This window comes from Flavobacterium sp. CF136, from assembly GCF_000282055.1.
Taxonomy (GTDB): Bacteria; Bacteroidota; Bacteroidia; order Flavobacteriales; family Flavobacteriaceae; genus Flavobacterium.
In genome coordinates, this window is record NZ_AKJZ01000107.1 from 1 (window position 1) to 57,671 (window position 57,671).

Annotated in this window: 54 protein-coding genes (1 of these 54 running past the window's edge); 21 read left to right on the forward strand and 33 right to left on the reverse strand. The window is 32.4% G+C overall.

Annotation, left to right across the window (positions count from 1 at the left end; all coding sequences use genetic code 11):
- The first annotated feature begins 208 nt into the window (after positions 1-208).
- Positions 209-1,540: a DUF5723 family protein gene (locus PMI10_RS20680; protein WP_007811473.1), complete on the forward strand. Its 1,332-nt coding sequence runs from the start codon at positions 209-211 to the stop codon at positions 1,538-1,540.
- Between the two features lie 302 nt (positions 1,541-1,842).
- Here the strand turns inward: PMI10_RS20680 and PMI10_RS20685 are convergent, their stop codons facing one another.
- The 10 genes from PMI10_RS20685 to PMI10_RS20725 all read right to left on the reverse strand — a co-directional run bounded on the left by PMI10_RS20685 (position 1,843) and on the right by PMI10_RS20725 (position 7,676).
- Positions 1,843-2,196 (reverse strand): hypothetical protein, encoded by a 354-nt coding sequence (locus PMI10_RS20685; protein WP_007811475.1) that lies wholly within the window; start codon positions 2,194-2,196, stop codon positions 1,843-1,845.
- Positions 2,197-2,226: 30 nt separating this feature from the next.
- Positions 2,227-2,586 (reverse strand): hypothetical protein, encoded by a 360-nt coding sequence (locus tag PMI10_RS20690; RefSeq protein WP_007811477.1) that lies wholly within the window; start codon positions 2,584-2,586, stop codon positions 2,227-2,229.
- A 33-nt stretch (positions 2,587-2,619) separates the two neighbouring features.
- Complete coding sequence (locus PMI10_RS20695) at positions 2,620-2,904, reverse strand: YtxH domain-containing protein (RefSeq protein ID WP_007811478.1); 285 nt, start codon at positions 2,902-2,904, stop codon at positions 2,620-2,622.
- Between the two features lie 48 nt (positions 2,905-2,952).
- The gene (locus PMI10_RS22150; protein ID WP_007811479.1) at positions 2,953-3,105 is read right to left on the reverse strand and encodes a lmo0937 family membrane protein; all 153 of its coding nucleotides are present in this window, start codon (positions 3,103-3,105) and stop codon (positions 2,953-2,955) included.
- Positions 3,106-3,140: 35 nt separating this feature from the next.
- Positions 3,141-3,758 (reverse strand): porin family protein, encoded by a 618-nt coding sequence (locus PMI10_RS20700; RefSeq protein WP_007811480.1) that lies wholly within the window; start codon positions 3,756-3,758, stop codon positions 3,141-3,143.
- Between the two features lie 41 nt (positions 3,759-3,799).
- On the reverse strand, positions 3,800-4,360 hold the full coding sequence (locus PMI10_RS20705) for a DUF4142 domain-containing protein (RefSeq protein ID WP_007811481.1): 561 nt from the start codon (positions 4,358-4,360) through the stop codon (positions 3,800-3,802).
- Between the two features lie 162 nt (positions 4,361-4,522).
- Positions 4,523-6,307, reverse strand: coding sequence for a sensor histidine kinase (locus PMI10_RS20710; RefSeq protein ID WP_007811482.1), 1,785 nt, complete (start codon positions 6,305-6,307; stop codon positions 4,523-4,525).
- A gap of 11 nt (positions 6,308-6,318) precedes the next feature.
- Positions 6,319-6,768, reverse strand: a complete 450-nt coding sequence (locus PMI10_RS20715) for a response regulator (RefSeq protein ID WP_007811483.1) — start codon at positions 6,766-6,768, stop codon at positions 6,319-6,321.
- A gap of 19 nt (positions 6,769-6,787) precedes the next feature.
- The gene (locus PMI10_RS20720) at positions 6,788-7,339 is read right to left on the reverse strand and encodes a helix-turn-helix domain-containing protein (RefSeq protein WP_007811485.1); all 552 of its coding nucleotides are present in this window, start codon (positions 7,337-7,339) and stop codon (positions 6,788-6,790) included.
- Positions 7,340-7,490: 151 nt separating this feature from the next.
- Positions 7,491-7,676 carry a CsbD family protein gene (locus PMI10_RS20725; protein ID WP_007811487.1) on the reverse strand — a complete coding sequence of 62 codons (186 nt, stop codon included), beginning with the start codon at positions 7,674-7,676 and terminating at the stop codon, positions 7,491-7,493.
- 270 nt (positions 7,677-7,946) lie between these two features.
- Between PMI10_RS20725 and PMI10_RS20730 the strand changes: the two genes are divergently transcribed.
- The 3 genes from PMI10_RS20730 to PMI10_RS20740 all read left to right on the forward strand — a co-directional run bounded on the left by PMI10_RS20730 (position 7,947) and on the right by PMI10_RS20740 (position 12,006).
- A complete protein-coding gene (locus tag PMI10_RS20730) occupies positions 7,947-10,130 on the forward strand; it encodes a DUF5723 family protein (protein ID WP_007811489.1) in 2,184 nt (727 codons plus the stop codon).
- Positions 10,131-10,243: 113 nt separating this feature from the next.
- A complete protein-coding gene (gene pyrF, locus PMI10_RS20735; RefSeq protein WP_007811491.1) occupies positions 10,244-11,071 on the forward strand; it encodes an orotidine-5'-phosphate decarboxylase in 828 nt (275 codons plus the stop codon).
- 134 nt (positions 11,072-11,205) lie between these two features.
- Positions 11,206-12,006: an ABC transporter substrate-binding protein gene (locus tag PMI10_RS20740; protein ID WP_007811494.1), complete on the forward strand. Its 801-nt coding sequence runs from the start codon at positions 11,206-11,208 to the stop codon at positions 12,004-12,006.
- Positions 12,007-12,420: 414 nt separating this feature from the next.
- Here the strand turns inward: PMI10_RS20740 and PMI10_RS20745 are convergent, their stop codons facing one another.
- On the reverse strand, positions 12,421-13,965 hold the full coding sequence (locus PMI10_RS20745; RefSeq protein ID WP_007811496.1) for a hypothetical protein: 1,545 nt from the start codon (positions 13,963-13,965) through the stop codon (positions 12,421-12,423).
- 155 nt (positions 13,966-14,120) lie between these two features.
- Between PMI10_RS20745 and PMI10_RS20750 the strand changes: the two genes are divergently transcribed.
- The 7 genes from PMI10_RS20750 (at position 14,121) to acs (ending at position 24,609) form a co-directional block, all read left to right on the forward strand.
- Positions 14,121-15,296 (forward strand): 2-isopropylmalate synthase, encoded by a 1,176-nt coding sequence (locus PMI10_RS20750; protein WP_007811498.1) that lies wholly within the window; start codon positions 14,121-14,123, stop codon positions 15,294-15,296.
- A gap of 43 nt (positions 15,297-15,339) precedes the next feature.
- Entirely contained in the window at positions 15,340-16,458 is a 1,119-nt protein-coding gene (leuB, locus tag PMI10_RS20755; protein WP_007811499.1) for a 3-isopropylmalate dehydrogenase, read from the forward strand.
- 270 nt (positions 16,459-16,728) lie between these two features.
- A complete protein-coding gene (gene ilvD, locus PMI10_RS20760; RefSeq protein WP_007811500.1) occupies positions 16,729-18,402 on the forward strand; it encodes a dihydroxy-acid dehydratase in 1,674 nt (557 codons plus the stop codon).
- A 64-nt stretch (positions 18,403-18,466) separates the two neighbouring features.
- Positions 18,467-20,164, forward strand: a complete 1,698-nt coding sequence (gene ilvB / locus PMI10_RS20765) for a biosynthetic-type acetolactate synthase large subunit (RefSeq protein ID WP_007811501.1) — start codon at positions 18,467-18,469, stop codon at positions 20,162-20,164.
- A gap of 6 nt (positions 20,165-20,170) precedes the next feature.
- Positions 20,171-20,695, forward strand: coding sequence for an acetolactate synthase small subunit (ilvN, locus tag PMI10_RS20770; protein ID WP_007811502.1), 525 nt, complete (start codon positions 20,171-20,173; stop codon positions 20,693-20,695).
- A 39-nt stretch (positions 20,696-20,734) separates the two neighbouring features.
- The gene (gene ilvC / locus PMI10_RS20775) at positions 20,735-22,204 is read left to right on the forward strand and encodes a ketol-acid reductoisomerase (RefSeq protein ID WP_007811503.1); all 1,470 of its coding nucleotides are present in this window, start codon (positions 20,735-20,737) and stop codon (positions 22,202-22,204) included.
- Positions 22,205-22,698: 494 nt separating this feature from the next.
- A complete protein-coding gene (gene acs / locus PMI10_RS20780; RefSeq protein ID WP_007811504.1) occupies positions 22,699-24,609 on the forward strand; it encodes an acetate--CoA ligase in 1,911 nt (636 codons plus the stop codon).
- A gap of 90 nt (positions 24,610-24,699) precedes the next feature.
- On the opposite strand, the gene PMI10_RS20785 is transcribed toward acs, so the two are convergent.
- The 3 genes from PMI10_RS20785 to prmA all read right to left on the reverse strand — a co-directional run bounded on the left by PMI10_RS20785 (position 24,700) and on the right by prmA (position 26,584).
- Positions 24,700-25,152: a hypothetical protein gene (locus PMI10_RS20785; RefSeq protein ID WP_007811506.1), complete on the reverse strand. Its 453-nt coding sequence runs from the start codon at positions 25,150-25,152 to the stop codon at positions 24,700-24,702.
- Positions 25,153-25,439: 287 nt separating this feature from the next.
- A complete protein-coding gene (locus tag PMI10_RS20790) occupies positions 25,440-25,715 on the reverse strand; it encodes an ATP-dependent Clp protease adaptor ClpS (RefSeq protein WP_007811508.1) in 276 nt (91 codons plus the stop codon).
- Between the two features lie 35 nt (positions 25,716-25,750).
- Positions 25,751-26,584: a 50S ribosomal protein L11 methyltransferase gene (gene prmA / locus PMI10_RS20795; protein ID WP_007811510.1), complete on the reverse strand. Its 834-nt coding sequence runs from the start codon at positions 26,582-26,584 to the stop codon at positions 25,751-25,753.
- 112 nt (positions 26,585-26,696) lie between these two features.
- Between prmA and PMI10_RS20800 the strand changes: the two genes are divergently transcribed.
- The gene (locus PMI10_RS20800) at positions 26,697-27,839 is read left to right on the forward strand and encodes a hypothetical protein (protein WP_007811512.1); all 1,143 of its coding nucleotides are present in this window, start codon (positions 26,697-26,699) and stop codon (positions 27,837-27,839) included.
- Positions 27,799-30,129 (forward strand): hypothetical protein, encoded by a 2,331-nt coding sequence (locus tag PMI10_RS20805; protein WP_007811513.1) that lies wholly within the window; start codon positions 27,799-27,801, stop codon positions 30,127-30,129. Before PMI10_RS20800 ends, PMI10_RS20805 begins: the two co-directional genes overlap by 41 nt.
- Positions 30,130-30,195: 66 nt before the next feature.
- On the opposite strand, the gene recG is transcribed toward PMI10_RS20805, so the two are convergent.
- Positions 30,196-32,304, reverse strand: a complete 2,109-nt coding sequence (gene recG / locus PMI10_RS20810; protein WP_007811514.1) for an ATP-dependent DNA helicase RecG — start codon at positions 32,302-32,304, stop codon at positions 30,196-30,198.
- Between the two features lie 410 nt (positions 32,305-32,714).
- Between recG and PMI10_RS20820 the strand changes: the two genes are divergently transcribed.
- From PMI10_RS20820 to PMI10_RS20830, 3 genes are all read left to right on the forward strand, one after another.
- Positions 32,715-33,386, forward strand: coding sequence for a hypothetical protein (locus PMI10_RS20820; protein WP_157489924.1), 672 nt, complete (start codon positions 32,715-32,717; stop codon positions 33,384-33,386).
- Between the two features lie 110 nt (positions 33,387-33,496).
- Positions 33,497-33,928 (forward strand): hypothetical protein, encoded by a 432-nt coding sequence (locus PMI10_RS20825; RefSeq protein WP_007811516.1) that lies wholly within the window; start codon positions 33,497-33,499, stop codon positions 33,926-33,928.
- A 77-nt stretch (positions 33,929-34,005) separates the two neighbouring features.
- On the forward strand, positions 34,006-34,551 hold the full coding sequence (locus PMI10_RS20830; protein WP_007811519.1) for a DUF1697 domain-containing protein: 546 nt from the start codon (positions 34,006-34,008) through the stop codon (positions 34,549-34,551).
- 62 nt (positions 34,552-34,613) lie between these two features.
- Here the strand turns inward: PMI10_RS20830 and PMI10_RS20835 are convergent, their stop codons facing one another.
- Entirely contained in the window at positions 34,614-35,519 is a 906-nt protein-coding gene (locus tag PMI10_RS20835) for a hypothetical protein (RefSeq protein ID WP_007811534.1), read from the reverse strand.
- Positions 35,520-35,541: 22 nt separating this feature from the next.
- The gene (gene kdsA / locus PMI10_RS20840) at positions 35,542-36,360 is read right to left on the reverse strand and encodes a 3-deoxy-8-phosphooctulonate synthase (protein ID WP_007811536.1); all 819 of its coding nucleotides are present in this window, start codon (positions 36,358-36,360) and stop codon (positions 35,542-35,544) included.
- A 354-nt stretch (positions 36,361-36,714) separates the two neighbouring features.
- On the opposite strand from kdsA, the gene PMI10_RS20845 reads away from it, so the two are divergent.
- On the forward strand, positions 36,715-37,641 hold the full coding sequence (locus PMI10_RS20845) for a phytanoyl-CoA dioxygenase family protein (RefSeq protein ID WP_007811537.1): 927 nt from the start codon (positions 36,715-36,717) through the stop codon (positions 37,639-37,641).
- Between the two features lie 121 nt (positions 37,642-37,762).
- Here PMI10_RS20845 and PMI10_RS20850 read toward each other — a convergent pair whose 3' ends face one another.
- The 4 genes from PMI10_RS20850 to gcvT form a co-directional block, all read right to left on the reverse strand.
- Complete coding sequence (locus PMI10_RS20850; protein WP_007811538.1) at positions 37,763-37,957, reverse strand: hypothetical protein; 195 nt, start codon at positions 37,955-37,957, stop codon at positions 37,763-37,765.
- A 131-nt stretch (positions 37,958-38,088) separates the two neighbouring features.
- Entirely contained in the window at positions 38,089-38,802 is a 714-nt protein-coding gene (locus PMI10_RS20855) for a YebC/PmpR family DNA-binding transcriptional regulator (RefSeq protein ID WP_007811539.1), read from the reverse strand.
- Positions 38,803-38,981: 179 nt separating this feature from the next.
- Positions 38,982-41,012, reverse strand: a complete 2,031-nt coding sequence (locus PMI10_RS20860) for a S41 family peptidase (protein WP_007811541.1) — start codon at positions 41,010-41,012, stop codon at positions 38,982-38,984.
- 302 nt (positions 41,013-41,314) lie between these two features.
- Positions 41,315-42,397 carry a glycine cleavage system aminomethyltransferase GcvT gene (gene gcvT, locus PMI10_RS20865; RefSeq protein WP_007811543.1) on the reverse strand — a complete coding sequence of 361 codons (1,083 nt, stop codon included), beginning with the start codon at positions 42,395-42,397 and terminating at the stop codon, positions 41,315-41,317.
- Between the two features lie 234 nt (positions 42,398-42,631).
- On the opposite strand from gcvT, the gene PMI10_RS20870 reads away from it, so the two are divergent.
- The gene (locus tag PMI10_RS20870) at positions 42,632-43,480 is read left to right on the forward strand and encodes an NAD(P)H-hydrate dehydratase (RefSeq protein ID WP_007811545.1); all 849 of its coding nucleotides are present in this window, start codon (positions 42,632-42,634) and stop codon (positions 43,478-43,480) included.
- Between the two features lie 248 nt (positions 43,481-43,728).
- Here the strand turns inward: PMI10_RS20870 and PMI10_RS20875 are convergent, their stop codons facing one another.
- Both PMI10_RS20875 and smpB read right to left on the reverse strand, forming a co-directional pair.
- On the reverse strand, positions 43,729-44,763 hold the full coding sequence (locus PMI10_RS20875) for a Fic family protein (protein ID WP_007811548.1): 1,035 nt from the start codon (positions 44,761-44,763) through the stop codon (positions 43,729-43,731).
- Positions 44,764-44,888: 125 nt separating this feature from the next.
- On the reverse strand, positions 44,889-45,344 hold the full coding sequence (gene smpB, locus PMI10_RS20880; protein WP_007811550.1) for an SsrA-binding protein SmpB: 456 nt from the start codon (positions 45,342-45,344) through the stop codon (positions 44,889-44,891).
- A gap of 70 nt (positions 45,345-45,414) precedes the next feature.
- Here smpB and PMI10_RS20885 point away from each other — a divergent pair, with 70 nt between their 5' ends.
- The gene (locus tag PMI10_RS20885) at positions 45,415-45,648 is read left to right on the forward strand and encodes a VF530 family protein (RefSeq protein WP_007811551.1); all 234 of its coding nucleotides are present in this window, start codon (positions 45,415-45,417) and stop codon (positions 45,646-45,648) included.
- Here the strand turns inward: PMI10_RS20885 and PMI10_RS20890 are convergent.
- The 10 genes from PMI10_RS20890 to PMI10_RS20935 all read right to left on the reverse strand — a co-directional run bounded on the left by PMI10_RS20890 (position 45,645) and on the right by PMI10_RS20935 (position 55,971).
- Positions 45,645-46,202 carry a DUF3575 domain-containing protein gene (locus tag PMI10_RS20890; RefSeq protein WP_007811552.1) on the reverse strand — a complete coding sequence of 186 codons (558 nt, stop codon included), beginning with the start codon at positions 46,200-46,202 and terminating at the stop codon, positions 45,645-45,647. The two genes, PMI10_RS20885 and PMI10_RS20890, sit on opposite strands and share 4 nt — an antisense overlap.
- 96 nt (positions 46,203-46,298) lie before the next feature.
- Complete coding sequence (locus PMI10_RS20895) at positions 46,299-46,850, reverse strand: GNAT family N-acetyltransferase (RefSeq protein WP_007811553.1); 552 nt, start codon at positions 46,848-46,850, stop codon at positions 46,299-46,301.
- A gap of 68 nt (positions 46,851-46,918) precedes the next feature.
- The gene (locus tag PMI10_RS20900; protein ID WP_007811554.1) at positions 46,919-48,649 is read right to left on the reverse strand and encodes a sodium:solute symporter; all 1,731 of its coding nucleotides are present in this window, start codon (positions 48,647-48,649) and stop codon (positions 46,919-46,921) included.
- A gap of 124 nt (positions 48,650-48,773) precedes the next feature.
- Positions 48,774-51,308 carry a PIG-L family deacetylase gene (locus PMI10_RS20905; protein ID WP_007811561.1) on the reverse strand — a complete coding sequence of 845 codons (2,535 nt, stop codon included), beginning with the start codon at positions 51,306-51,308 and terminating at the stop codon, positions 48,774-48,776.
- Between the two features lie 258 nt (positions 51,309-51,566).
- Positions 51,567-52,628 (reverse strand): ACR3 family arsenite efflux transporter, encoded by a 1,062-nt coding sequence (arsB, locus tag PMI10_RS20910; protein WP_007811563.1) that lies wholly within the window; start codon positions 52,626-52,628, stop codon positions 51,567-51,569.
- Positions 52,629-52,844: 216 nt separating this feature from the next.
- Positions 52,845-53,474 (reverse strand): arsenate-mycothiol transferase ArsC, encoded by a 630-nt coding sequence (locus tag PMI10_RS20915; protein ID WP_007811565.1) that lies wholly within the window; start codon positions 53,472-53,474, stop codon positions 52,845-52,847.
- A gap of 10 nt (positions 53,475-53,484) precedes the next feature.
- Positions 53,485-53,958 carry a DUF6428 family protein gene (locus PMI10_RS20920; RefSeq protein ID WP_007811567.1) on the reverse strand — a complete coding sequence of 158 codons (474 nt, stop codon included), beginning with the start codon at positions 53,956-53,958 and terminating at the stop codon, positions 53,485-53,487.
- A gap of 56 nt (positions 53,959-54,014) precedes the next feature.
- The gene (locus tag PMI10_RS20925; protein WP_007811569.1) at positions 54,015-54,341 is read right to left on the reverse strand and encodes an ArsR/SmtB family transcription factor; all 327 of its coding nucleotides are present in this window, start codon (positions 54,339-54,341) and stop codon (positions 54,015-54,017) included.
- Positions 54,342-54,438: 97 nt separating this feature from the next.
- Positions 54,439-55,086 carry an endonuclease III domain-containing protein gene (nth, locus tag PMI10_RS20930; RefSeq protein ID WP_007811571.1) on the reverse strand — a complete coding sequence of 216 codons (648 nt, stop codon included), beginning with the start codon at positions 55,084-55,086 and terminating at the stop codon, positions 54,439-54,441.
- Positions 55,087-55,101: 15 nt separating this feature from the next.
- The gene (locus PMI10_RS20935; protein WP_007811574.1) at positions 55,102-55,971 is read right to left on the reverse strand and encodes an alpha/beta hydrolase; all 870 of its coding nucleotides are present in this window, start codon (positions 55,969-55,971) and stop codon (positions 55,102-55,104) included.
- A 132-nt stretch (positions 55,972-56,103) separates the two neighbouring features.
- On the opposite strand from PMI10_RS20935, the gene PMI10_RS20940 reads away from it, so the two are divergent.
- Both PMI10_RS20940 and PMI10_RS20945 read left to right on the forward strand, forming a co-directional pair.
- The gene (locus PMI10_RS20940; RefSeq protein ID WP_007811576.1) at positions 56,104-57,531 is read left to right on the forward strand and encodes a glycogen synthase; all 1,428 of its coding nucleotides are present in this window, start codon (positions 56,104-56,106) and stop codon (positions 57,529-57,531) included.
- A protein-coding gene (locus PMI10_RS20945; RefSeq protein ID WP_007811578.1) for a glucose-1-phosphate adenylyltransferase crosses the window boundary here: on the forward strand, positions 57,521-57,671 show its 5' portion. The gene runs 1,130 nt beyond the window's last position; only the first 151 of its 1,281 coding nucleotides appear in the window; it begins with the start codon at positions 57,521-57,523; its stop codon lies off the right edge, out of view. Before PMI10_RS20940 ends, PMI10_RS20945 begins: the two co-directional genes overlap by 11 nt.

The following is a 57,671-nucleotide window of genomic DNA, read 5'->3' on the forward strand; positions in this document are numbered from 1 at the left end:
CTAAACTTTTGGGTGCAGTCTACTATTGTTCGGCTTTTTTATTTGGGAAATTGAAAGAAGCTTCTGAGGTTTTCTGAATATTAGCACGATAATAGCAAAAACTTAACTAATCTACAGTTAGTTAGGTTTTTTTTTGTCTTTTTTTGTTTCATATTTGCGTGCCCTTAAATCACAAATTATTAACAAACCAACCACTTAATAATAATTTATGAAAAGAACTTTACTATTTTATTGCTTTTTAGGAAGCATTTTTTACGTTAACGGACAATCTTATTTTGGATTTCGGGATGATAATTATGCCGGAATTCAGGGAGCGTTGTTTAATCCGTCTTCTATTGTGGATTCAAAATACAAGGCCGATGTTACTGTTTTTTCGGTGAGCGCAACAGGTCAAAATGATTTGTATGGTGTTAATTTTGCCGAGGCATTAGGTGCCGGGTATGATTTTGAAACACAGGGGGGCAAAAATATTAAAACGAATAACAGAGGAAATTTTAATGTAGATATTTTAGGGCCTTCCTTTATGATGAATATTACGCCCAGGCATAGCATCGCTCTTTTTACACGTGTAAGGAGCATAACCAGCCTTGTTAATGTAAACGGTACCCTGATTGATGAACTTAATCAGGATACAGATGCATCGAACAGTTTTTCGATAACAGGAGGAAACCCTAATGGTGTCAGTAATTCCTGGGCAGAAATTGGAGCCGGGTATGGTACTATATTATTGGATGATGATAGACATTTTATAAAAGGCGGTATTACATTAAAATACCTAATGGCGGGAACAAACGGATATATCAACGGAAATAACCTGAGCGTTACTTTTAATAAAAATGATAGTGATCCGGCATTGAGTGAATATTACTCTACAGGAACATTAAGGACATCTGCAAGTTATGATTATGAAAATGGACAAGATCCGAAGTTTGATGCTTCATCAGCAGGCTTGGGTATTGATATAGGTTTTACCTATGAGTATCGTACCAATTGCCATACATGTGAAGGAAACAGATATAAATTTAAAACGGCAGTAGCTGTGACTGATATTGGCAGGCTTAACTATAAAAATGCTATCGAAAACACTTATGATCTAACCGGAAGCGTTACTCAGGATGATATTGATAATGCAGGGGATATTTTTGAGTTTTTTGATACAAATTACACAAAAACTTCTTCAGGAAAAGGGGTAAAAGCAAATTTGCCAACTGCTTTGCATACTAACTTTGACTGGAACATAAACAATAAATTTTACTTGAATTTAAGCGGTGATTTCGGATTGGTAAATGCAGAAAAAATAAATGCAACAGCAATTGCTAATTCGGTTACATTTACGCCGCGATATGAAATCAGACAATTTAGTTTTTATATTCCGGTGACCTGGATGGAATACAGTGGTACTCAAATAGGAACCGGTTTTAGGGTCGGTCCTTTATTTATTGGTTCCGGTTCTCTTGTTTCTAATTTATTTTCGAATAATTCTAAAGCTTGTAATCTTTACGTTGGTTTAAAACTTCCAATTTATCAAAATTATAATTAATAAACCAAAGACTGGACAATTCAATTTAAGTTCGGTTTTTTTATAATGCAAAAAAGCAAAGTTCACTCATGTAAACTTTGCTTTTTCTTCTAAAAAGGCTCTAGTTTTATAAAAAAAATAGAGATTTATAGTGAAAGTATTAACTGCTTAACCGTTTGTTTATAAAACGTATAAACGAGTTAGATACCTAAAAATACTCTTGTGAATTCAAAACATTTATATAGGTTTGAGTAAATGTGTACACCATTTTTTATTATTATTTCATTTAATTTTTCCATAATATTTTATTTAAAGTTTAACAATTACTCTTTTGATGATTCTTCGTGTGATGATTCCTGTGGTTTAGAAACTAAAGTAGTAACGGCCAGCTGTAATATCGATCCAAGGATGTTTTTAAATATTGAATCGGTTTTTCCTATTACCAGTTTTTTTGCCAGATAACCTATTCCTATGCTTATTGCAGACTGGGCAAGATTACTTTTAAAACCAACAGTTTCGTTGATTTCTTCAACCGTGTTTCGAATCAGGTTAAGAGGTTTTAAATTCTCTTTAATATCATCGATTTCATCTTTAATGGAACACCATTCCCTGTCTTGTTGCTCTTCTAAAAATTTAATTTTCTGATTTAATGAATCAATAGTGTAAACAGTTTCCATAACAGTCTCTTTTATTTATCAATTATTAAATCAGTTTTTAGAATCTTTTAAAATACTGGAAACAATCATGTTTCCAATTGGTGTTTTGATAAGCTTATGCTGTGTTTTATGCATAACAATAGCTACAATGAGATAAAATAATGCCACTATAAAAAAGCCATAATAATACTCACCGAGTACTTTTCCAAGCCATAAACTGATTCCGATATTCAGGAACAGGGTAAAAAATGCAACAACAGCTCCAACTGCTATTCTGGATGTTACTGTTGACAATGCGTCAGCAGAGGCTAATACTGTTTTGAGTTTAATTAATTCTAAACTCGTTTTGGTATAATTTTCTGCCTTTTCATACAGATTTAAGTCATCATTTGTTGTTGCATTTGATTCCATAATATAAGATTTTATGATTTGAAAAATTCACTTTTAATAGTTTGTTTTTACAGTTTTTGCTTCATCTTTCATAGAATTGAAGTCTTCTTTTACAGAATTGAATTTGGCTTTTCCTTCTTCAATAATGTCTTTACCGTTTGAAGTAATAGTACTTATGATACCATCTACTTTGCTTTTTAAATTATCTCCGTAATCTTTTGATTTATCTGAGATTTTTTTTCTTGTATTTGACCCTTTATCCGGTGCAAATAAAACTCCTAAAAAAGCTCCCGCCGCTGCGGCTCCTAAAATTCCTAAAACTGTTGTGCTAGTTTTCATAATATTTGATTTAATAGATTAATATAAATTATTTAATAATGCTGATTTTTAAATTTCACGACCTTTGATAAGTCTGAATAGTATTGCGATAATAGCAATTACTAATAATATGTGGATAATACTTCCTGCGCTATAAACAAAGAACCCAAGGGCCCAGAGAATAACTAAAATAACTGCAATTGTGTATAATAAATTTGACATGGTCTTTAAAAATTTATGGTTAATAATTAATTTGTTTAATTTAACTTATATGAAAGGTATAAGGACAGATTGCTGTTTTTTAGATCTGATGAATCATCTCCATCTTTTTCTATAGTTGTCAATCCGTAGTTATAACGTAATCCAACACTTAATGGGTTAAAATCTACTCCAATACCACCAGCTAATCCTGCATCAAACCTGTTAAAGTCATCAGTATTGTATTGATCTTCGAATTCGAAATCTCCATCACCTGTCGATTTAGCACTAACCATATAAGATGCGTAACCACCAGCATGTATATTGAAATTTTTAGTAATATTTACTCTTACCAACAAAGGAAGTTCAATATAATTTAATTTTAATTTTACATTTCCTTGAGCTAGGGCATTGTTATACTCTAATTTTGAACCTCTGGTAGTGAATAATAGCTCGGGTTGTATTGCAACAAAATCAGATACAGGCAATGTGGCATAAACGCCGGCATTAAAACCATATAAAATATTTTCGTCATCAGCATCGTCAGTATATAAATTAGACATGTTTAATCCTCCCTTTACACCAAATTCAGTATTTACATTATTGTCCTGAGCGTGCAGCATTCCAAATGAAGCTGTTAAGAAAAGTGTTAAGGCATATAAAATATTTGATCGCATTTTCATAGTTTTAAAATTTAGTTAATAATGATTGCAGGCTTTTAATTGATTTCTTTTTTAATTTTTTTGGCTTCTCTTAAAAATTCATATTGTTTTGGTAAATAATGAACAACCAGATTTAGTACTTCCATATCTTCAGTTTCCTTTGAAATAGATTCAAATAATTCTATTTGTTCAGATAAAGATTTTATGATTGAATTGATGTATGATTTATCAAAACTCACTTCACCTTTATCAACCAGTTCATATAAGTCTTCACGAGTAACCGTTGAATTTATTTCATTGATTATAATGAGTTTTTTTACAGCTATTTTATTAATCTCCTGCAGTAACAGATTTTGATTATTTTCTATTTTAATGCTAACATCTTTTATAGTGTTTTTTACACTTTTATGTTGTGCCAGCTGACTTTTTGAAATAATTAATTTTGTCACATTTGCAGTTGCTATAAAAAAATAAGCCTCAATTTCTTCACTGTTTTTTGTAAGAACGTATTTACTGTTTACCATTTCAAGACTTTCATTTTTTTTACAAGATGGAATAGCTATTATTAAAATCACTATACAAATTGCTTTTAAAAATGATGATTTTGATGGAGGCATTGTTTTAAAATTGTTACTTCATTATTACATTACAAAGATGCAAACCAACAGGAAGTTTTGCTTTACAGCATAAAAAAGAAACGTTATATAATTCCCATAATAGGGACTATATAACGTTTAATAAGGTCTTTTCAGAGAAATTATTCAGGAAGAAATACGAAATTATTCAGGAAGAAACACAGTAAATACAGAGCCATGGTTTGGCTTACTGTCGGCAGTAATGTGGCCTTTGTGGTTCTCAACAATTTTTTTACAAATCGCTAATCCTATTCCGGTTCCGGGATAATCAGTTTTCGAATGTAAACGCTGAAACAATACAAATATGTTATCCTTAAACTGTGGGTCAAATCCCATTCCGTTATCGGTGAAAGTAATTTTGTAAAATTTTTTAAAAGGCTGATCCAGTATTTCGGGATATTCATTAGATAAAATTTTGTCACATTTAATAGTAATCTGTGGTGCTATTCCAGGCTGACTGTATTTTAAAGAATTTCCAATAAGGTTGATAAAAAGCTGCTCAATCTGATAAGGAATTACTTTTAGTTTAGGTAATTTATCAATTTTAAAATTTCCATTCTTTTCATCAATTATTACAGCTAATTCTAATTTGGCATTTTCTATTAATTCATTCAGATCAGATTTAATGAATTCTTTCTTGGTCGTATTGGTTTTTGAAAATAATAATAAATCATCAATCAGTACACGCATTCTTTTGGCCGATGTTTCGATTTTTGAAATATAATCTTTTGCATTGTCAGAAAGAACGGCTTTGTCGGCATCGGAAATCCTTGAAATAAAAGTTTGGATTTTGCGAAGGGGCTCCTGTAAATCATGACTGGCAACATGATTAAATGAAGCTAGTTCCTGATTGCTTTTTTCAAGTTCATTATTCCGTTCCTTAAGTTTAATGTTTAATAGATGTTCGTCTGTAATATCAAAATTAATTCCCAATAAAATTTTACTGCCTTGTTTATCTATAAGTAATTTGCCTGTTGACTTAAAATAGCGGATTTCATTATTAGGCTGAATAATTTTATAATAGATAAAAGGGAGTTCCTGATTATTGATTATACCTTCCATCGATTCAGCAATTGCTTCTTTATCTTCCGGATGTACAAAGTCTAAAAAAGTATCTTTATCAGGTATAAATGCATTGGGTTGAAATCCCAGAAGACGGAACTGATTTTCAGAATAATCAATTTTATTAGTATCTAAATCCCATTGCCAGGTGCTGAATTTACCAATTGCTTCAGATTCGGCCATTAAGCCTGACGAAATTAAAAGCTTTTTATTATATACTTTCAGACGTTCTATATCTTTACTTATCTGTCTGTATGCTAATAAAATAAAACTCAATGCTGCCAGAAATAATGAAATTGAAAAAATAGGGCCAAGAGAAATTTCTTCGTCATATTTTTTTAAACTTTTATCTAAAAATGTTTTTTCGATATCATTCATTTCATCAACCTGAAAACGAATGTTCTCCATTAAGATACGACCGCCAAACATATGGTTGTCTAATTTTCTTTTATCGTAAGTTTTCGGGTCACTGTATTTTAAACAATTTTCAAAAGAAACATACCGCTGAATAATTAACTTGAATAATTTTTCGAGATTTTGTTTTTGCTTTTGATTGTCTGCAGTAAGTTTTTTTAAGGTAATAAAAGAGGTGTTTACCTTGTCGCGGGAAAAAAGGTATGGTGTAAGAAATCGGCTGTTTCGGGTAATCATATACCCACGCTGACCTGTTTCAGCATCTTTAATTGCTGACATTAACCGCTCAAGTTGTATGTTTATTTCATACGTATGCATTAATAGCTTACTGGATTCGTTTAAATCACGATTGTGTTTGTAGGCTATTGATGAAAGAAAAAGTAAAATGAAAATAGCTATTATAAAAATAACTCTCAAATAATTTGAAGAATTAAACTTAGGTATCCATTTCATTATTATTTCAATTATTTAAGGCTTAAGAGGAAGTTGTCACGATTTAATCCTGATGTATGATAATGCCAGTTTAGCGTTATAACTTCATTAATAATTTTTTTAAGTGCATTAAAATCACTTGGTTTTTTGATATAAATATTAGCTCCTTCAATAAAAGTGTCTTCAATATCTTCATCTGAAGATGATGTTGAATAAATTGCAATTATTATGTCTTTTAAATGTTCTGTTTTTTTTATTTCTATCAAACATTCTTTACCCGTTTTTTTAGGCATGTTTAAATCCAGAAACAAAATATCAGGCAATTTAGTATCAGGATTCATAAGATGTTCCATTAATTGTAAGCCATCGAAAACAAATTCGACTTTTGTTTGCACTTTTACTTCCTCAAAGGCATCTTTAAAAAAAAGTCTATCATCTTCGTCGTCATCAGCGAGTAAAATGTGTAATGCGTTTTTCTGCATTGAATATAGGTGTTTGGTTTTATTTTAAATTCTCTCTTCGCTTCTTAATAATTCTGAGAAATGCTGAAGGTGTTATTCCGGTTGTATTTTTAAACTGAGTACTTAAATGTGCAACACTCGAATAATTCAGTAAAAAAGCAATTTCGGTTAAACTCATTTCATTAACAATCATTAACTGCTTTGCTCTTTCTATTTTTTGAATAATAATGAAATTTTCAATAGAAGAATAGGTTACTTCAGAGAACACATTGGACAAGTAACCATAACTGTGATTTAATTTATCAGCTAAATATGCTGAACTTTTAAAATTGTTGTTATCATCAGTATAAACTAATTCTATTATTGCATCTTTTATTTTTTGAACTAAAACACTTTTTTGATTTTCTACAATTTCAAGACCTAAAGGGCTTAAATTATTTTTCAGGTCCTCTAATGCTTCGATGCCAAGATTTTCCTCAAGTTCAATTTCTCCAAATCCTATGGTAGAAAAATTTAAATTTTGTTCCTCCAGTTTTTGTTTCAGAAAAAGTGTACAAATTGTATTAATATCAAATTTTATAAATAACTTCATTTTGTAAAAATATGGTTAAAGATAATTAATTTATTTTTGGTTTTTTAATTTAAAGCAAGCTTTTGAAGAATGTAAATCTTTAAAGTTTGAAAATCAAAAAAATACCGCCTAATTTAAATTAGGCGGTATAACTGGTTTAATTTGAAAGAGTTTACAATTCCGACAAAATTTGATGCAATTCTTCTTTTGTTTTACCTAATTTTTGCTGAAGTTTTCCGTACATTTCGTCTTCTTTTCCTTCGGCAAACATCAAATCATCATCAGTCAATGTAGCATATTTTTGTTTCAATTTCCCTTTCAGCTCATTCCAGTTTCCTTTTATTTCGGTAGTATTCATAACTATAAAATTTAATTGTTTTGTGTTATGTAAAGTTCCGGTTTATTCGTCAGGTTATGTTATATATATATTACTTACTGTTGTATAATTCACATTATTTATGCCTTAATGTGTTAATAATATGTTTATTATCAAATTTAAAAAAGTGAGCAGTTTTTTATTTTACATAATTTATTAAAGATGTTACATCAATTCAATATTATGATAACACATTTGTAAATCAATTATTGTAGTTTTGCGCCCAATTTGAAACCCTAAACATAAATCTTAATGAAAAAAACATTTTTAATTTTATTATTCTTAATTTCTGGTTTAACAGTAAGTGCCCAATCTTATACAGGCTATTTTCATGATAATTATGCGGGGGTACAAAGTGTGCTTTTTAATCCGGCATCTATAGCTGATTCTCGTTTTAAAACTGATATTAATTTATTTTCTGTCAGTGGCTCTGTAGCGAATGACTTGTATGGTGTTCGATTTTTTGATATTTTAAAAAAAGATTATAATATTGACAGAGATGCCAAAATTACTCCGTCAAATGCAAATAATGGCCGTGCTAATTTTGATATTATGGGGCCATCATTCATGTTTAATATTGCTCCAAAACACACATTGGCAGTTTTTACAAGAGCAAGATCTATAACTAACCTAAGAGATATTAATGGAAACCTTATTGATCAGGTTAAAGATGGTTTAGATCAGGCGAGCAATTTTAACCTTAATGCAGGTAATGCAAAAGGAGCTTCGAATTCATGGGGAGAATTAGGTATTTCTTATGCCGCTGTTTTATACCAAAACAACCAGCATTTTTTAAAGGTAGGTTTAACAGCCAAATATCTGCAAGGTGGTGTAAACGGATATATTCAGGGAAAAGATGTTAACGTAACTTATGTTGAAAATAATATAAATCCTAAAGCCGGAGCTTTGATTTCTAATGGAGAAATTACCATTGGTGCAAGTCAGGATTTTGAAGCCAATGAAGATTATAAGTTTGATGCTAATTCAAGAGGATTTGGTTTTGATTTAGGGCTTGTTTACGAATGGAGACCTAATTATGCAGATTATGATTTAAATAATGCAAAACCTGCAGATAATAACTTTAGGGATTTAAATAAATATAAAGTGCGTTTTGGATTGTCTGTTACAGATATTGGATCGATAGATTATAAAAATAAAAAACAGGATACGTATAATGTAAATGGTGTCGTAACACAGCAAATGATTGATGATGCAGACAATTTGTATGATTTCCTAAATGAACATTATACTAAAACGTCAACTTCAAAAGGAGCAAAAACAAATTTGCCAACTGCGCTTCACGCTGATGTAGATTGGAATATGTACAAAAAATTCTATCTGAACCTGAATGGTGACATTAATATGGTTTCTACGAATAAACTTAACGCTTACGGGATTGCCGACAGGGTATCTTTGACACCTCGTTATGAAAGCAGATGGTTTAGTTTTTATGTACCAATGACATGGATGGAATATAGCGGAATGCAGGTAGGTTCAGGAATTAGACTGGGAGCTTTCTTTGTTGGTTCAGGGTCTGTGCTTAGTAATGTAGTTTCTAAAGAATCAAAAGGGGCTGACTTTCATGTTGGTATGAAGATTCCGGTTTATGAAAAGAAATTTAAAGATACTGACGGAGATGGTGTTATTGATAAAGAAGATGGTTGTAAAAAAGTAGCAGGACCAGTTGAAAACCATGGTTGTCCTTGGCTGGATACAGATGGAGATAAAGTTTTTGATAAAGATGATACATGTCCTGAAATTGCTGGTCCGGTAGAAAATAAAGGTTGTCCATGGAAAGATTCTGACGGGGATACTTTACTGGATAATGCTGATGCTTGTCCTACAGTTGCGGGTCCGATAGAAAATAAAGGATGCCCTTGGAAAGATACTGATAAAGATAGCGTTTTGGATAAAGACGATGCCTGCCCAGAAGTTGCCGGTTTAGTTGAAAACAGAGGATGCCCGAATTTGGATACTGACAAAGATGGCGTTCTGGATAAAGATGATGCTTGTCCTGCAATTGCCGGTCCTGCAGAAAATAAAGGCTGCCCGGTAGTTAGTAAAGCTGTATTGGAACAATTAAAAGTAGAAGCTAAATCTATTTTCTTTACATCTGGTAAGGCTGTTTTAAGCAATGCTAATAATGATGAAACTTCAACAAGATTAGATGCTATCAAAGAAATTTTGAAAAACTATCCAAATGCTAAATTTGCAATCAATGGACATACTGATAATGTAGGAAATGCTAAAGCGAACCAAAAATTATCAGAAGTAAGAGCAAAAGTTGTTATGGATGCCTTAATTGCAAAAGGAGTTAATCCTGCAAATTTAACTTCTCAGGGATTTGGAGCTACAAAACCGGTTAAGTCAAATAAAACAGCTGCAGGAAGAGCTGAGAACAGAAGAACCGAGATTGTATATTTAGGTAATTTTTAATCGCAATTGAATATAATATCAAAAAGCCATTCTTAATTGAGTGGCTTTTTTTATTTTTGCATACTTTCCAAAAAAACAAGATTTCTTTAAATTAGAAGAACTAAAAAAACAAGATGACAACACAACAGCTGCACGAACAAATTCTTCAGAAAAAATCATTTTTATGCGTTGGATTAGACCCTGATTTAACCAAGATTCCACCTCATTTATTAGAAACCGAAGATCCTATTTTCGAATTCAATAAAGCTATAATCGATGCAACACACGATTTGACTGTGGGATATAAACCAAATACTGCTTTTTTTGAAGCATATGGCATAAAAGGGTGGCTTTCGCTTCAAAAAACAATCAATTACATCAACGATAATTATCCTGATATATTTACTATTGCCGATGCAAAACGCGGAGATATCGGAAATACTTCGAGCATGTATGCAAAAGCTTTTTTCGAAGATTTGAATTTTGACAGCGTAACCGTTGCACCATACATGGGCAAAGATTCTGTTGAGCCTTTTCTGGCTTTCGAGAATAAACATACAATTATGCTGGCTTTGACGTCAAATGAAGGAGCTTTCGATTTTCAAACATTAACTACAAACGGAAAAGAATTATACAAACAAGTTTTAGAAACTTCTAAAACATGGAAAAACAGTGAGAATTTAATGTATGTTGTTGGCGCGACCAAAGCAGAATATTTTACAGAAATCAGAAAAATTGTTCCGGACAGTTTCTTGTTAGTTCCCGGAATTGGCGCTCAGGGCGGAAGTTTATCTGAAGTTTGTAAATATGGAATGAATGATAAAGTTGGTTTATTGGTAAATTCTGCCAGAGCAATTATTTATGCTTCAAAAGGAACGGATTTTGCTGAAAAGGCCAGGGAAGAAGCCTTGAAAGTACAACAGGAAATGGAGCAAATTTTAAATTCTAAGTTTCAGGTTTAAAATTGTTAGCCACGAATTTCACGAATTAACCCGAATTTATATTTCAATTTGTGAAAATTTGTGTAATTCGCGGTTAAAAAAATACAGTTAAATTACCACAATTCGAATAACTTGAAACAATAATAACTTGAAATTTGAAACCACTTTTAGATCAACTCGGTATTTCGCATTCTTTTGAAGAGTCTCCAAAACGTATTATTTCGTTGGTTCCTTCTCAAACCGAATTATTATATGATTTAGGTTTAGAAGAAAAAATCATCGGAATAACAAAGTTCTGCGTACATCCGTATCATTTAAAATCAACCAAGAAAGTTGTTGGCGGGACAAAAAAGATTCATTTTGAGAAAATAAAATTATTACAGCCGGATATTATCATTTGTAATAAAGAAGAGAATACACGGGAAATAGTGGAACAATTAAGTCAGATTTGCCCTGTTTGGGTTACAAATATCATTACAATTGAAGATAATTTTCAGATGATTTCAGATTTCGGTCAACTCTTTAATTGCCGGACTGAAGCCCAGAAATGGAACAATAAATTAACTTTCGCTTTAAGCGAGTTTAAAAAATATGTCCAGGATATACCAGTAAAAAAAGCAGCTTATTTTATTTGGAAGAATCCATATATGGTTGCAGGAAAGGATACTTATATCAATGAATTATTAAAACTGAATCATTTTCAGAATATCTACGAAGATAAAGGGCGTTATCCTGAAATTGAACTTAAAAAAATGCGTATCGAAGGTGATCCGGATTTGGTTTTACTTTCATCAGAGCCATATCCTTTTAAGGAAGAAGATGCTTTTGAAATTGGACGTTTTACACATCATGCCAAAACTATTTTTGTGGATGGAGAAATGTTCTCCTGGCATGGAAGCCGATTACTAAAGGCTTTTCCGTATTTTAAATTACTGCACGAAAGATTAGGAAATTAGTTTAAAGTTTTCTTTGTTTAAGGTTTCAAGTTTTTTGGATTGTATTTTTTTAATCGTAAAGTTTGCTAAGATTTTGCAAGGTTCGCAAAGGAATATATTTGCATTTTAGGTAAATTTTGTGCGGTTAATATTTATGCTCAAAGTCAAACAACTTGAAACCTGAAACAAAGAAAACCTGAAACAAAATTTGCACAAAAAGAATGCCGGCATCTGGAAGACGCCGGCATCATTTAACTAACCAAAACCAAAATAATAAATAACCAGTTTATTACATTACAAAGGTCAGATATATTTAAAGGTTTTGCTGTTAAGGTTTTGTTATTACTTTGTTGGACATAAGTTAAGATTTTTTAAAACGCTTTTTTGAGCCCTCAGGAGCATGAAAATAGCCTCTAGTCAGATTCGTCATCAGTTTTAACGACTATTTAATTTTGCCTTTTCTTTCATTATATCAGCAATTTTTCTGTTTTCTATTTTACTTTCCAGCCAGGAAATAATATCTAAATATAGGAAGGCCCTTTTTTCATAAGTGTTTTTTTCCAATTCAATAAAGCGTTCCCGCATCTTAATAAATTCTTTTTTAATATCGGTGGGATAGAAATTATTCAGGTTTTTCAGGAATTTAATGATTTCTTTTTGAACTTCGTGCAAATCATTCATTTTCAATAAAAACTTGTAAGTGTTTTTCAAATGATTTTCTAAATAATAATCTTTTCCAAGCTCATAATGTACAATCAACGACAAAATACGTGCAAAGCACATTAAGTCTTCGCGCATCGTTAAGTTTTTGTTATTAATGATTTTGTCTAAATAAAATATAGATTCATTATACTTTTCATTCCCAAAATAAATACAGGCAATTTTATAATAAAACAACATTTCATGATGTTCATCAAGGTGTTCGCTGTGTAATTTTATTTTGTCTAAAATTTCAGGAATCAAATATTCGCTTTCGGCAAAAGTTCCTTCCAGAATATGATAATTTAACTTGTTATTATACACATATAAGAAGGATAGTGATGCAATATTATCGTTAACAGGGAATTTGGGATCTTCAATAGTTTCTTCTAAAAGCGTTAAATATTTCTTGAAATTTGATTTGTATTTCAACATATAAAGAGACTCTAAAAAATAATGGTTCCCTTTTAGGAAAAACACAGGATTCTGATAAATCATATTTGGATTATCATAAAAAAGCCGAACCCATTTATAGGCATATTTATAACTTGCGAGGAAATCCTGAACAAGGAAACTGCGCCAAAGATTAGCATTATAGAACCAGTACTTTTCTCTGAAACCAAACTTGCTTTCGTCTAATTTTGAAATGTGTTTATTGAAGTAATCATCAATATACTTGTATTCCTCATCACTTTTTACATAGCCGGTTTTAAGCATGATTCCGTATAATTGAAGCGATAAATTTGATAATTTGCTTGAAATGGTATTTCGATAATTTAATTCTTTGGCCTGAATAACCAATTCATCAGCGCGCCCCTGAATACTTCGTGTAATATATTGTGATTCGATAAGTTTTTCGAATTCGACAATTTCATACGCCATGTATTTTTCGTCATTTTCAAGTGCTATAATTTTGGTCTTATCCAGAATTTTTAAACTCTGTTTGTATAATCCTTTATTATACAGAATTACAGCAAAATCAATTTGCTCCCGTAATTGATATCGAATGTTCTGACTGGGAATGTTTAAACGTATGCTAACTAAAATCTGTTTGTATAGATATGATTTTAAGTTAGATAGCTGTACTTTCTTGATGATTCCGCTTTTTAAAATAAGTCTTTCATCATAGGTTTCCGATTTATCTAAAATATTAAATAATTCAATGAATTTAGTGTTCGAACTCGTTTCTAATCGGCTTGCAAAAATTTTAAACTGTCTTTTTTCAGATTTTGAAAGGGATTTGATCAGAACAAATAAGAAATCTTTTTGATGGTTAGCCATTGTAAAATATAATAATGTAACTTACTGGTTTTTAGTTGTTTAATACGTTATAAATTGTTTTATGAACAGTATAATTTCATTAAAATGAATTTCATACTGAAGTAGTACAATATATATTTGTTATCAAGATGTGAAATTACATTAAATAAATGAATATGAATAGAGAGAAAGTTCAAATTTTTGACACCACTTTGCGTGATGGAGAACAGGTTCCGGGATGTAAGTTAGATACTAAACAAAAATTAGTTATCGCTGAACGACTTGACAAAATGGGAGTTGATATCATCGAGGCAGGTTTTCCTGTGTCAAGTCCGGGCGATTTTTTATCGGTCTCTGAGATTTGTAAAATCGTAGAGAATGCAACCGTCTGCGGACTGACAAGAGCCGTAAAAAACGACATTGATGTTGCTGCAGCTGCTTTAAAGCATGCTAAGAAACCAAGGATCCACACCGGAATCGGAACTTCACAATCTCATATACTCCATAAATTAAACACTACTCCGGAAGATATTATTGCCAGAGCAAAATTTGCAGTTTCTCATGCTAAATCTTATGTCGAAGATGTTGAGTTTTATGCAGAAGATGCCGGTAGAACTGATAATGCTTTTTTAGCGAAGGTTTGTGAAGAAGTAATCAAATCAGGAGCGACTGTATTAAATATCCCGGATACAACAGGATATTGTCTGCCTGAAGAATATGGAGCAAAAATTAAGTATTTAAAAGAAAACGTAAAAGGTATTGAAAATGTAATTCTTTCATGCCACTGTCATAATGATTTAGGAATGGCAACTGCAAACTCAATTTCGGGTGCTATAAATGGAGCCAGACAAATTGAATGTACAATAAATGGTATTGGCGAGAGAGCCGGAAATACAGCACTTGAAGAAGTAGTGATGATTTTTAAACAGCATCCTTACTTAAATTTAGATACCAATATCAATACCAGGGAATTAAACGAAATGAGCCGTTTGGTTTCTGAAAGCATGGGAATGATTGTACAGCCTAATAAAGCTATTGTTGGAGCAAATGCTTTTGCTCACAGTTCGGGGATTCACCAGGACGGAGTAATCAAAAACAGAGCAACTTACGAAATAATGGATCCGTTGGATGTTGGTGTAAATGAATCTTCGATTATCCTTACAGCCAGAAGTGGTAGAGCTGCATTGGCTTATCGCGCTAAAAAAGTAGGTTATGAACTTACAAAAGTACAGTTGGATATCGTATATATTGAGTTCTTGAAATTTGCAGATATTAAAAAAGAAGTTTTAGACGAAGATATTCATCAAATTATAGAAGCATCTAAAATTCAGGGGGATTTAATAAGAAATTAAATTTAGAAAAATAAAATTTTAAATACATAAAGAACGAGGCATTATGAATTTGAAAATAGCAGTTTTAGGAGGAGACGGAATTGGACCGGAAGTAATTTTGCAAGCCAAAAAAGCTTTATATGCAATTGGTGAAGTGTATAATCATGAGTTTGTTTTTGAAGAAGCCCTGATGGGAGCTATTGCTATTGACAAAACAGGAAATCCGCTTCCTGAACAAACATTAAATCTTTGTTTAAATACAGATGCTGTTTTGTTTGGAGCGATTGGAGATCCTAAATATGATAACAACCCGAATGCAAAAGTCCGTCCGGAACAAGGATTATTAAAACTGCGTAAAGAATTGGGTTTATTTGCAAATATTCGTCCTATTAAACCTTATAAATCACTAATTGATTCTTCTCCATTAAAAAGAGAAATTATTGAAGGAGCTGATTTTACTATTTTCAGAGAATTGACAGGTGGAGCTTATTTTGGAGCAAAAACATTAAATGAAGAAGGAACACATGCTTCAGATTTATGTGAATATTCAGAAGAAGAAATTACCCGAATTGCACATTTAGCTTTTAAATCGGCACAAAACCGACGCAAAAAACTAACTATGGTAGATAAAGCAAATGTTTTGGAAACCTCAAGATTGTGGCGAAAAGTAGTTCAGAAAGTAAGTGAAAATTATCCTGATGTAGCTTTGGACTTTTTATTTGTTGATAATGCAGCAATGCAGATTATCTTAAACCCAAAGCAGTTTGATGTGATTTTGACGGAAAATTTATTTGGAGATATTTTATCAGATGAAGCCAGTGTTATTACCGGCTCTATTGGTTTATTGGCTTCGGCGTCTTTAGGTGAGAAAAATGCGCTTTTTGAACCAATCCATGGTTCTTACCCACAGGCAAAAGGAAAAAATATTGCTAATCCAATAGCTTCTATTTTATCGGCAGCGATGTTATTAGAGCATTTTGGATTGTTTAAAGAGGCAAATGTTATTTATAAAGCAGTCGAAAAAGCAATTGAATTTAAAGTAGTTACAGTAGATTTAAAAGCGGATTCAAAATTTGGAACTAATGAAGTTGGAGAATTTGTTTCAAACTTTATTTTCAGTAAAGATGATTTGCTTTATTTTAATAATGATAACGTTCATATTGGACAATCAACGATTGTTTAAAGTTTTTTGTTAAATGTTGAAATAAATAACAAGAAGTATTTAAAATGTTGAGATTTATTTTTTTAGTCCTATTAGTTTTTATACTTTTGTGACACCAAAAAAATAAATGATGCAAATCTCAATTATTATTACTTCTGTCATTGTTGTCAATGTGTATAGCACATTTGCATCGGGAATGGTATAAATATAATTGAAAGATATATATTATAACCTCCCACTTAGTTGGGAGGTTTTTTTTAGAAATAAAATAAAAATTACAAATATTACATAATGGAATTAAACAAGTACAGCAAAACAATCACGCAAGACGAAACTCAACCAGCTTCTCAGGCCATGTTCTACGGAATTGGTTTGACAGAAGAGGATCTTAAAAAAGCGCAGGTAGGAATTGTGAGTATGGGTTACGACGGAAATCCTTGTAACATGCACTTAAACGACCTGGCTAAAGATATTAAGACTGGCGTCTGGAAAGCAGATTTAGTTGGGTTGATTTTTAATACTATTGGTGTAAGTGATGGTATTTCTAACGGAAATGATGGAATGCGTTTTTCTTTGGTTTCACGTGATGTAATTGCAGATTCCATCGAGACTGTTATGGGTGCACAATGGTACGATGGTATGATTGCTGTTCCGGGTTGTGATAAAAATATGCCGGGAGCTTTAATGGCTATGGGCAGAGTAAATCGTCCTTCTATTATGGTTTACGGAGGATCTATTCATCCAGGAAAATGGAAAGGGGAAGATTTGAATATTGTTTCTGCTTTTGAAGCATTGGGAAAAAAAATCAGCAACAAAATTACACCTGAAGATTTCAAAGGGGTGATTCAAAATGCTTGTCCAGGTGCTGGTGCCTGTGGTGGAATGTACACTGCAAATACAATGTCATCAGCAATTGAAGCATTAGGAATGAGTTTGCCTTACAGTTCTTCTAACCCTGCTTTGAGTCCGGAAAAGAAACAAGAATGTGTTGATGCAGGTAAAGCTATCAGAATATTATTGGAAAAAGATATTAAACCCAGAGACATTATGACTCGTAAAGCATTTGAAAATGCAATTACGATGGTAGCTGTTTTAGGAGGTTCTACCAATGCAGTAATGCACTTAATTGCAATGGCGCACTCGGTAGGTATTGAATTGACATTAAAAGATTTCCAGGATATCAGTGATAAAACGCCATTATTAGCCGACTTGAAACCAAGTGGTAAATACTTAATGGAAGATTTACATAATGTAGGTGGTGTTCCGGGAGTAATGAAATATTTATTAAAAGAAGGTTTTTTACACGGTGACTGTTTAACTGTAACAGGAAAAACAATAGCGGAGAATTTAGCTTCAGTGCCCGATTTACATGATGGTCAGCAAGTAGTTTTCGAAATTCAAAAAGCTTTAAAAGCTACCGGAAATATTCAGATTTTATACGGAAACATAGCAACAGAAGGTTGTGTGGCTAAAATTAGCGGTAAAGAAGGAGAGTTTTTTGAAGGTACAGCTGTAGTTTTCGAAGGTGAAAAAGATGTAATCAGAGGAATACAAGCAGGTGAAGTGAAGCCTGGAAACGTAGTGATTATTCGTTACTGTGGTCCAAAAGGCGGTCCCGGCATGTCTGAAATGTTAAAACCAACATCTGCCATTATGGGAGCCGGTCTAGGAAGTACTGTTGCTTTGATTACTGACGGGCGTTTCTCTGGAGGATCTCACGGTTTTGTAGTGGGTCACGTTACCCCGGAAGCATATGAAGGTGGTGGAATTGCATTGATAGAAAACGGCGATGTTATTACAATTGATGCTGTAAATAACACCATTAATATGAAGATTTCTGATGAAGAATTGGCAAAACGTAAAGCCAATTGGAAAAGACCGGAATCACCAATCAAACAAGGAGTTTTACTTAAATATATGCGTTCGGTCTCCAGTGCCTCTGAGGGATGTGTTACTGACAAATAATTTAAAAAAATAGAAATCTCTAAATTCAAAAATAAATATTTAGAGGTTTTAAAAAAGATATAAAATGGAAACAATTAAAATATCTGGCGCAGAAGCCGTTATCAGGTGTTTATTGGCAGAAGGAGTAGATTTGGTTTATGGATATCCGGGAGGAGCCATAATGCCGGTTTATGACGAATTATATAAATTTCAGGATCAATTGCACCACGTTTTGGTGCGTCACGAACAAGGTGCAGCCCATGCAGCACAAGGATTTGCCAGAGCGACTGGTAAAGTAGGTGTAGCTATTGCAACTTCGGGACCGGGAGCTACCAATTTAGTAACTGGTATTGCTGATGCTCAAATCGATTCTACACCGTTAGTGTGTATTACAGGTCAGGTTGGAAAACACTTATTAGGGTCTGATGCTTTTCAGGAAACTGATATTATTGGAATTTCAACTCCGGTAACCAAATGGAACTACCAAATTACAGAAGCTCACGAAATTCCGGAAATTATTGCAAAAGCATTTTATATTGCAAGATCAGGTCGTCCGGGCCCGGTCTTAATTGATATTACTAAAAATGCCCAGTTTGACGAGTTTGATTTTAGCTATGAAAAATGTACAGGAATTAGAAGTTATCACCCAAAACCGGTGTTGAATCTTCAAAAGGTACAAGAAGCTGCAGATGTCATTAATAATGCAAAAAAACCATTTATTGTTTTTGGTCAGGGGATTATATTAAGTGAAGCAGAAGAACAATTAAAAAGATTAGTTGAAAAATCAGGGATTCCTGCTGCCTGGACAATATTAGGTCTTTCTGCTTTACCAACAGATCATCCTTTAAATGTAGGTATGGTAGGGATGCATGGTAATTATGGACCTAATGTTCTGACTAATGAATGTGATGTTTTAATTGCACTTGGAATGCGTTTTGATGATCGTGTTACTGGAAATTTAGCTACTTATGCTAAACAAGCGAAAGTAATTCACTTCGAAATTGATCCGGCTGAAGTTGATAAAAACGTAAAAACTGAAGTTGCTGTTTTGGGAGATGTTAAAGAAGCATTGACTGCTTTAATTCCATTGATTGACAAAAAATCACATGATTCCTGGCATAATGAATTCAAGGAAAAATATAAAATTGAATTAGATAAGGTTATTAATGAAGAGTTGGCTCCAACAAATGGCAAAGGAATTTCCATGGGAGAAACCATCGAAATGATTAATAAACACTCGAAAGGGGATGCAATAATGGTTTCGGATGTAGGCCAGCATCAAATGTTTGCTTGTCGTTATGTTAAATTCAATTCAACTAAAAGTAACGTTACTTCAGGAGGATTAGGAACAATGGGGTTTGCTTTACCTGCTGCTATTGGTGCCAAAATGGGAAGACCGGATCGTGAAGTTGTAGCTATTATTGGTGACGGAGGTTTTCAAATGAATATACAGGAGTTAGGTACAATTCACCAGACAAAAGTTCCTGTAAAAATTGTTGTGTTAAACAATGAATTTTTGGGAATGGTACGTCAATGGCAGGAATTATTTTTCGACTATAGATATGCTTCTACAGTTATGATAAATCCAAATTTTTGCGCTATTGCTGAAGGATATTATATCAAATCAAAGAAAGTAACTAAAAGAGAAGATCTTGATGCTGCTGTTGCAGAAATGATGGCTTCTAAAGATTCATACTTTTTAGAGGTTATGGTAGAGAAAGAGAATAATGTATTTCCAATGATTCCAACAGGAGCCTCAGTTTCTGATATCAGATTAAGTTAAAAAAGCATGGAAGATAAAACATTTACCATTTCGGTATATTCGGAAAATAATGTGGGCTTGTTAAATAGAATATCTGGAATATTCTTAAAGCGTCACATCAATATATTAAGTTTAAACGTTTCAGAATCAGAAATAGAGAATGTTTCAAGATTCATCATAGTAGTTGAAACTACTGAGAAATGGGTTAAAAATATAGTAGGGCAAATAGAGAAACAAATTGAAGTTATAAAAGCGTTTTATCATACAGATGAAGAGACAATTTATCTGGAAAATGCGTTATTTAAAATAGCATCAAGTTTATTATTTGATGAGAAACAAATTCAGAATATAATCAAAGACAGCCAATCTACGATTGTGACTGTTTCCCGCGATTTCTTTGTGATTTCAAAATCAGGAAGACGTTCTGAAATCGAAGAATTATATGCAAAATTCAAACCGTACGGCATTATGCAATTTGTACGTTCAGGAAGAATTTCAGTTTCTAAAGAAAAAATGGAAATTTCATCATTATTATTAAACGAATTAAAATAGTTACAAAATTAAATATCATACTTATTAAATATTAAAAAAATGGCCAATTATTTCAACACATTACCACTTAGATTACAATTAGAACAATTAGGAGTTTGCGAATTTATGGATCAATCAGAGTTTGCAAATGGAATAGCAGCATTAGCAGGAAAAAAGGTTGTTATCGTAGGTTGCGGAGCTCAGGGTTTAAACCAGGGTTTGAACATGAGAGATTCAGGTTTGGATATTTCTTATGCTTTGCGTGCAGATGCAATTGCTGAAAAAAGAGCCTCTTATAAAAACGCTACCGAAAATGGTTTTAAAGTTGGTACATATGAAGAATTAATTCCAACAGCTGATTTAGTTTGTAACCTTACTCCGGATAAACAACATACAGCTGTTGTAACTGCGATTATGCCATTAATGAAAAATGGTTCAACTTTAGCATATTCTCATGGATTTAATATTGTTGAAGAAGGAATGCAAATCCGTAAAGACATTACGGTAATCATGTGTGCTCCTAAATGTCCTGGTTCAGAGGTACGTGAAGAATATAAAAGAGGTTTTGGTGTACCGACACTTATTGCAGTTCACCCGGAAAATGATCCAAACGGTTTAGGTTTAGATCAGGCAAAAGCATACGCTGTAGCAACTGGCGGGCATAGAGCAGGAGTTTTAAAATCATCATTTGTTGCTGAAGTAAAATCAGATTTAATGGGTGAGCAAACTATCCTTTGTGGATTATTGCAAACAGGTTCTATTTTATGTTTTGATAAAATGGTTGAGAAAGGAATCGATGCTGCATATGCTTCAAAATTAATTCAATACGGATGGGAAACTATCACAGAAGCTTTGAAACATGGTGGTATCACAAATATGATGGACCGTCTTTCAAATCCTGCAAAAATTGAAGCTTACGAAATTGCAGAAGAATTAAAAGATATCATGCGTCCGTTATTCCAAAAGCACCAGGATGATATTATTTCCGGAGAATTCTCCAGAACTATGATGATTGACTGGGCAAATGACGATAAGAATTTATTGACTTGGAGAGCAGCTACAGGAGAAACTAATTTCGAAAAAACAGCTCCACAAGAAGCTCCAATTTCAGAACAGGAATATTTTGACAATGGAGTATTAATGATAGCAATGGTAAAAGCTGGTGTTGAATTAGCTTTTGAAACTATGACCGAAGCAGGAATTATTGAAGAATCTGCTTATTATGAGTCATTACACGAATTGCCATTGATTGCAAACACTATCGCAAGAAAGAAATTATTTGAAATGAACCGTGTTATTTCGGATACAGCAGAATATGGCTGTTATTTATTTGATCATGCTTGTAAGCCTTTATTGACTGAATTCATGAAAAAAGTAGATACAAACATAATAGGAAAACCATTCTCAACTTCAAACGGAGTAGATAATGCAGTTTTAATTGCTGTAAACAAAGAAATTCGTCAGCATCCTATCGAAGAAGTTGGTGCATGGTTGAGAGAATCTATGACAGCAATGAAAAAAATTGGATAATATAAATTAGAATTACACACCACGTTGTGTGTGGGGATTTTGCACTGTATCTTTGTTTTATATAATATTTTGAATTAGTAAGCACTTATTAAGATAATAACAGATATAGGCATGTTACATTCACTTAACTTCCATTTTTTGGTTAAGTTAAGTGAAGTAATCCCTAATTATTAAGGTATATTTAGTTGTAAATATACTCGTAGAGATTTCTGTTATGATTAATAATGTTGCTGCTATTTTCAAAATAAATGAATTAAGCTGATAATGTTAAGAAATTAATTGTTATTGAAATTGTTAAATTTAAAAGGCATGGTATTTATAATATCATGCCTTTTTTTATTGCATATATTTTTGATTAAATCTAAAAATTATATTAAATACACTAAAAGACGATGTTTTTTTTATAATATGTTTTTTTTAGATGAAATTTATGAATTAAATAATTTTAAGAATACATTGTTATTTAATACATTTATAAAAAAATTACAACAACCATGAGTTATTATAAAATAGAAAATTTAGAACAATATTTTAAACATTACAATAAGTCAATAAGAGAGCCAAGAAAATTTTGGGGTAAAATAGCCGAAGAAAATTTTACCTGGTACCAGCAATGGGAAAAAGTTGTTGATTTTAATATGGCTGATGCCGAAGTAAAGTGGTTTACTGAAGCAAAAGTTAACATTACAAAAAATTGTATAGACAGGCATTTAAGTAAAAGAGGAGAAAAGACGGCAATTATTTTCGAACCAAATAATCCGGGTGAGAACTCATTACATATTACTTATAATGAGTTATACGAAAGAGTTTCTAAAATGGCAAACGTTTTGCGTGAGCAAGGCGTTGTTAAAGGAGACAGAGTTTGTATTTATTTACCAATGATTCCGGAACTTGCTGTAGCAGTTTTGGCTTGTGCCAGAATTGGCGCTATACATTCGGTTATTTTTGCTGGGTTTTCAGCTTCTGCAGTTTCTGCAAGAATTAATGATTGTGAATGTAAAATGGTAATTACTTCAGATGGAGGTTACAGAGGGAATAAAACAATTGATCTTAAAGGAATCGTTGATGAAGCTTTAGATACCTGCCCGTCAGTTACAAAAGTTTTAGTTGTAAAAAGAACCCAGACAGAAATAAAAATGCAGGAAGGTCGTGACATTTGGTTGCAGCCTTTATTAGATGCCGCTCTTGATTACAATGTGGCAGAAATCATGGATGCTGAAGATCCTTTATTTATTTTATATACTTCAGGTTCAACAGGAAAACCAAAAGGAATGGTACATACCACAGCCGGATATATGGTTTACACGGCTTATACTTTTAAAAATGTTTTCAGTCATGAAGAAAATGATATTTTCTGGTGTACAGCAGACATTGGGTGGATTACCGGACATTCATACATTTTATACGGACCATTATTGAATGGAGGAACAACCGTAATTTTTGAAGGGGTGCCATCTTATCCTGATTTTAGCCGTTTTTGGGAAATTATCGAAAAACATAAAATAACACAATTTTATACAGCACCAACTGCAATTCGTTCATTAGCAAAAGAAAGCTTAGATTATATTCAAAAATATCCTCTAAAATCACTTAAAGTTATTGGATCTGTTGGAGAACCAATTAATGAAGAAGCATGGCACTGGTTTAATGATCATGTTGGAGATAAAAGATGTCCGGTTGTAGATACTTGGTGGCAAACAGAAACTGGTGGAATTATGATTTCGCCAATTGCTTTTGTAACACCGACAAAACCAACATATGCAACTTTGCCATTACCTGGAATTCAGCCAGTTTTAATGGATGAAAAACGTAATGAAATTGAAGGAAATCAAGTAGTCGGAAGTTTGTGTATTAAGTTTCCATGGCCCGGAATTGCCAGAACTATCTGGGGGAATCATGAACGTTACAAAGAAACATACTTTTCAGCTTTTCCGGGAAAATATTTTACAGGAGACGGAGCCTTAAGAGATGAAGTTGGATATTATAGAATTACCGGTAGAGTAGATGATGTTGTAATTGTTTCCGGACATAATTTAGGAACTGCACCTATTGAAGATGCTATTAATGAACACCCTGCGGTTGCTGAATCAGCAATTGTTGGTTTCCCGCATGAAATAAAAGGAAATGCTTTGTATGGCTATGTAATCTTAAAGGAAACAGGTGAAGTTAGAAATAAAGAAAACTTAGCTAAAGAAATCAATCAATATATAGCAGATCATATTGGCCCGATTGCTAAATTAGATAAAATTCAGTTTGTATCAGGATTGCCAAAAACGCGTTCAGGTAAAATTATGCGTAGAATCCTGCGCAAAATAGCTGAAGGAGATTTTTCTAATTTTGGAGATACTTCAACTTTATTAAATCCTGAAGTTGTCGAAGATATTATGAATGATAGAATTTCATAGTGATGATATATTAAAAATAAAAAAACCGTCTTAAGACGGTTTTTTTATACAATTAAAAGAGATAATAATTTGAGTTTACTCATTATTTTATTAATCCTTCTTTAAACTCAATCCCATTGGAACCATCAAGATCCCTTTTTCATAAATATTCAAATAAATTTTGACCGGCTTTTTTTGCCCTTCCCATTTCAATTCATAAACATTCAGGAATCCGGCTCCCATATCGCTTCTTTTGGTCGGAAATGGGCAACAGGTCTCTAATCTTGTATATGTGATTTTTTCACCATTTGGTCCAGCTAAAGCATTTAAAAAACGGGTTTCATTGAGTGCTTCATCTTTGGTATTTCTGTAAAAGATATTAATTGGATAATCAGGATTGTAACCATATTTTTTGTCTTTGCTGAAAAGTGTAATGACAAACGTATTATTTTTTGATAAAACTAAATCCGGCGCATTATCATCAACATTTTTCAAAGTTGATTTTGTGCTGATACAAGAAGTTACAGTAATTAATAAAAAGATAAAAACAGTTATTTTTTTCATGGTTTAATGATATTGGTAGTACAAATGTAAAAGGTTTTTTCGAATGCAGGCAAATTTTAAAATATTTAAAAAATCAACGCAAATCAGTTTTTATAGATATTGTTTTAGCCTTTATCTTAATTTACATATATTGTGCCATAAGATAAGGGAAAATCAATAAAAATGAACTTCTTTAAAAACTTTGTATTCTCTTTTTAGCGTCTTATTTTATGGAATTCTTCCATAAAAAAACATTCTGTTTTACTCAAATATAGAATAAAACAGAATGTTTTTTGAAATATTTACAATTAAACAATTTCGGCACTAAGTCCAGCTTCCAAAAGTTGTGTACATTGTGGTTTTAACTTATCCATTGGACCTGTTTTTACCGTGCATTTTCCATTATAATGTACAATCAAGGAACATTGTTCCGCTTGCTCGGGAGTGTGGCTGCATACACGCATTAAAGTGTCAATTACGTGATCAAAAGTGTTTACATCATCATTATAAACAATGATTTCGTTATTGAAACCTGTAGCTTCCTTTTCGCGAACTTTTTCTCTTACTTTTTCTTTAGTACTCATGTTTTTAGGTTTTTGTACTGTTTGTAATAAACTATCTAATTTACGTATTTTAATGAAACCCAGTTGTTTCTTTGAAACTTTTTTACATACGTTAAACCTTTTTCAGTGCAGGAAGCATTAATAAAAGGAATGTCTTCTTCATAAAAACCGCTTAAAAGCAGAGTCCCTTTTGGGTTTAAACAATCTACATAACTTTGCATATCGTTTAATAAAATATTACGGTTTATATTGGCGATAATCAAATCGTATTTTCTGCCCGGCAATAAATCCGCATCACCTTCATAAACAGTAATGTGTTGACAATTATTACGTTCAGCGTTCTCAATAGAATTCAAATAGCACCAATTATCAATATCAATAGCATCAATAGGCCGGGCACCTTTCATCTCAGCTAATATAGCTAAAATTGCAGTTCCGCAACCCATATCAAGAGTTTTCAACCCTTCAATATTAGTTTCTAATAAATGCTGAATCATCATATGAGTAGTTTCATGATGCCCTGTTCCAAAACTCATTTTTGGCTCAATTACGATATCGAATTCGGCATTGGTTTTTTCATGAAAAGGGGCACGAACATGACATTTTCCATCAACGTCGATGGCTTCAAAATTCTTTTCCCATTCTTCATTCCAGTTTACCTGATCGATTTCTTCAACTGTATATTCAATTTTAAATTCCTCAGATTGTAAAATATAAATGTCATCCAGAATATTCTCGTCCCACAAATCTTTTTTCACAAAAGCCGAAATTCCATTCTCAGTTTCTGTAAAACTTTCGAACGCTTTTTCGCCTAATTCAGCAATTAAAATTTCTGATCCCGATTCCTTTGGTTCAATCGTAAAATGATACCCTAAATATATATTTGACATAAATTATTTTTTTGCAAAGGTAAGAATCGAAAGTTGAAGTTGTTTATAAATAATCAATATCCTTACAAATATTAATGTTAATTTTGAGTAAGATTTTTAAGTGAATTATAATATGAAGAATGTCCTTTTTGTTTTGCTTTTTGTGGTATTAAGTTCAGGGAGTTGTGAAAAGGAACACGAAACTGAAGTCATTAGATCGTTTTGTTATTGGAAAACTGATTTATCTTTCGATAAAGAAGATGATTCTATTATTAAGGATATGAAAGTGAGCCATCTATATGTTCGTTTTTTTGATGTAGATTGGAATCCGTTTTCTAAAGAACCTTTGCCCGTAGCTACGATTCATGATATTAGATTGAACGAAAGCAATCCTGAAATCACTCCAAGCGTTTTTATAACAAATGAAGTAGTTTTAAAGTCTGATAAGAAACAATTGGATAGCCTGGCAATACAAATTACCAAGCGTATTCAGCAAATTGGTAATAAAATGAATGAGATTAAAGCAGAATCAATTGCTTATAAAATCGTATACCCGCAAAACTATAACAATAAGAAAGATTTCAAACAACTGAATTATGATTCAGTAAAATCTGTTGAATTAGCTAAATTAAAAGTTGACTTCAAAGAGATTTTGCTTGATTGTGACTGGTCAGAAAAATCAAAAGAAAATTATTTTTATTTGCTTCAAAAAATAAAAAAAGAAATTCCAACTTCAAATCTTACTGCTACAATTCGATTATGGCAATATAAATATGCTGAAAAATCCGGAATTCCTCCAGTTGATAAAGGCCTGTTGATGTGTTATAACGTATCAAAACCGGAAGATTTTCAAACTAAAAATTCAATAGGAACAAGTGATGAGTTAGCACAATATATTACACATAATCAATATAAACTTAAATTGGATATCGCTTTGCCATTGTACAGTTGGGCTGTTGTTTTTAGGGGAAATAAATTCAAAGGAATTTTATCCGATTATGAACAGTTGATGAATGATACCATTAAATTAAAAAAATCAGCATCTGATAAATATATTTTGCGGGATGATATTCTGATTGGACAAACTTATTTGAGAAATGGTGATGAAATCAGGATTGAAAAAATTTCGGATGACGAATTAGATAAAATGATTTCTATTATAAAAGATAAAATTCAAATTGACAATAGAACCCGAGTGACGTTTTTTTCTTTTGATAAAAAATATATAAACGATTATGGAACCCAAAATATCTCCAGCTATTATGCGCGTTTTTAGCAGTTTAATTTTACTGTTAAGTTTTCAGGTTTCTTTTGCCTGCGGATGGAGCGTTTCGCCCGAAACGAACAGACTGGCTTTGTTTAAAGCTCAACGTCAAGGTTTTTTTAAGCTTACTCCTTTTTATTATTCGGCAGATTCTTATTATTCTACAGATGCAATTTCTAATGCAGATCTGGAGTTGAATTGTTTGGAATGGAAAAAAAAATTAGGCAGCCAGATAAACCCTAAAGATGTCAATTTTATTTTATACGAAACAGATGCAGAAGCTTTTCAAAATGCTTATGAAAATAAGACTTTAAAAGATGTTTTTGTTAAAAATACTTTTATTGAAGCTTTATTACAACCTAAAAACAAAGCTTTTTTAGAATATATCGTGTTTGCTAAAAAACTGGAATACGATAAGAGTCCGGTTGAAAAATGGGAATCCTGGGAAACAATAGATTCTGAAAGTAATGGAAAAAAATGGTTGGATTTAGGAAATTTTGAACAAAAAATTACGTCAGCAAAAGATGCTTTTTTAAAACAGCGCTATGCTTTTCTAATTTTAAGATACAGTTTCTACGGTCAGGATCCAAATGAAGTGATTCGCTTATACGATACCTATTTTTCTAATAATAAAAATACCATTTTGGAGCCATGGGCTTTGTATTATAAGGCATTATGTATTGATAATTTGCCCTTACAGAACTATTTGCTGAGTAAAGTTTTTGCTGCTTGCGAAGAAAAATCTTTTGCTGTTTTGCAGCATTATAATTGGAAATTAACTTCAGAAACTTTGGCTTTAGCCAAAAATGATGAAGAACGAAGTGTTATTTTATCTATTGAAAGCTTACGCAATCCTGCACCTGATCTAAAAGCAATAAAAGAAATTTACAAATTAAGCCCGAACAGTATTTATTTGAGTTTTTTGATAGGAAGAGAAATCAATAAACTGGAGGACTGGATTTTTACGCCACAATATACCAGTGGCGGTCCATCGGTTGTTTTTGATGGTACAAATTGGTATGAAGATTATGCCAAAGCAAAACAAGAAAATTTGGCTAAGGATATTTTGTATTTAAGAGAATTGAAGGATTTTTTGATTAGCATTCATGAACAAACTTCAGGAGAGCAAAAAGATTATATTACAACTGCAATTGCCCAGCTTTGTTTTATTGATGACGAAGTTGATTTAGGGAAAAAATATACCAATATGATTTCTGATAAAGCCAATGCATCAATACAGATGCAAAAAAACATTCAGTTGGCTTTGGTTGCTTTAAAACAAAATGATTTACACAACCAAAAAGTTCAAAATCAACTTTTTGATTATTTTAATTCTGTTGAAAATTTGATAGAAAGTGATAGCGGGTTGTTTAAAAATTTATATAGTTTGTATCGAATTGCCAGCAGCGAATTTTTTAAGCAAGGTAACAGAGTAACTGCGGGTTTATTGCTTATGAAATCTGACAGTAAAAATGCAGGTGAATATTCGATGTACAATACTCCTTATTTCTACAGCTATATTGGCTATTTTGAGCGCTCTGCCACTGTAGAGGATATGGATATTTTGATAGCTTTACAACAAAAAGAAAATAAAACGCCTTTTGAAAAATACATTTGTGCAGGAACTATAGCGCCAAATGTAAATTATTATAAAGATTTAAAAGGAACACTTGCTTTCAGGAATAATAATTTAGAATTGGCTTATGCTGTGTTTTCAAGTATGCCAAAAGATTTCTGGGAAAAGAATTATTCATTTACGGATTATCTCAATGAAAATCCATTTATTCCTAAAATTTTACAAAAAACCAGAGAACGTAAATTCAATTATCGTTTTAATAAAGCCGAATTTATCGCAAAGCTTATTCGTTTAAAAAAACAAAATACAGCCAGTAGTAATTTACAATTGGCGCATGCTTATTTTAATGTTTCCTATTTGGGAAATTCATGGATGATGACAGCTTATGACTGGACTTCAGGAGAATCTTATATCGATTATATTTATGGAGATAATACAGAAGTCGAAAAAAAGTACCAAAATGGCAATTATTACAATTTGACAATAGCCAAACTATATTATGAAAAAGCTTTGCAAATGTCTAAAAATAATAATGAAAAGGCTTTGGCCAGTTTAATGATTTTCGAATGTAATTATTATGATTTTTATGCCAATTATGTGTATTCTGATCAGGAAAAAGTACCATTTAAAGCAGGGCAGGAGCTTATTAATTTTTACTCGGTTTATTCAGAAACTGCAAATTTTAAAAAATATAACTGTCCGCTTTTAGAGTCATATATAAATTAAAGGCTTAAGAAATTGGAGTTTTGCTTTAGTATAAAAAGGTTAAATTATTAAGGATGAGAAGAATATTTAGCTAATATAATTCCAGATATTTTTTTTCTTGGTCAATTCGATGAAAACCGATTTTAATACAGCATGTTCCGGTTTTTGCAGTGGAGCATCTTCTTTTAAAATTTTCATGGCATAATTTCTGGCTAAAATCAAAATATCACGATCCCGAACAATATCAGCAATTTGAAGGTTTAGGACACCACTTTGTTGTGTTCCCATCAAATCTCCCGGACCGCGAAGTTTCAGGTCGACTTCGGCAATTTCGAAGCCATCATTGGTCTGAACCATTGTTTCCATTCGGGTTTTACTGTCGGAACTCAACTTATGACTTGTCATCAAAATACAATAACTCTGTTCGGCCCCACGACCTACGCGGCCACGTAATTGGTGCAATTGGGATAATCCGAACCGCTCAGCACTTTCTATAATCATCACACTGGCATTTGGGACATTCACTCCAACTTCAATTACGGTTGTCGCTACCATAATATTGGTTTTTCCTTCAGAAAAGCGTTTCATTTCGGCATCTTTATCAGCCGGTTTCATTTTTCCGTGCAAAATTGAAATTGAATATTGAGGCAGCGGAAAATCGCGGGAAATACTTTCGTAACCGTCCATTAAATCTTTGAAATCCATTTTCTCAGATTCCTGAATTAACGGATACACAATATAAATTTGTCTCCCAAGGGCAATTTCATCACGAAGGAATTTCCAGACTTTTAATCGGTTACTGTCAAAACGATGAACGGTCTGAATGGGTTTTCTGCCGGGAGGCAATTCATCAATAACAGAGATATCCAAATCACCGTACAGACTCATCGCCAAAGTTCTCGGAATAGGGGTTGCAGTCATTACTAAAACATGGGGCGGAATTTCGTTTTTCTTCCATAATTTTGAACGCTGTTCTACTCCAAAACGATGTTGCTCATCAATCACGGCCAATCCTAAATTCTGAAATTTTACCTTGTCTTCCAACAATGCGTGTGTTCCGATTAAAATGTGCAAGCTGCCATTTTCAAGTTCTTCATGAATAATTTTTCTAGCTGAAGTTTTAGTTGAACCGGTTAGTATTTTTATATTGATATTTAATGTTTTGGCTAATTCAGATAAACCAATAAAATGTTGGTTTGCTAAAATTTCCGTAGGTGCCATCAAACATGCCTGAAAACCATTATCGATAGCCAAAAGCATACTCATAAAAGCCACAATCGTTTTTCCGGAACCTACGTCTCCTTGTAATAAGCGATTCATTTGGGCATTGCTTCCCATGTCAGAACGGATTTCTTTTACCACTCTTTTTTGGGCATTCGTGAGTTCAAACGGTAAATGATTTTGATAGAATTCGTTAAAATATTCTCCTACTTTCGTAAAAGGATGACCTTTTATTTTGTGCTTACGGATTAGGTTTTTGGTAATCAATTGCAATTGAATAAAAAACAATTCTTCAAATTTTAAACGGAATTGTGCTTTCGCTAAAGCATCGGCACTTTTAGGAAAATGAATATTGAATAAGGCTGCTTTCTTCGAAATTAGTTTTAATTCTTCAATTAAATAAGATGGAAAAGTTTCTGTAAATAAAGCTTGTGTTTCAATAAACAGCTGCTCCATTAGTTTGTTTATCGTTCGGTTAGAAATGCCGCGATTGGTCAAAGTTTCTGTTGAAGGATAAACAGGCTGCATAGCTGAACGAAGGCTTTTTTCATGCTCGCTTAAAAGCTCAATTTCAGGATGTGCCATACTGAACTGACTTCCGTATAAAGAACATTTTCCAAAAATGACACAAACTTCATTTAGTTTTAAACTCTCGCGAATCCATTTATGTCCCTGAAACCAATTCAGATCGATTTGCCCGGTATCATCCACGAAAGTGGCAACCAAACGTTTTTTATTTTTGGCAAATTCAACTGTTTTTATGTTGATGATTTTACCTATAATCTGAACCTCTGTACCGGTATTCTGGAGCTCATTTATTTTATAATAACGTGTTCTGTCAATATATCTGTTTGGAAAAAAATTAATTAAATCCCCATATTTATGGATTCCCAATTCCTTACGAAGCAACTGGCCACGACTGGGACCAACGCCTTTCAGGTATTCAATTTGAGTTTCCAGGAGATTATTAGACATTTACTGATTTTTGATTGCTGATTTTAGAATAAAGAATATAGAAAATAGAGTATGGATTTTCGTTATATGCCTTTTTTATTTCAAAAGCGAAGATAGATTTTAATTGGGAAATTTGAAAATCTATGCTTTTCATTTTCTGGAAACCTTCATTATAAAACGATTTTTATTAATAATTTTTATATGTTTTGTTTTGGAAAGAAAAAACTTATGTTTGCACTTGGATTGAAATTTAGGATCTGATAATAATAATCTAAAGTAATTAATCCACAATTGACCATAATAACCTTAAAAAAATAAAGATGTTCATTTTCGTTTATCAAATAATAACAAAACCTTTAACCTCAAGAATACTTTCTGAAGAAATTTGTCCTTCTTGCAATAAAAAAGGTGACATAGAATTAACCCTGTATATGAGATACATATCAATGGGAATACCTTTTTTTGGAATGGGAAGGCATACCGGAGTGACTTGTACTAACTGCGGAAATGTGTTGAAAAACCCTGATGCTTCAATATTTGCAAAGAAAAAATATTCAAATATGGTTGCTGTAGCCATAAAAGATATTCGCGCCAATCATAAAAGAACCCTATGGCAATTATTGTATCCATGGTCGATTGTTTTTGTTTTGCCTTTTCTAATTTTAATCGGATATGGTTTTGTATCTCTAAGTAAACATTCAGCTAACGAAAGAGCTAAGAAATATGCTGAGTTAATTAACCATCCGCAGCCAGGGGATATTTATAAAGCAATGTGGTCTGAAGAAAATAGTATCTCACAAGGAGCATTGGTCAAATTAATGCGTATTAACGGGGATACTATGTATGTTGTTCGAAGTAAGGAAATGATTCCGATGAGTTTTTCTGAAGAAGAGTGGAATAAACTTTCATCAGATGCCGGCGCATTCAATTCTAAAGAATATAAAGTAAAGAAATTTTCCGACATGAATAACAACAATTTAGGCGATTTTTTTATGTACAATAATGATGAAAATGGGAAGCAGTACCCTATATATTTGGGAGGAATACTAAACAGCAAATCTGAAATGGATTTGGATTTTGAAACCATAGAACGTAAAAAATAAAAATTGTTTATACCATTAATAATTAATTTTAAGTAAAAAAGTCATCTAATAAGCAACCATTTAACAAAATGACTATCTATTAAGTAAACTTAAACCTTAAAACAATATAAATGAAAAAATTTGGAATTACTTTTATACTAATGTTAAGCCTTATTTCTTGTTCAAACGAAGATGCAAATTCATCTTTAGTTTCAGATTATAAAGGAAAATGGCAATTAATTGAAATGTCAGGCTCAACTATTAACTCTGTAACAACTGGATCTGAAATGAGTTGGCAGGAATCCTATGTTTTTAATACTAATCGAACATTTGTAAAAACAAGAATAAAAGATAATACTACTACAACCGCATCGGGAACATTCTCAGTTGTTACAATATTAGATGAAACACATTTAGAATTGACCTATTCAGAAAGTAGTACACTGGTAGGAAGTTGTTACGGAAATTTAAAAGAAGATCTTTTCATTAACAACAATAATTTATTAGTAAGTACATGGCAAAATTGTGACGGTCCCGGATTGGTTTATCAAAAAAAGAAATAAAAAACTGTAAGTTTGTAGATGAATAGAAAGAGTGTTCGATTTTAATTACTGAATACTCTTTATTTTAAATTTTAAAAATGACTACACACTTAGCACTTTTACGGGGAATTAACGTCTCTGGTCACAATATGATGAAAATGGAAGCATTGAAACTGATGCTTGAGAATATTGGTTTTTCAAATGTTAGAACTTACCTGCAATCCGGAAACGTTTTTGTTGATACTGAAGAAGAAAGTGCCTCGAAAATTGGTTTCATAATCAAGCAGGAAATTTTTAAGGTTTTTGGACATGAAGTTCCTGCAGTTGTTATTACTAAAGAAGATTTAGAGGCTTGTTTTAAAAATAGCCCATTTTTAAAAGAAAAAGACCTGGATACTAAAAAGCTGTATGTAGCTTTTGTTTCTATAGCTTTAAAAAGTGAAAATATAAATGATCTGAAAATCAGTCAGTTTAAACCGGATGAAGCCAGTATTGATGGAAATCGAATTTTTATTAAATATGCTGTCGGAGCAGGAAAAACCAGATTTGACCAGAAATATATTGAGAAAAAACTAAATGTCACAGCAACCATTAGAAACTGGAATACAGTAACAAATTTGCTGAAGATGTTTAATGAAGAATAACAAAAAAAGCAGAACTCAATATGAAATTTGAATTCTGCTTTTTTTGTTATTGCAAAAGTATATTATAATCTGAAAATCCCTCCAAAAGCAATAATTCGCTGGAAGAAGAAGAAATCTTGCGAAGCTCTATCTTCTTTATTTACACTAGTTCTGATATCCTGCATATTAATGTAACCTCCTTTTAGCTCACCCTGAATATAAAAATATTTATAAAAGGTAAAGTTAATTCCTGCTTTAGCAGATAAGCCATAACCAGAAACATGAAAATCGTCATGACGTTGTTTTCCTAAAAGAGTTGTATTTGTTTTAGGGTATAAAAGTCCTGCACCTAAGCCATCAGTTAAATTAATTTGAACTTTATCCGTATTAGGCAAACCAAACCATTTCGAAATATCGTCATGTCTTGAAAATTCTGTATTGACGTAGTTTAAACCGTCCGTGTGTTCGTACATTAAAAAAGCAGGAATACCTGGCTGGGTACTACCTTTCTCAAAACCACCTTCCTGGGCACCATTTTGAGACATATCTACAGGTGTATTATTATAAACTCCGTTGTAAAAAGATCCGGATTCATCAGTAGGTAAATTAATGTAACCAGTTACGTTAGCAGTTTGATTTTGCGTCATTACATACTTCATGTGATCCCAACCAACAGAAACACTGTAATGATCATTAATAAAATACCCCATTCTAAAGTTAGTTTGCGGAATTGTCATGTTAGCAGGATTCACGTAATCAACATGCCATCCTTTTGGTTTGTCGTGCGCAACCATATTATCAACTGTAAAGTTGTAATCTTTTCCTCTAAAATTAACATCAGATTTTGTGTAGCTATCTCTGTTTCCTCCCCAGGAAATAAAAAACTTTCCTTTATTATGTGCTGTGTATCTTTCTACTGCGATTTCTTCCTGTGCAAAAGTGTTTATTGAAAAAACCAATAAGAAGAAAAATAAAATTTTTGTTTTCAATGGAATAATATTAAAATTAGGATTAGAATGAATTAACTGTTTTTCTGATAGCGACCAATTTGGTCATCAGACCTTCAAAATAGTCTAAATGCAGCATATTGGCACCATCACTTTTTGCATTTGCAGGGTCAAAGTGAGTTTCGATAAAAATACCGTCAACACCAACAGCAATACCTGCTTTGGCAACGGTTTCAATCATATCAGGTCTTCCGCCCGTAACACCAGCAGTTTGGTTAGGTTGTTGCAATGAATGTGTAACATCCAGAACTGTAGAAGCATATTGCTGCATAGTAGGGATTCCTCTAAAATCAACAATCATATCCTGGTAACCAAACATAGTACCACGATCCGTGATTATTACATTTTCGTTATTACAATCCAGGACCTTTTGCACAGCGTGTTTCATGCTTTCCGGACTCATAAATTGTCCTTTCTTCAGGTTTACCACTTTTCCGGTATTTGCGGCTGCCACAACCAAGTCAGTTTGACGCACAAGGAAAGCAGGAATCTGCAAAACATCAACATATTGAGCCGCCATATCAGCATCTTCATTGGTATGAATATCTGTTACTGTAGGAACATGAAAAGTTTCTGAAACTTTTCTTAAAATTTTTAATGCTTTTTCATCTCCAATTCCGGAAAAACTATCAATTCTGGAGCGATTGGCTTTTTTAAAAGAGCCCTTAAAGACATAAGGAATCTGAAGTTTGTCGGTAATACCAACTAATTTTTCAGCAATTCTGAGAGCCATTTCTTCTCCTTCAATAGCGCAGGGTCCCGCCAATAAAAAGAAATTACCACTATCGGTATGCTTAATTTGTGGAATATGTTGTATGTTCATAATATGATTTTTTTGACAGTGCAAATGTAGTTATGATTTATGAATCGCAGATGAAGATTTAAGATTTTTTTATGAAGCTAATCCTGCTATCCGCTTCAATATTTTTCTCCAAATCCTTTTTTTCCAAGACTGCTCAGGAGCTTCCGTTGGTCGCTCTGTTCAGTCAGGAAAAAATAGGCTTTCTCAAAAAATGATTTCAGCTGTTATCAGGGCTAAATCTTTAGTAAAGTATAACTATTCAAATAGGTTTACAAAATAATTTCCAAAATGTAAAAAGAATGCAGTTGTGTTTTATTAATAAGAAAAGTCATTGAATTTTATTATTTTTGATTTATAACAATTTTACTGAAAATTATGCAGTGGATTCTTTTTGAAAAACTTTGGAAACGTACAACAGGCAACCATTCTATCAATGATGCCTCTCCCAATGATGCCTCTACATGGAATGAAGAAATAGAAATGCTTTATCGATTAGGTATCAGTATGGAAGACACGCTTCAGTATCTGTATTTTAATAAACCTGATTTTGAGTCTTTTAAAAACTGGATATTGCAAAATAAAAATGAAATAAAAAATATAAAAGAAGTTGATTCTGAAGATGTTCTTTCAAAAGAGGACCTTGATTTTTGGGATGAAAATGGATACGTAATAGTAAAAAATGCTATTGCAATATCAGAATGTGAGGAAACTCAAAAAGCCATTTGGGATTTTCTGGAAATGAACCCTGATATAAGAGAAACATGGTATAACAGGCATAGGGAACAAAGAGGACTTATGCTTAATTTTTCTAATCATTCAACTTTAAATAGAAACAGATCATCTTTACGGATACAAAAAGCTTATGAGCAGCTTTATAAAACAACAAATATTTATAAAACTATTGATAAAGTAAGTTTTAATCCCCCTGAATCAAAACATTTTAAATTTTTAGGAAGCCCGCTTCATTGGGATGTTAGTTTAAAATTACCAATTCCATTTGGTTTACAAGGACTTTTATATCTTACAGATTGTGCCGAAAATGAAGGGGCATTCCATTGTGTACCGGGATTTCATAGAAAAATAGAGCAGTGGCTTGGTGATTTAAATCCAACGGATAATCCAAGAGAAGTAGCTGTCGAAACATTAAAACCGGTTGCTATAACCGGAAATGTGGGTGATTTTATTATCTGGCATAAAGCTTTGCCTCATTGTGCTACACCCAACCATGGTTTACTGCCCAGAATGGTGCAATACCTAACATACCTTCCAGATAATTATAAGGAGGTTTCAGAATGGATTTAGATAAAGTATAATAATAGAAAAAGCTCTGGAAATCCAAAGCTTTTGTATATGTAAAGAATAATATTACTCTTCCTTCAATCTTAATTGATACTAAAGAATTGAAAAGTCTTTTTTGAGTAAATTATTTTTTTTGCTGACCCGGAGCATATGCTTTTGCACTTTTGCTTCCTGACATTTTTTTAGCTTGTCCAGGAGGTATTTTTTGAGAGTTACTGTTTGAATGTGAGTGCTGTACGACACAACTTAACATACTCACAATTACAAATAATAGCACCATAATAATTACGGCAAATTTAGTGTATTTGGAATTTTTCATAAAATTATTTTTAATTTGAATTACAAATATAATGCTTACCAGTATATTTGTTCATACTTTGAATTTGTTTAAAATCATTATAAACAAAAAGCCCTGAAAATCCAGGGCTTTGATAGTATCAATAGGAGAAATTATTCTTCTTTCATTGTATGATAAACGTTCATTACGTCATCATCTTCTTCGATTTTTTCAATTAATTTTTCAACATCGGCAATTTGTGCTTCAGTAAGTTCTTTGGTAATTTGTGGAATACGTTCAAAACCGGAAGATAAAATTTCTAAACCTCTGTTTTCTAACTCTTTTTGTAAAGCTCCAAAACTTCCAAAAGGAGCGTAGATTAAGATTCCATCTTCGTCTTCAAAAACTTCTTCAGCACCAAAATCAATTAGTTCCAATTCCAGTTCCTCGGGATCAAGATTTCCTTTTGCAATACGAAAATTACAAGTATGGTCAAACATAAATTCAACAGAACCTTGTGTTCCCATTGTTCCGTTACATTTATTAAAATAGCTGCGGATATTTGCAACAGTCCTGTTATTGTTGTCAGAAGCTGTTTCAATCAAAATTGCAATTCCGTGAGGCGCATATCCTTCAAACAAAATTTCCTTATAATTGGCAGTATCTTTATTACTTGCATTTTTTATGGCACGTTCAACATTATCTTTAGGCATGTTGGCCGCTTTAGCATTTTGTATAACAGCTCTTAATCTAGAATTGGCATCTGGGTTAGGACCACCTTCTTTAACGGCCATAACGATATCTTTACCAATTCTGGTAAATGTTTTGGCCATTGCAGACCAACGTTTCATTTTTCTTCCTTTTCTAAATTCGAACGCTCTTCCCATTACTAATTTTTTATTTTGTGATGCAAAAATACGGTTATTCCTTATTTTTCCAAAAACAAAACTATTCTTTTTTGAATTATGTTTTTATGATTGGCAATATGATAAACCAAGCCATTTTTTAATTTCAAAAATGATTCGTTATTTTAAAGAAATATTGAAATACAACCAAAAGCAAAAGATTATTTTGAGGCGTTGAATTCATTAATAATATTCACGGCTTCGTTTAGATAAGGATTGGTTTTAAGGTTGTCAATCTGATATTGATTTATTGTTTTTTCACTTGGATAGACACCTAATAAAAACTGGTTGACCGTTGAATTATAAACATCTAACGGATTGTTCTCATCATTAAAAGTATTTATTTCTGTCCATAATCCATTCCTGATTGTTTTTTGCTCGAAAATTGCATCCAGAGTCATTGGAACTTCAGCTTTTGGGACATTTACCATTTGATCAATTTTTGCATTGATTTTTTTAATTTCATTAAAGTAGAAATTATCAGCCAGTCTCGCTGTGCTGTTTTTTGCAATTTTATCAATTAGATTCCTTTTTACATAAGGTCTGTATTTTAAGAAAGAGTCAATGCTGTCGTTTTGAATTGCTGTCGGGAAACTACTTTCTTTTTGGTAAACACTTTCATAAAACTCAGGAAGAATAACATCTGGTTTTACGCCGGTATTTTGATGACTTTTACCTGTAACCCTATAGAACTTATTAACTGTAATCTTTAAAAAATCTGTAGTTGTATTTTCGTCAAGCGGAAGAATGGTTTGCATAGTTGCTTTTCCCAGTGTATTACTGCCCAATATTAGAGCACGATTGTAATCTTGTAAGATTGAAGAAAAAAATTCACTGGCAGAAGCCGTATTGCTATTAACTAAAATTACAATCGGACCTTTATAAATTAATCCTTTGTACGGATCATTTATAATTGATTGATTTTTTTTGTTATCTACAACAATAGAAATAGGCCCATAATCAATAAACATTCCCGCCAGTCTTATGGCTTCTTCCATTGAACCGCCTCCATTATCAATTAAATCAATTACCAGGCCTTTTACATTGTCTCTTTCTAATTTTATAACTTCGCGGGCGACATCATCTGCACAGCCTTTTTGACCGGTAGATTCTAAATCGGCATAGAAACTTGGAATCTTAATGTATCCAATTTTACTTTCTTTACCAATAATAAAACTGAAAACCGAATTATCTTCGTCTTTCATCAATTGTTTTTCAATATAAACATCGAAACTTTTACCTGAATTTCGCTTCAGCGTAAGGGTAATATGTTTATTTGACTCAGACAAAATCATGGTAGAAATTGATTCTAAAGAAGAACAGGAAACTTCTAAAGTTTCTTTTTGGTTAGAAATAGAAACAATCTGATCTCCTTTTTTAATTTGTCCGGTCTGAAAAGCAGGGCCATTAGGGTCTAATTCTTCAATGATGATTTCATTTTTCTCATTTAATTTTACACTCATTCCTAATGACAAATGTTCTTTTGATAAGGAAGCTACAAAACTGGATTTAGAATCGTTGGTAAAATAAGTTGTGTGTGGGTCAAAATAGGTGCAAAAAAAGTTATAAAGTTTTTCCTGTTGTGTATCTTTTTTTTCCAAGAGCGTACTGATTCGGCATATCTCATTTGATAAAATTGTTTTTTTTGATTCTAATTCTATTGCTTTAAAATTAGATTTAAGAGAATCCAGATTGTTACTTTTTTCAACAATATCATCTAAAATCTGATAACGTAATTTTTTCACCCAGACTTTTTCCAAATCTTCTTTTTTGAGATAAAAAGAAAAAGCTTTTTTGTAAAACCGAATCGTATCTTTTTTGTTGTAATCAATTGTTCCGGCCTGAATTTTCTCTAAAACATTTTTGGTTCTGGTAAGACCGTTTATATATTTGGTGGTAATATCAGTTAAAAAATTACAATCATTCCCCATAATTAAATTATCCAAATTCAGACGATATTTTTGCGACATTTCATCATATTCCGACTTAAAAAAAATATTTCTTGACGGGTCCAAATCATCAATAAGATTGTCAAAAACAAAAACAGATAAACTGTCATCTACCGGTTTGGGTCTTACATGGTCACTTTGAATAAGCAAATTTATTTTGGTAAGTATTTCGCATGTCTGATCGCTATTTTGACTAAATAGTGCATTTGTAATCAATAAAAATACCAGTGATAAGTTTTTCATAAATAAATAATCTTCGCTTATACTAAAATTACGTTTATTTTTCGATAAATGACAGTAATTACCCTAAAATGTCGATGACTAAATAATTTTTCACGACTAACTGCACGAAGCAATTCAAATTAATGTGTTAATAATTTGAAAATGAAAAGACAGGGTAGGAACATAGCTTTCTTCTGATATATTACTACATGTTTAAATTGAATTCACAGCAAAAAAAATGCATTACAACTTTATCAGTGTAATGCATTTTGATTATTTATGGTAACTACAAATAGATATAAGAATTTGCAGTAAATAAAAATCTATTTCTTATAAAATGGCAGTTTTACCACTTTTGCAGGAACATCATTTTTTCTGATTCGGATAAAAATATCGCTATCAATAGCACTATTGTTCACAGTAACATATCCTAAACCAATCCCTTTATTCATAGAAGGTGACATTGTTCCGGATGTTACAATGCCAATTACAGCGCCAGAAGCATCAACAATTTCGTAATCATGTCTGGGTACTGCACGTTCCTGCATTTCAAAAGCAATTAATTTTCTGGTAATACCAGCTTCCTTTTGTTTTTTAAGAGCCTCAGAGTTTGTAAAATCTTTAGTGAATTTCGTAATCCATCCTAAACCAGCTTCAATTGGAGAAGTGGTATCATTAATATCGTTTCCGTATAAACAGAATCCCATTTCTAAACGCAAAGTATCACGTGCAGCTAATCCAATTGGTTTAATTCCGTATGAAGCTCCAGCTTCAAAAACTTTGTTCCAGACTTGTTCTGCTTCGTCATTTTTACAATAAATTTCAAATCCGCCTGAGCCGGTATATCCTGTAGCTGAAATAATTACATGTTCAATTCCTGCAAAATCACCAACTTCAAAATGATAATAAGGTATAGTAGATAAATCTATAGATGATAAAGCCTGCATAGCCTCAACCGCTTTCGGACCCTGAATCGCCAATAAAGAATAATCATCAGAAAGGTTTTTCATATCAACACCCAAATCATTGTGTGAAGAAATCCAGTTCCAGTCTTTTTCAATATTCGAAGCATTTACAACAAGTAAATATTGCTCTTCTTTCATTTTATAAACAATCAAATCGTCTACAATTCCGCCTTCATTATTAGGCAGACAAGAATATTGCGCCCTGCCAATTGTCAATGTCGAAGCATCGTTTGAAGTTACTTTTTGGATCAAAGCCAAAGCATTTGGTCCTGTAAGTAAAAATTCGCCCATATGCGAAACGTCAAAAACGCCTACACTGTTACGAACCGTTTCATGTTCAGCATTAACACCCTCGTAAGTAATGGGCATATTGTAACCGGCAAAAGGCAGCATTTTTGCTCCCAGACTTTCATGTATGTGCGTAAGCGCAGTATTTTTCATTGTGATGTTTTAAAAATTGTGTGACAAATTTATTCAAAAAATATCGAAAATAAGTACTCTAAATTATAAATTTCGCAATGATTAGGAGCTGTTTCCTGTTATTCGCTATATCTTTTTGTTTTTAAAGGAAAAACAAAAAGGATGCCGCTACTACCAGGGCTATGACTTCAAATTAGCAATTACCACTCTTGTATTCAGTTTTTTATGTAACTTTAAATTCATAAAATAGGTCAAATGAAAACTCCATTTTTAATCACAAAAGAAGAAATTCTAAAATTTTATAAGCCTGTAAATCCACTGACACACAAAGGACTGCAGGGCCATGCCGTAATAATTGCAGGTAGTTACGGGAAAATTGGAGCAGCAGTTTTGGCTTCGAAATCCTGTTTAAAATCCGGCTGCGGACTCGTCACGACTTTTATACCAAAATGTGGTTACCAAATCCTGCAGATCAGTATTCCGGAAGTTATGGTAATTACCGATGAAAATGCAAATGCTATCACCAATATTAATCTTTCATTACTGCCACAGGCGATTGGTATTGGTCCGGGAATAGGGAAGGAGTTGTCCACACAAAAAGCATTATTCGAGTTTTTAAGAATCAACAAATCCCCTTTAGTTCTCGACGCTGATGCCTTAAATATTTTAGCCGAAAATAAATCCTGGCTGGAATTAGTACCTGAAAATACCATTTTAACCCCGCATCGAAAAGAGCTTGAACGTTTAATTGGCAACTGGAATTCCGAATCGGAGAAGTTTCAGAAAACAATCGCTTTTTCTGAAAAATATAAAGTTATTATAGTGATGAAAGGTGCGCCAACATTCATTATCAATAAAAATAAAATCTACGAAAACACTACCGGAAATGCTGCTTTGGCTACTGCGGGAAGCGGTGATGCATTAACAGGTATTATTACGGGTTTATCAGCTCAAAATTATGAATCTGTACAAGCGGCAAAATTAGGAGTTTTTCTCCATGGGCTAACGGCTGATATTGCACTGCCACAAACAGGCTGCCAATCATTTACCGCATCGGATATTATTGAAAATCTGGGAAGGGCTTTTTTGACCCTTGAAAATTAAATTTATTATAATTCGTTGGGTGTAATTAAAAATATAAGTGTCAGGCTGAGCGTAGTCGAAGCCCTTTTCATGTAAAAGCCTTCGACTACGCTCAGGATAACAATGATTTCCAGAAATATATAGATATTTTACTCAAATTTATATTTTTTTATATGAAATAAGAGTTGTAATCAATTACACTCAATGGGTTTATTATAATTTGTATTATTAGGCAACGGAATATAAATGCATGTAGCTCTTTTTATTTACTAAGAATATTGATTATATCTTTCTAAACTTTCTTTCTCCATCTGAGCAATAAAAAGAGTAAAGTCTTCTTTGTTGTTTTTTATTTGTTCAGCCTTAAACGATTGATAATTTTCGTAATCTTCTTTTTTTATATTAACAATCAGATACCCTTTTTGCATTAAGATCAGGTTTAGTATTAATCTTGAAACTTTTCCGTTGCCATTAGCAAAAGGCTGGATTTTTAAAAGGCGTTCGTATATTTCTGCTCCTAAAACTATCGGATGAAGTCTGTTCTTATTGATTTCATACCAAATAAAAGACTCTTCAATCTCTTTGGAAATCACAGGTGGTGATAGAGAAATATCACTATTGTCATTGGTTATGTCCTGTTCTTTTCTGTAACATCCTGCTTCTTCCGGAATAATTCCTCTCAGGAGTAAATTATGAATTGATAAAAGATCCCGTTCGTTCAACGAATTATTTTTTTTGATTAAATCTTTTATAAAACCAATAGCTTCCTGATGGTTAATTATTTCAAGATGTTCGCGCATACTTTTTCCGGAAATTGTTAATCCTTCATTAACAACCATTTTAGTCTCGCGAAGGGTCATTGTATTTCCTTCTGTTCGATTACTTTCAAAAGTATATTCGAGTTCAAGAGTTTTTATGTTTTTACGATCTTCGTTTTGGCGAAAAGTATCCATTTTGGTTTTCAGAATATCAATTTCTTTTAATATTTTTTCTAACGCATCGGATAATTCTATTTTAGAAACGGATTTTTTATATTTAAGTTCTTGTTCAGCAACAGCAAGAGCTTTTAAAGCAAACTCCTCATTTTCAATTTCATTTAAAATTTTTTCCTTTAGCCAGGCAATTATCAAAGTTTCATAATCAATTTCTAAAAGTTCGGCTAATTTGATTACTTGTTCTTTGGTTGGTTTTCGCGTACCACTTTCAAATTTACTTATCAAAGCCTGGTCAATACTAAGTAATTGTGCTACTTCTCTGGTTTTTAACCCTTTTTTTTCTCTGCCATTTTTAAGAAGTGATTTCATAATTAAAAGTTTTTTTTTAAAATTGTCCTGACATATTTTGTCATAAAATTTAAAATAAAAAAAGCAATATCAAAAATATTGCTTTTCAAAATACTATTATTTTAAGTACGGTTAATACTTTTAGATTAATTGAACGCTTTTTTAATTCGGTCCAAATCACGTTTGGTATCTTGTTCTTTTAAAGATTCACGTTTGTCGTAGTTTTTCTTTCCTTTGCAAAGACCAATTTGAAGTTTGGCAAGTCCCTTTTCGTTTGTAAATAATTTTAGGGGAACTATAGTCAATCCTTTTGCCTGAACACTTTTTTGAAGATTTTTTAATTCTTTTCTATTTAAAAGCAATTTTCTTTCGCTTCTTGATTTATGATTAAATTGGTTCCCAAAAGCATATTCTTCAATATAAGTATTGATTGCAAATAGCTCATTGTTACTGAATTCACAAAAACTCTCAGTAATATTTGCTTTTCCTAACCGGATAGATTTTATTTCAGTTCCTGCCAAAACAATTCCAGCAGTATAGGTATCGATTATTTCATAATCAAACCGGGCTCTTTTATTAAATATATTGACAGTTTTTAACATAGGTTGACAAATTTAGTAACAAATAAATGAAAGCGCAATTGTTTTTGTATAAATGATATAAATTTGCAGTATGGAAAAGCAAAAATCACAAGATCCGTTGCATGGGATTACACTTCAAAAAATTGTGGAAAAATTAGTAGATCATTATGGTTTTGATACTTTGGGAGAATTAATTTCAATTAAATGTTTTAATGAAAATCCCAGTGTAAAATCCAGCTTAACTTTTTTAAGAAAAACCGATTGGGCCAGAAAAAAAGTTGAAGAGCTATATTTGAATTCGCTTTCTAAATTTTCAGGAAATTAATTTAATTTATAAGAAATCATAACTCCGCCACGATAGGGTAACCATTCACCACTTTTATCCCAATTTTTTACACTTTCATAGCTTCCTGGAGTTCCGTCATTGTAATGGCCTTCATAGAATCCCTGGTGCCAGCCGCCGCCTACAAAAATATCCAACAGCAATTTATCACTTAGCTTCTTATTGTAACCTATTGTAGCACCAAATCTGTATCCAAAACCTGTTTCGTAATTATTGGTATCCCAATAGTTCCATTTTTGAAGTTCATAAGTATCAAATCCGGCATTTATACCTGCATAAAAACCATTGTATTTTTCTTTAAAATGGTAACGGATCTCAGGCGTCAGAAGCAAAAATTTCATTGGTTTTTTACCATCGAAAGAAGCCCAAAAAGAAGCCATTACATCAAAACTAAAAGTAGTTTTTTCTCCAATGCTTGTTTCTACTCCAACGTTTGGAACTAAGACTAATGCTGTAGCTGCATTAAATTTTATGTAAGTTTGGCTCTGTAATTGAATAGAAAATATAAGGGCAATTATAAAAAGTATTTTTTTCATTCAGTTTTGTAAATATGATTTTGCGTGCAAATATAGCGCAAACAAATAATTACTATTGCCGAAATGAAATTATTTGATAAAATTTATTTCTAAAAATCATTTACTGTTTAATAATGAATAAATTACCTTATCAAGAAACTTTCCTTCATAAAATTCCGCTTCTTTTAAATGTGCCTCTTTAACAAAACCACATTTTTGTAAAACCTTTTCAGAAGCAAAGTTTTCAGGGTCAATTACAGCTTCAATAGAATGTAATTTTAAATCATCAAAGCCATACGCAATTAACCGATTTACTGCTTCAGAAATAATTCCTTTACCGTGATATTCAGGTAATAACATATAGCCAATTTCGGCACGATAATTTTCAGGCTGCATTCTGTAATATCCAATAATACCAAGAACTCTGGAATCGCCTTTCAAGGTTATTCCCCAATTAATACCTATGTTCGAAGTGATTTTTTCTTCAATCATTGCAACATGCTCGAGTGCATCTTCAGTAGTTTTTACCAAAGGCCTTGGAATATATTTCATTGTTTCCGGATTTGAACGTAATTCAAATACTTCATTAACATCATCGTTTGTGATTCGTCTTAAAATTAAACGTTCAGTTTCTATAACAGGAAAAGGAGTAAAATTAAAATTCAGCATATAATTAAAGATATTATTTGATAAACAAGTTTGAAATGAATCTATTTTGAATTGATGTTTAACTTAGGTTATAACTCATTTAACTCAAGATTATTTCTTTTAAAAAAAGCAATTTGCATAAACAGAGATAATAGAATAGTTAATATTGCGCCAATAAAATTCAGCCATAAATAACCTAATTTTTCCTGACCACTTGGATAAATATATATCATAAAATAATAAATGATAAAAATAGTGATCTGACTAATAATTGCACTGCAAAACATAGATTTGGCCTGAACACGTTTTAAATAAAATCCAACCAAAAAGATTCCTAAAACAGTTCCATAAAATATAGAACCAATAATATTTACCAGCTGAATTAAATTCTCAAATAAAGTTCCTACACAGGCAAAAAGTATGGCAATAATTCCCCAGAAAAGAGTGAAAAATTTGGTAGCATTCAGATAATGTTTTTCCGATTTTTCGTTTTTTAGATTACGCTTATAAATATCAATTGCGGTAGTAGAAGCTAATGCATTTAATCCTGAAGCTGTTGAAGACATTGCTGCCGAAAGAATCACAGCGAGTAATAAACCGATAAGTCCTTTAGGTAAATAATGCAGGATGAAATGAAAAAACACATAATCTTTATCATTAGTTTCACTGTTACTGTCAGCTTTAGAAATAATTTCTTTGGCCCGGTCGCGTAAGTCCTTTTCCTTGTTTGATAATGTAACCAATTCTTTTCGCAAAATCGGATTGTCATAATCCTGATTCAATTGTTCGATATACAAGAGATTAATCACTTTTTTATCTTCAGAAAGTTTATTTAGTTTGTTTTCTAAAACATGATACTCATCTTTATAAGCTGATTTTTCAATGATAATTTTATTATTGGGATTAAAATTGAGAGGTACAGGATTGAATTGAAAAAACACAAAAACCATCACTCCCGTCAGTAATATAAAAAACTGCATCGGAACTTTTAACAGTCCGTTCATGATCAATCCCATCTGGCTTTCTTTAACCGATTTTCCGGATAAATAACGTCCAACCTGTGATTGATCTGTTCCGAAATAAGCAAGTGCAAGAAAAAAGCCTCCTGTGATTCCGCTCCAGATTGTATATTTTTCTTCGGGATTAAAGGAAAAATCTACAATATTCATTTTGTCATTTGCACCGGCAATATGCATTGCGCTTGAAAATGTCATGTCCTGAGGCAAATAATGAAGGATTAGGAAAAAGGTGATAAACATTCCGGTCATAATCACAAACATTTGCTGCTTTTGAGTCACATTTACGGCTTTTGTTCCTCCGGAAAAAGTATAAACAATAACTAAAAGACCAATAATAATATTCATGAAAGTTAAATTCCAGCCTAAAAGTGCCGAGAGGATAATTGCCGGTGCATATATAGTCAGCCCCGTTCCCAATCCTCTTTGAACTAAAAACAAAATGGCTGCCAATGAACGTGTTTTTACATCAAATCGCTTTTCCAAAAACTCATATGCGGTAAATACTTTGTGTTTATGGTATAGTGGAATAAAAGTTACACAAATAACAATCATTGCAATTGGTAATCCGAAGTAGAATTGCACAAACCCCATTCCGTCATGATAAGCCTGACCCGGAGTAGATAAAAAAGTAATCGCACTGGCCTGAGTAGCCATGACTGAAAGACCTACTGTGTACCATGGTGTTTCATTATTTCCTAAAATAAAGTCCTCAACATTTTTACTTCCTTTGGTTTTCCAGGAGCCATATCCTACAATAAACAGAAGAGTAACAATTAGTACAATCCAATCAAATAGTTGCATAGTTTATGAGTATAATTGCATGATTAAGAAAAAAATAACAATGTAAATTGCATTAGCAACCAATACATACGTGTAGCTTTTTTTCCATTTTTTTTGTTTTTTAGCTTCCATTTTCTGACTGTTTTTAAGGCTTTAATTCTTGTTTAGGAGCTTCTATAGGTTGTTTTAACGAAATAATATTCGATAATAATCGGTAAGCACCCGAAACTCCTTCCGGCAATTCTCTAAAAAAACTTAGACCAGTGTAAATATAGTATCCTTTTCCATAAGGAGCGATCAATAAAGCACCATCTTTTGATGATTCACCCTTATCATGTGAGGATATAATAGGAGTAAAGGCACGATCATATTGATCCGGATAATATAAGCCCTGCTCTTGTGTCCAGCCTTCAAAATCTTTTGTACTGATTTTGTTTGGCGTGTTTAAAACAGGATGATTAGGTGCTAAAAATGTAATTTTTGCATTCTCTTCTGTTACACGATCATTCGAAATTTTAAGTGGATATGGTGCAATCTTATCTGTAATAAGTTTTCCATTTGTATTGTATTGCACAATCATTGTTTTTCCTCTTTTTACAAAATCAAAAAGAATCGATTGTTTGTTGGCTAAAGCATTTACAGTGTTATAGGCACGTATTCCTGTTATGACAACATTAAAGGAGTCTAATTTTTCAGGTGTAATTTCTTCCGGTTTCAAAATGATTACCTTATATCCCATTTGGGCCAGACTTTCCGGGACTTCATCGCCAGCACCCATTACATAGCCAATTGTATCGCCTGTAGTCTTTAAATCGATTTTTAAGAATTTTGATTCGGCTGGTTTCAAAACCATTTGTTTTGTAATATGACCAAAATCGATTATAGTTTCGTCTTTGTCAAAGCGCTGATCGTCAATAATAACGATGCTTTTTGCGATAGCTTCTTCCGGGTTTGACGGAGGGATAACTTCAAAATAAAAAGTTTGCTCCATACCTTTTTTATCTAATGAAAACGGAATTTGTTTTGGAGAAACTATCCAGTTTTTAGGCAATTCCAGTTGTAAATTTCCTTTAACGGCATCTTTACCGGCACGGACTTTTACCGGAATCATTTTACTTTTATTATCTTTAAAAATGAGAACTTTTTCAAGTATAGAAGAGGTAACTTCCGGTACAATATCAAGAAAATTGTACATTTCGCCTTTTACTCCGTCGTTGTATTTATAGACTACAGTTCTTTCAAAGGGAATATCAACACCATTAATTCTCACATTAAAAATAACTTTTACTTCTCGGATAATATCCGGAAGTCCTATGTTTTCCTGATTAGAAACCGTATACATTCCAACACTGGCTTTTTCTTTCAACCAATAGGGCTGAGTATATTCGATTGTGTCGGGAAGCTGTATTTCAAGTTTTAATCGTTGGTCTATATTGTTTTTTAAGATAAAACTCTTTTTAATCGTGGTTATGTTGTCTGGTAACGAAGTTAAGCCTGTCAATTGCATTTCAATAGAGCATCTGTTAATGGCTTCGAGATTTAATTTAATTGTATTTCCGGGCGTAGCTTCCTGTTCCTCTGCAACAGCCTCTAAATATAAACCCGAACTGGAGGCGATGATGTTTTTTATAGCATCCGATTTTATATCTTTCCAATGGGTATCTTCCAAATCCTGAATCATTGAATACGCTTTTACCAAATCTGGAATACTGGCTGATGGATTGCTGAAATTGTAATTTGCAATAATTTTAGAAATCAATTCACCAATCGACTTTCCATTTTTTACACGATTCCATGAAGTATCAATCCCATCAAACAAATCATTGCGGTTTTGTGGAGTTTCACCATTGATAAGTTCCAAATATTCCGATTCATCACCACGGCTTCCTGTACTTCCGAAACCTTGGGACTGATGACGGCTGCGGCTTAAAGCGGCAATTTCCTGATTAGATTTCCCTATTCCGGAATAATAAACTCCCGTTTGTAATGTGGTAAATTTGGACTTATTAGCAGCATCAAACTTTTCCTGACTTCCGTAAAACCACCAGGAAGTATTAAAAAATTGACGTTTAACCTGCCAGGGAGTTACATATTTCAGTTGTTCCGGATATATTTTAGTATTATTTGTCAAATCAAAACTCTCAACACTTAACATTGCTGATGAAGTATGGTGTCCGTGGGTTGTTCCCGGCGAACGATGGTCAAAACGGTTGATAATTACATCAGGCTGAAATTTCCTGATTGTCCAGATTACATCGGCAAGGACCTTATCTTTATCCCAAATCTTTAAAGTCTCATCTGGGTTTTTTGAATAACCAAAATCATTGGCACGCGAAAAAAACTGTTCACCACCATCAATTTTTCGGGCTTCAATTAATTCCTGGGTTCTGATAACCCCCAGTAATTCACGCAATTGAGAACCAATTAAATTTTGACCTCCATCACCTCGGGTTAGTGATAAATAACCTGTTCTGGCATTTACTTCATTCGATAAATACGAAATCAAACGCGTATTTTCATCATCAGGATGTGCTGCAATATATAGAACCGAACCCAAAAAGTTTAATTTTCTAATTTGATTATAAATCTCAACAGAATTCGGTTTTTGTGGCTGTTGTGCAAAAGAAATTTGAAGACTGATTAAGAAAACTAAAAATGCCTGTATCTGAGTTTTTCGCATAGTGTGATTAGTATTTTTGAAAGAGCTTCAAAAATACTAATTATATCCTTGAACAGTATTTAAATGAAATGTTAATGTTCAATTTTATTTCAGATTTTAAAATACGTAATTTATTTTTCAGGAGCTATTTCCAGTTGTACACTATATCTTTTGTGGCAAACCCTGCCATAAAAGGATGCCGTTTCCATCTGGGCTGTGACTTTTTGTTTTCATTAAAAAATCATAGATAAAAACTCAGAACCTTTGTATTTAGTATCCCTAAGAAAAATACTTTTTCCTAAACCAAAAAGCGACATTTACAAGGGCAATCAAAGCAGGAACTTCAACCAAAGGACCAATAACACCTGCAAAAGCCTGTCCGCTATTAATTCCGAAAACACCTATAGCAACTGCTATTGCCAATTCAAAGTTGTTTCCTGTGGCTGTAAATGCAATCGCAGTACTTTTTGAATAATCAGCACCAAAATACTTTCCGATAAAAAAGCTAATGACAAACATCACAACAAAATAAATCACTAAAGGAATAGCAATCCGAACGACATCCATCGGGATTTGAACAATCAATTTGCCTTTTAGGCTAAACATAATCACAATTGTAAATAACAAGGCAACTAGTGTTATAGGAGATATAAAGGCAACATATTTATTCTGAAACCATTCTTTACCTTTAAGTTTTATCAGACTATAACGGCTTATGAAACCAAGTGCAAAAGGAATTCCTAAATAAATACCAACACTTTCCGCAATTTGCCCAATACTTATATTGACATTAAAGCCTGTATAACCAAAATAGGGAGGCAAAATAGTGATGAAAATATAAGCGTAAACACTATAAAGTAAAACCTGAAAAATACTGTTTAAGGCTATTAACCCTGCGGCATATTCTCGATTTCCATCGGCAAGGTCATTCCAGACAACGACCATTGCAATACAGCGCGCCAATCCAATTAATATTAAACCAATCATGTATTCAGGATGTCCTTTTAAAAACAAAAGTGCCAGTAAAAACATCAAAATTGGTCCCACAATCCAGTTCAGGAATAAAGAAGCGCCCAGAACTTTTGTGTTTTTAAAAACTTCTCCCATTTTTTCGTATTTCACTTTTGCCAAAGGCGGATACATCATCAGAATAAGCCCAATTGCCAGCGGAATATTTGTAGTTCCACTGGAAAAGGAATTAATAAAATTTCCACTCGACGGAATAAAATAACCAATAGAAACACCAATTATTATGGCAATAAAAATCCACAATGTTAGAAAACGATCCCAAAATCCCAGTTTTTTTCTTTCTGCAATGGGAGCACAATGATTTATAGCCATTATTTTTTAAATGTGTGTTAATTTATATAAGTTTATTTAACACATAGATGCATAGTTATACTTTCCTTAAAAGTGTTTCACTTTAAATATTACCGCATAGCAAAATGTCTCTAAAAGTGAGATAGCTATGTGTATTTAAAATAAGTAAAACGCCTATTTTTGAACCTTAAAAAAGCTATGTTTTTATGTGTTTAAAATAATTAGACCCAATTGGTTTTATTTTTTTATTTGAAAAAAAACATAAAACATTTCAGTTGCAATTTGCAAACTGCGTTCCTGATACTTCTCAGTTTGCTGTGGTGTATTATCAAAAGCTTTTGGGTCTTCAAAAGTAACTGGAATTCTTTTTTCTGCCCCGGCAATAAAAGGACAACCATCATCAGCATTGGAGCAGGTCATAATAGCTGCAAAACCACTTTCAGGATTAAAATCATCGTCATACGTTTTAGAAAAACCTATAACCGGATACCCGTTTTCTGCAAATTTTATCGCATAAACCGGATTATTCTCTTCTGAAAGTTTTTGAATTTTAAATCCGGTATTTTTTAAAGTTTCGGCAACTTTAGGAAATAAAGCTGTAGCTTCTGTACCTCCGGAGTAGCAAAAAACATTTTTAATTTCGTAATAATGTGCTGCAGTTTGTGCCCAAATTTGCGATAAATGACTACGTCTTGAATTGTGTGTGCAAATAAAATTCAGCCGAATATCTTCTTGATTTTTAACTTTCAACTGAATAAAGTCAATAAGTGGTTGTAAAATATTTTTGCGTTCAAATGTAATTTCTTCAAAATTAAAAGATAATGTAACTTCTTTTATTTTAGTCAATAAGGTTTCTTTATTTAACATATTAATTTAATTAACAGCAACTTCCACCAGGAGTGCATGAATTAGTACTATTGGCATTAAGTTGGGTAAGATTTAGTTTTGTTTTTTTAGCAGGAACTCCACATTGCTCTTTTGCAAGGCAAGCTGTTTGTTTGTTCAGTAGTTGGAAATCTTTACCGTTGAAATCCAAATCATATTTGCCAATGGTAGTATCCTGATATTCAACTTCGATTTCAAAATCTTCTATACCTAAAACTTTTTCGGAAAGTGCTATAATATGAATTAGTTTTTGAGGTTTTAAGCGATGCTCAAAATCATTTGCATCCCAAAGTTGAAAATTTACAACGGTTTCTTTGCGGACAGTTCCGCCACAATCAATGAAGTTTTTGGTGATTAGGCCCACTTCGGTTACATGAAAATGTTCCGGTACGAAGTTTCCGTTTGGTAATTGAAAATTTACTGTTTCTACGGTTTCCAGTATGGTTTTAATTTCTGAAAGTTTCATAATTTTTAATTTAATTGTTTATTGCAATATTGCGATTTACCTGATTAAAAAAAAGCCTAGCAACATTTTTGATTTGTAGTAGTTAGAATAATTTTAGAAAAATAATCATTCAAAATAACAAAGACCTTTTCATCAATACAATAACAAATTGCATTTCCTTCAACGTTTCCTTTAATAAGACCAGCGTTTTTTAACTCTTTCAAATGCTGCGAGATTGTAGGTTGGGCAAGAGGAAGTTCGTTTACAATATCGCCGCAAATACAAGTATTCACTTTAAGTAAATATTCGATAATGGCAATTCTGGCAGGATGTCCCAATGCTTTTGCAATTATTGCAATTTGATTTTGTTTATCAGTAAAATGATCAGTTTTAGTTGCGCCCATTTCTAAATTTTTATATTGCAATATTACGATATTGTTTGTTATGAAAAAAGAAAATAATTAAATATTTTCTTTAATCTTAAAAATATAGCTAATTAATTTATTCTTTTTTGAGCTGTAAATAATAACTGCAACAATAAGTCAAAGGACATTCTTCACATTTGGGCTTTGGACGGCAGGTTTCTCTTCCAAGAAATGAAATGGCCATACCAATTTCTGACCAGATATTTTTTGGAAGGGCTTCAATCAATTGTTTTTCGACCTTGTTGCCGTCTTTGCTTTCTTGTACGATTCCTATTCTGGGAGCAACACGAATTACGTGTAAATCAGTGATAATTCCTTCAGCAGGCTGATGTGTTTCCCTTAGAATTACATTAGCAGATTTTCTGCCTAAACCTTTCAAAGCCGTTAATCCATTCATAGTTAATGGGATGTCTTTGTCATTTTGGACAGTTTTGGCAATTTCTAACAACCACCCGGTTTTTGTTGCATGATTTCGAACCTTGCTTACATAAGGTATGAAGGTTTCAGAATCTGTTTTTGCTAAACTTTTTAAAGTTGGGAATTTAGCAAACAGAGCGGGGGAAATAGTATTTATATTGGCATCAGAATCCTGAGCAGACAATACAACCATTACGAGTAATTGATAGGTGTTTTGATATTCCAAAGGATGTTTCTTCCCTTTGTATTTCTTCAGAATGGGTTTTAAATCATTTTCCCAATTCGATGTTTGTCCGAATAAGTCCATTTGATTTTCATTAAATTAATTGTTTCCCTGAATGAATTTTATAATTTTTTTAATCACACTATGATTTCCTAAAATTTTTCGATGTCCCAATCCTTCCGTTAGAAATAAAGAACCGTTTTTAAGATGCTTATGAATATGAATTCCGGCTTTTACAGGAACTTCGGGATCGTTTTTATCATGAATTACCAAAGTAGGAATCTCAAGCTCTTTTGCTGCTTTATAAGCTGAAAAGTCATCCATCTTAACTTGATATTTATTTTCAAAATAATCACGTAAACGAATACTAATTTCGGGTTTTAAACCCAATTTAAAAACAAATTCATCTAAAATATCTTCTACCACATCACCACTACCTATAATAACAGCTTTTTTTACATTTAATCCTTTCTTGACAGCATTCAAAACAGACATTCCGCCCAGTGAATGTCCAATGGCGATTTCAAAAGGACCATATTGTTTTTCAATTTCTAAAATGCAAAGAATAAAATCTGACATAATAGCTGTTTTTCCTTCAGATTTTCCATGAGCCGGTGCATCAAAACTAATGACAGAAAACCCATTTTCAAGTAATTCATCAGCAATTTTAAACAATTGTGTACCACGTCCGGACCATCCGTGTACGACTAAAATTCTTTTATCACTTTTGCCATATTCATAAACCATAATATTCTTATTAATTGATGGAATATGAATTCTATTTTGGATACTCCCGGAATCCATATGCATTTCTCTTTTTGGAATCTTGTGTTTTATAGGTGTTGTAAAAAGTTTTGCAGCATAAGCAGTAACTAATTTAGAGGAAATAAGAGCACATAATTTACTGGTGACCCTTATAAATTGTGGAATTTCTAAAGATTGAGTTGGATTAGGAATCTTTTTTGGCATATTGATAATTTTTTTTTATAGTCTCGATTTTGTTTATTTTTTCCTAAATTTAAAAAACATAAAAGTACCACAATTAATAAAAGCTTACAGAATAATTTAACTTACAATTTACTCTAAATATTAATTTCTAAAATGGAAATATTTCATATCAGTGCAGAATGTTACCCCATGGCTAAAGTAGGAGGTTTGGCCGATGTTGTTGGGGCATTACCTAAATATCAAAAAAACGCAGGTCATCAGGTTAGGGTTGTGGTTCCGTGCTATGATACAAAGTTTAAAAATGAAAATGATTTTGAGTGTGTACATTGGGGAAACGTAAAGCTGGGAAATTTTGATTTTCCGTTTAGTGTCCTAAAAGAAAATACAGATAAATTAGGCTATGAATTATACCTGATAGAAATTAAAGAATTATTTGACCGGCCAAATATATATGGTTATGAAGATGATATCGAACGTTTTTTGTCTTTTCAAATAGCAGCTTTAGATTGGATTTTAGCACGAAAAACAATTCCGGATGTTATTAATTGTCATGATCATCATACCGGATTAATTCCGTTCATGCTTAAATACAGTTATAAATATGAAGTTTTGAGTAAAGTCAGAACGGTTATAACCATTCATAATGGATTGTATCAGGGCTGGTTCGGATTTGATAAACTACACTATATCCCTGAGTTTGATTTAAAACATGTTGGTTTTTTAGAATGGAATAATAGCCTGAATTCCCTTGCGGTCGGAATTAAGTGTGCTCATGCGGTTACGACGGTTTCACCAAGTTATCTGGACGAGATTAATATTTCGGCGAATGGGCTGGAATCATTATTTAATATGGTTCGTAACAAATCAACAGGTATTTTGAACGGAATAGATATTGAAGTTTGGAATCCTTTAAAAGATAAAATGCTGGAAGAAAATTTTTCTATAGCGGATTTTGAAACAGGCAAGCAAAAAAATAAAGAAAAATTGTGTGAGCAATTTGATTTAGACCCAACAAAACCCCTGTTTAGTTTTATTGGCCGTTTATTCGAAGAAAAAGGAGGTGATTTATTACCTCAGGCTTCGGCATTGGCATTGTCTGAAAATTTCGAAAATATCAACATCTTGATTTTAGGATCAGGAAATCAGGATATTGAAACACAATTATTGCAATTAAGAGGTGATTATAAAGGTAATTACAATGTTTTTGTTGGATATAATGAAGAGCTGGCACACTTGATTTATGCTGGTGCTGATTTTATTTTAATGCCATCAAGGGTTGAACCCTGTGGATTAAATCAGATGTATGCCTTGCGTTACGGAACAATTCCTATCGTGAGAAGAACGGGTGGTTTGCGTGATACCGTAATTGATTTTGGCGATAACGGAAACGGAATTTGTCACGATCAGGCTTCGGTTGGAGATGTTTGTTATTCTATTAATCGTGCGGTAAAGTTGTATAGTGATAATGAAAAATTTAATAAAATAAGAAAAACAGGAATGTCAATTGACCATTCCTGGGAAAGAGTTTGTCAGGAATATATCGAAACATACAACCAAATAATTCAAAAAAATGAAAGTTAACAAAAAAGGAGTAGTTGCCATTATTTTAGGAGGTGGTCAGGGATCACGTTTATATCCATTAACAGAAACAAGATCAAAACCAGCTGTTCCGATTGGCGGAAAATACAGATTGGTAGATATTCCTATATCTAATTGTATCA

What these genes read in the sequence shown, in the direction of transcription:
- PMI10_RS20680 (WP_007811473.1), top strand. Translation starts at nt 209, where the DNA reads ATGAAAAGAACTTTACTATTTTATTGCTTTTTAGGAAGCATTTTTTAC.
- PMI10_RS20685 (WP_007811475.1), bottom strand. Translation starts at nt 2,196, where the DNA reads ATGGAAACTGTTTACACTATTGATTCATTAAATCAGAAAATTAAATTT.
- PMI10_RS20690 (WP_007811477.1), bottom strand. Translation starts at nt 2,586, where the DNA reads ATGGAATCAAATGCAACAACAAATGATGACTTAAATCTGTATGAAAAG.
- PMI10_RS20695 (WP_007811478.1), bottom strand. Translation starts at nt 2,904, where the DNA reads ATGAAAACTAGCACAACAGTTTTAGGAATTTTAGGAGCCGCAGCGGCG.
- PMI10_RS22150 (WP_007811479.1), bottom strand. Translation starts at nt 3,105, where the DNA reads ATGTCAAATTTATTATACACAATTGCAGTTATTTTAGTTATTCTCTGG.
- PMI10_RS20700 (WP_007811480.1), bottom strand. Translation starts at nt 3,758, where the DNA reads ATGCGATCAAATATTTTATATGCCTTAACACTTTTCTTAACAGCTTCA.
- PMI10_RS20705 (WP_007811481.1), bottom strand. Translation starts at nt 4,360, where the DNA reads ATGCCTCCATCAAAATCATCATTTTTAAAAGCAATTTGTATAGTGATT.
- PMI10_RS20710 (WP_007811482.1), bottom strand. Translation starts at nt 6,307, where the DNA reads ATGAAATGGATACCTAAGTTTAATTCTTCAAATTATTTGAGAGTTATT.
- PMI10_RS20715 (WP_007811483.1), bottom strand. Translation starts at nt 6,768, where the DNA reads ATGCAGAAAAACGCATTACACATTTTACTCGCTGATGACGACGAAGAT.
- PMI10_RS20720 (WP_007811485.1), bottom strand. Translation starts at nt 7,339, where the DNA reads ATGAAGTTATTTATAAAATTTGATATTAATACAATTTGTACACTTTTT.
- PMI10_RS20725 (WP_007811487.1), bottom strand. Translation starts at nt 7,676, where the DNA reads ATGAATACTACCGAAATAAAAGGAAACTGGAATGAGCTGAAAGGGAAA.
- PMI10_RS20730 (WP_007811489.1), top strand. Translation starts at nt 7,947, where the DNA reads ATGAAAAAAACATTTTTAATTTTATTATTCTTAATTTCTGGTTTAACA.
- pyrF (WP_007811491.1), top strand. Translation starts at nt 10,244, where the DNA reads ATGACAACACAACAGCTGCACGAACAAATTCTTCAGAAAAAATCATTT.
- PMI10_RS20745 (WP_007811496.1), bottom strand. Translation starts at nt 13,965, where the DNA reads ATGGCTAACCATCAAAAAGATTTCTTATTTGTTCTGATCAAATCCCTT.
- PMI10_RS20750 (WP_007811498.1), top strand. Translation starts at nt 14,121, where the DNA reads ATGAATAGAGAGAAAGTTCAAATTTTTGACACCACTTTGCGTGATGGA.
- leuB (WP_007811499.1), top strand. Translation starts at nt 15,340, where the DNA reads ATGAATTTGAAAATAGCAGTTTTAGGAGGAGACGGAATTGGACCGGAA.
- ilvD (WP_007811500.1), top strand. Translation starts at nt 16,729, where the DNA reads ATGGAATTAAACAAGTACAGCAAAACAATCACGCAAGACGAAACTCAA.
- ilvB (WP_007811501.1), top strand. Translation starts at nt 18,467, where the DNA reads ATGGAAACAATTAAAATATCTGGCGCAGAAGCCGTTATCAGGTGTTTA.
- ilvN (WP_007811502.1), top strand. Translation starts at nt 20,171, where the DNA reads ATGGAAGATAAAACATTTACCATTTCGGTATATTCGGAAAATAATGTG.
- ilvC (WP_007811503.1), top strand. Translation starts at nt 20,735, where the DNA reads ATGGCCAATTATTTCAACACATTACCACTTAGATTACAATTAGAACAA.
- acs (WP_007811504.1), top strand. Translation starts at nt 22,699, where the DNA reads ATGAGTTATTATAAAATAGAAAATTTAGAACAATATTTTAAACATTAC.
- PMI10_RS20785 (WP_007811506.1), bottom strand. Translation starts at nt 25,152, where the DNA reads ATGAAAAAAATAACTGTTTTTATCTTTTTATTAATTACTGTAACTTCT.
- PMI10_RS20790 (WP_007811508.1), bottom strand. Translation starts at nt 25,715, where the DNA reads ATGAGTACTAAAGAAAAAGTAAGAGAAAAAGTTCGCGAAAAGGAAGCT.
- prmA (WP_007811510.1), bottom strand. Translation starts at nt 26,584, where the DNA reads ATGTCAAATATATATTTAGGGTATCATTTTACGATTGAACCAAAGGAA.
- PMI10_RS20800 (WP_007811512.1), top strand. Translation starts at nt 26,697, where the DNA reads ATGAAGAATGTCCTTTTTGTTTTGCTTTTTGTGGTATTAAGTTCAGGG.
- PMI10_RS20805 (WP_007811513.1), top strand. Translation starts at nt 27,799, where the DNA reads ATGGAACCCAAAATATCTCCAGCTATTATGCGCGTTTTTAGCAGTTTA.
- recG (WP_007811514.1), bottom strand. Translation starts at nt 32,304, where the DNA reads ATGTCTAATAATCTCCTGGAAACTCAAATTGAATACCTGAAAGGCGTT.
- PMI10_RS20820 (WP_157489924.1), top strand. Translation starts at nt 32,715, where the DNA reads ATGAGATACATATCAATGGGAATACCTTTTTTTGGAATGGGAAGGCAT.
- PMI10_RS20825 (WP_007811516.1), top strand. Translation starts at nt 33,497, where the DNA reads ATGAAAAAATTTGGAATTACTTTTATACTAATGTTAAGCCTTATTTCT.
- PMI10_RS20830 (WP_007811519.1), top strand. Translation starts at nt 34,006, where the DNA reads ATGACTACACACTTAGCACTTTTACGGGGAATTAACGTCTCTGGTCAC.
- kdsA (WP_007811536.1), bottom strand. Translation starts at nt 36,360, where the DNA reads ATGAACATACAACATATTCCACAAATTAAGCATACCGATAGTGGTAAT.
- PMI10_RS20845 (WP_007811537.1), top strand. Translation starts at nt 36,715, where the DNA reads ATGCAGTGGATTCTTTTTGAAAAACTTTGGAAACGTACAACAGGCAAC.
- PMI10_RS20850 (WP_007811538.1), bottom strand. Translation starts at nt 37,957, where the DNA reads ATGAAAAATTCCAAATACACTAAATTTGCCGTAATTATTATGGTGCTA.
- PMI10_RS20855 (WP_007811539.1), bottom strand. Translation starts at nt 38,802, where the DNA reads ATGGGAAGAGCGTTCGAATTTAGAAAAGGAAGAAAAATGAAACGTTGG.
- PMI10_RS20860 (WP_007811541.1), bottom strand. Translation starts at nt 41,012, where the DNA reads ATGAAAAACTTATCACTGGTATTTTTATTGATTACAAATGCACTATTT.
- gcvT (WP_007811543.1), bottom strand. Translation starts at nt 42,397, where the DNA reads ATGAAAAATACTGCGCTTACGCACATACATGAAAGTCTGGGAGCAAAA.
- PMI10_RS20870 (WP_007811545.1), top strand. Translation starts at nt 42,632, where the DNA reads ATGAAAACTCCATTTTTAATCACAAAAGAAGAAATTCTAAAATTTTAT.
- PMI10_RS20875 (WP_007811548.1), bottom strand. Translation starts at nt 44,763, where the DNA reads ATGAAATCACTTCTTAAAAATGGCAGAGAAAAAAAAGGGTTAAAAACC.
- smpB (WP_007811550.1), bottom strand. Translation starts at nt 45,344, where the DNA reads ATGTTAAAAACTGTCAATATATTTAATAAAAGAGCCCGGTTTGATTAT.
- PMI10_RS20885 (WP_007811551.1), top strand. Translation starts at nt 45,415, where the DNA reads ATGGAAAAGCAAAAATCACAAGATCCGTTGCATGGGATTACACTTCAA.
- PMI10_RS20890 (WP_007811552.1), bottom strand. Translation starts at nt 46,202, where the DNA reads ATGAAAAAAATACTTTTTATAATTGCCCTTATATTTTCTATTCAATTA.
- PMI10_RS20895 (WP_007811553.1), bottom strand. Translation starts at nt 46,850, where the DNA reads ATGCTGAATTTTAATTTTACTCCTTTTCCTGTTATAGAAACTGAACGT.
- PMI10_RS20900 (WP_007811554.1), bottom strand. Translation starts at nt 48,649, where the DNA reads ATGCAACTATTTGATTGGATTGTACTAATTGTTACTCTTCTGTTTATT.
- PMI10_RS20905 (WP_007811561.1), bottom strand. Translation starts at nt 51,308, where the DNA reads ATGCGAAAAACTCAGATACAGGCATTTTTAGTTTTCTTAATCAGTCTT.
- arsB (WP_007811563.1), bottom strand. Translation starts at nt 52,628, where the DNA reads ATGGCTATAAATCATTGTGCTCCCATTGCAGAAAGAAAAAAACTGGGA.
- PMI10_RS20915 (WP_007811565.1), bottom strand. Translation starts at nt 53,474, where the DNA reads ATGTTAAATAAAGAAACCTTATTGACTAAAATAAAAGAAGTTACATTA.
- PMI10_RS20920 (WP_007811567.1), bottom strand. Translation starts at nt 53,958, where the DNA reads ATGAAACTTTCAGAAATTAAAACCATACTGGAAACCGTAGAAACAGTA.
- PMI10_RS20925 (WP_007811569.1), bottom strand. Translation starts at nt 54,341, where the DNA reads ATGGGCGCAACTAAAACTGATCATTTTACTGATAAACAAAATCAAATT.
- nth (WP_007811571.1), bottom strand. Translation starts at nt 55,086, where the DNA reads ATGGACTTATTCGGACAAACATCGAATTGGGAAAATGATTTAAAACCC.
- PMI10_RS20935 (WP_007811574.1), bottom strand. Translation starts at nt 55,971, where the DNA reads ATGCCAAAAAAGATTCCTAATCCAACTCAATCTTTAGAAATTCCACAA.
- PMI10_RS20940 (WP_007811576.1), top strand. Translation starts at nt 56,104, where the DNA reads ATGGAAATATTTCATATCAGTGCAGAATGTTACCCCATGGCTAAAGTA.